This is a genomic window from Aliivibrio sp. SR45-2 (assembly GCF_963890165.1).
Lineage (GTDB): Bacteria > Pseudomonadota > Gammaproteobacteria > Enterobacterales > Vibrionaceae > Aliivibrio > Aliivibrio salmonicida.
This window is the reverse complement of the sequence record NZ_CAWPRC010000066.1, coordinates 1-57671: the sequence shown is the minus strand read 5'-3', so window position 1 is coordinate 57671 and position 57671 is coordinate 1. Positions and strand designations below refer to the sequence as shown.

Genomic DNA, 57671 nt, shown 5'->3' with positions numbered 1-57671 from the left:
GAGAAACCATCACTAAGTCTTGATATAAAGATCGGATATTCTCCTCACTCAATACTTCATTAGGCTTACCTTCTGCTATCACTTCACCGTTATTAATCAAAATTAAGCGATCACAAAATTCTGCGGCCGTATTAAGGTTGTGAATCGCAACCAAGGCTGACTTTCCGTTTTTGCATTCTTGATGAAGTACATTCATTAACTGCGATTCATGACCAATATCCAAACTGGCTGTCGGTTCATCAAGCAGCATTAATGGCGTACCTTGCACCAATAAACGAGCAAAGTGAACAAGCTGCTTCTCACCGCCCGATAAATCAGTCACGGTACGATGATGTAAATGCCCAATACCGACTCTTTCTAATGCGGCTTGGCTTTGCTCTTCAATCACCGCTTTAGAGATCAGTGTTTTCTGTTGCTTTGCATGAAAACCTAATCCTATGGTTTCCATCACACTGAATGGGAATGCTGCTTCGCTGTATTGAGGTAAATAGCTCATACTTAATGCTCGGTCAATATGAGAAAGGCTAGGTAGCAATTCGCCGTCAATAACGATCTCTCCCTGTGAATACGCTTGAAACCCACTAATGCATTTCATTAACGTACTTTTACCTGCGCCATTAGGCCCTATCACGCCAACCAGTTCACCTGCACTCATCGAAAAGGAAATGTCTTTTAGTAGCGTTTTGGCACCCACTTGGTAACTCAAATTAGAGATGGTTAGTAATGGCTTCATGCTAAACGCCCCTTTCTTTGGAATCGAATAATCAAGCCAATGAAGTAACAACCACCAATGAAGGAGGTAATGATCCCCGCTTTTAATTCGTTTGGCGCGATAATCCAGCGACCTAACAAATCACACACAAGTAAGAAAATCACACCGAAGATAGCTGAGAATGGCAATAATTTTTCATGAGCAGGGCCAACAAGCAAACGCACCAAATGCGGCACCATTAACCCAATGAATCCAATCGGCCCTGCAATCGCTATCGACATCGCGGTAAGCAGCGTTGCAAACATCAATAATTTAAAGCGTGTTTTCTTGATGTTTAACCCCATTCCGTGAGCACTTTCTTCACCCAAAGCTAACAAATTCAATGAACGACTTTCTTTGAGCAGCAATATAGACACAATAATAATCACGGGAGCAGGCCATAACAAATGTTGCCACATACGCCCATCTAAGCCCCCCATTGCCCAAAACACAAATTGGCTAACTTCGTATTGTTGAGCCATTAATAGCAGACCCATTCTAGCTCCGCCAAGCAAGCTAGATAATGCCAACCCCGTTAAGATTAAAAACAAAATTTGAGAAGACGAATGACGTGAAGCCAACACATAAATAAACGCTGATGCTGCCAACGCCCCCACCGTAGTAAAAATTGGCAACCACATTGGGTTCATAAATGAAAAGCCCGTCACTATCGCAACCACTGCACCAAAGCTGCTGCCCGAACTGACCCCCAATACATCAGGACTCGCGAGTGGGTTTTTAAATAAGCCTTGCGTACATGCTCCCGCTAATGCCAATGCCCCACCCGCTAATATTGCGGCACAGGCTCTTGGTAATCGAATATGCAACACAATGGCAGAGGCCAAAGGATACTCTTTCGCCGCCAATTCACTGCCACCAAGCACATAGTTTTTAAACATAGCAAGTATATCTATAATTGGAATATGAACAGCTCCGACACTTAGATAAGTGAAAAACAACCCAATAAATAGGCTGACTGAAACCAATATTTGAAATGACGTTAATCGATAAAATGGCATCATTGTTTCTTATAAGCAGAATGGTTAACGAATAGAATTGCATCAATAATGTACTGGCTATACACGCTTCTTAATACATGTGGCATTTGATAAACCCGCCCTTCTTTGATCGCCGTTACCGATTGTAATGATGGATCAGATAAGATCGCTTGTCTAAATTGCTCAGCGCCATTATCATCTCCATAAACCCAAGCTGGAATAAACAACACATCAGGGTTAAGCACTATCACCATTTCTTTTGATACTGGCACTTGCCCATATTTGTCACTGACTAACCCTTCAATCGCATTTTCTAATCCCGCTTGTTCTAATACTTCATCCCACGTGGAATCTTGGCCACTTGAGGTTCCCCAAGGATTATAATCAAGAGCTTTTAAGGCTTTCTTAGGATGAATTAAATGATTACGTAATCGAGAATGCATCATCTCAATCACTTTTTCTGCAGCGTCTCGGCGATTAACAATATCACCAACACGTAAAATCTCGGCTTCAATTTCAGCGATGGTTTTTGGGGTTTGAATTCTATAAACAGGAATACCTGCACTTTCAATAATGGCTAATTTTGAAGCATCGCTCCAATTAGCAACAAAAACGATATCAGGGCGATTCGCAATGATCATTTCTACATTAAGCGCCAATAGCGGAACCGATTTAGGAAGAATATCTTTTACTGCTGAGTAATTTGGGTTATCCGCTAAATCAGTTAGACTGGATAAGCGATTATTATCAACCAATTCTAATAATACCGCGTCAGTAAACAACGTTTTCGATGAGATCTTAATTGGCTCTTTTTCAATGATGACTTGATTGCCTAAACCATCGGTTAAAGAGAGCGGATATATGGTGTCAGCCATTGATGAGAATGACAAGAATAACGAAAACGTGATGAGAAAAGGTTTAAACGCCGGCCAATGCATGGTAACTCCTGTAAATCGCGTACCTAGTAAAATAGTTTACTTTTTGTAAACCGAACTCTTCGTATCTGACTTAAATACTTAATGTATTCTTACAGTGGCGCGCCCGTTACGGAGTTTCACCGTATTCCGAAGATGGGGCGTATTGTACTTTGCTGCGGCACTATATTCTATCTTTAAACCTTGAAACCATTTGTTTAATTCGGACTAACCCATAGTAATAGAAGCGATTTCTTTCTATAGTGACTCTATATAGGATGTATTACTCAAGGGATAAAAAATGAAATACACGTTGTTGCTTCTATTAACCATGTTCGCTTCTGTTAGTTTTGCCAATACTGAAGAACAAATCACTCAGCCACTCGTCAGCATTAATGCCACTGTTGATATAAAAGGCCTTGAGCAATCGGCTGAACAAGGCGCACAAGCGATGCAAAAAATGGCCAACTCCCTTGAGCTAATCGCAAAAAATAGAAACCTCACACCAGAGCAGCAAGAACACATTTACCAAACGATTGAAAATATTAATAATCTGGTTGATATCTCATCCAATTCCCTTAGAACACTGCCGACCTTTCTAAAGCAATCTAAAGAAACACTCTCAGAAAGCAGCTCACAATTTTTTGATGATCTAACTTTTAAGGTTATTTTGTTACTCTCTCTTGTTGTTCTTGCCTTGGTCGCCATTATTGCCTGCTTCTATTGGTTTATTCTTCGCCCACTGCAAAACACCTTATTGCAAGCCACCACCAATATTTCAACCATGGCAAAAGCCATCGAAAATTCGGCCTTATCTCTTGAAATGACCAACAAAAATCACGACAACATTTTGCATCTACTTAGCCAAGAAAAGGATAATCAATCCTAGAGTAGACGTGATAAAGTACGTTCACTCTTTATTGATAACTAAGTGATTTAATTATGGCACTAAAAGCATCTGGTGTGGTTGGTGAGCTTTCATACCCTTTTATTTTTGAAGACAGTCCACTGTGTGATTTTGAAATTTTAACCGATGAGTTATGTACTTATACGGGGTTGGCTTTATCTCAATTAGCCTCAGGCGAGGTTCGAGAATCACTTGAACGTTTACAACCAAAGATCTTTAATTTAAATGGTTCTATTCGTGGGAAATGTGGCATTTTTGAAGACGATATTCAAGAACTGCTCACGGATTTATATCACTTCAAATCTCAAGTAACCGATGATGCAAAACGCTTTGTATTACCAAGAGGTACAGGTGCAGTAATTCAATTACACCAATGCCGTAGTTTAAGTAAAAAAGTGGTTCGAGCACTCGTCCAAGTAGATAAATTAACCACGAAAAAAATCCCAGAAACCCTGCCTCGTTTTGCTAATGTACTTGCGAATTATTACTTTGCGCTGACTCGAGTATTAAATCAAGATTCTGGAATAGAAGAACCAGAATACATCAGTATTAATTATCCAATGCCGAAAAATTAAACCCTTATTTGGCTAATAATTTATTGGTTTTCTTAACTGAATATATATAAGAAAACCAATAGATATATTAAATACTTATTAACATTCTAATTAATGACGAATTTTGTTGCAGTTGTGTCAACGATGTAATCACGGTGAATGAATAACACTTTATTTTGAATAATCCTTATTGTTTATACAAAATAGATCAATTAATATTCATTAACTATTCCATAGGTATTGATAGACCTGCTCATATATTATAAAGTCTCTCCTCACGTTACCCTTTCCAATTTAGTGATTTTCCTCGCATAATTTATGCGGTATATCGCTGAATTACCTTATTATTTGTTAATTTTTTGTAAGCGATTTACATCATGGAATTAAATAAGCCTAATACCTTCTTTTTTTGGCCACGTTTTATCGTGTTATTCTTATTATTCTTTTCTTTATTATTTTCTGTTTTCTATTTTTACAAGTACTCAGAGAATGAAATAAACGTTAACAAAATAAAATCTGAACAGAAAGCAATTATTGCGGCACAGAAGAAATACATCTCAATGACTCTTGATAGTATCGGCCAAGACCTCTTATTATTGTCAGACTTTATTGAGATACATCATGCCTATAATATCCATAATAAAAAGCTAATTGAACTCACAGAAGCCAATGCACTTGCATTAAGTTTACGTAAAGGTTTGTATGACCAACTTCGTTATATTGATCTAGAAGGCAATGAAATTATCCGAGTTAATTATAATGACGGAGATCCTTCTATTGTCCCTAAGGCACAATTACAAAATAAAGCGAATCGTTATTACGTGAAAGACAGTTTAAAGCTGCATGATGGTGATGTTTACATCTCAGCACTTGATCTCAACATTGAGCACGGCGAGATAGAAATCCCACATAAGCCGATGCTCCGCCTTGCCACGCCTGTTTATGATGACAATGGTAAAAAACGTGGGATTGTTATACTCAACTACTTAGCAGAACACTTACTGGATGGATTAAAGATATTTAATTTGAACCAGAATGATCATCATATGCTAATCAATCATAACGATTATTTCTTGTTCTATGACAGAAGACCAGAGTTAGAATTTGCCTTCATGTTTCCTAATAATGAAGAGAAAAAATACTCCGCTATTTACCCAGAAACATACCGTTGTTTAAATCACAAAGCGTCAGGCCAAGTTGATATCAGCTCTGGCGTGCTTACTTTTGATTCGGTATTCTCGTACCCAAAAAATATCGATTCATCTAATTCAATTCACATTGTTAAACAAGATACGTGTTGGCGTTTAATCACTTTTGTGCCGAATTCAACAAAATGGACCATTGCGAATACCTCATCGAATGATTTGCATATTTTAGGCAGTATGATTCTATTCTCATTGTGCATGTCTTACATTATCGCGCAGCTGCAACTTAAAAAACGCATCGATCATAATGAAATACGAAAATTGGCACATCACGACAGTTTAACCGGCTTAATTAATCGCGGATATTTTAAAAAATTATTCCATTGGAAAATGCAACACGCCCGACGATTCGAATCAAAGCTAGCTCTGATCTATATTGATCTTGATGGTTTTAAAGATCTCAATGACAGCTTTGGTCATAGCGTTGGGGATCTCGCATTAAAAGCTATCTCTAAAAATTTAGAATATGCTTTTTCTATTAATGCGTATGTTTCTCGTATTGGTGGAGATGAGTTTGCAGTCCTGATTTATGATGTTAATGACACACAAGAAGTCATTTCACAGGTTGAAGCGTATTTGTATTTATCCCATCAACCACTCACGCTTGATAATAAGCAATACATGCTAAACACAAGCATTGGGGTTGCCTTCTTCCCTGAACACGGCACTAACATCAATGACCTAATGCATAATGCCGATGAAGCAATGTATTACATCAAACGTTCAGGAAAAAATGGATTCCAAATTTTTAGTCTTTAATCTTATCTTCTACTATGCCCATGCCGCCTTGGTATGGGTGTGGTGATACAAACGCCAACATAACCAAAATATCACGCCATACAATGCACCTGCGCCTAAAATAACCCTATCCCAGCCACCGTGCTGCCAACAATACATCAAATAAAATCCACCAAGACTCCCGCTCACATAGTAATGAACCAGATATAACGCCGTCGCTGTCGATTTAGCCGTTACTGCTTGCTGACTCACCCAACCATACGCCAATGAATGTGTAAAAAAAGCACCAAAACTTAATACATTCAAACCAATTAGAATCACAACTAATGAACTATTACTTGCAATTAACATCCCACATAAGCTGATCAACGAACCAAGAAACATCCCAGATACCGCACTAAAACGGTGACACCACATTCCAACCAGTCTTGAGCTGATCGTGCCAGACAAATAGCATAAGAAAATCATAGAAGCGATACTGATTGGCAAAGAGTAAGGTTCGGCCACCAATCGAAACCCTGTTACGGTGTATAAATTCACAAACAAAGCGAAATTAACGCCACCAATGAGTATCGCAAACAAGATTTTGTTATTTCTTAAATGTTGAAAGATAATTCGATGATATTGAGATAACGAAGGCGCATTATCTCGTGGTTGCTCTTTCTTCGGAAGTACAAGCGCCACGATGATAGCCCCTACCAAACTGAGTACCGCCATGCAAAACACAGCAGTTTGCCAATCAAAATGGTCGGTAACCATGCCTCCAAAAATACGACCAGAGATCCCACCTAAAGAATTTGCACTAATGTAAGCACCAATGGCGTGACTGAATGCTTTGGCCGAAAACTCTTCTGCCATATAAGCCACCGCTACCGCAGCAAAACCTGCCAATGCCATACCCATTAACCCCCGACTAATAATCAACAACATTAGGTTGTTCGTTAGTAATGGCGTTAATCCGATCACTGGCAATAAAAATAGACTGATTAATAGGATTTTTCGACGCCCTATCATCTCAGAAGCAATAGCCCAAGGCAGTAGCATTAACGCAAGAGTGAATGTTCCAGCGGCAAGTAGCCAGTTAATTTTAGTTGCAGATACCGCAAAATGATCCGCCAGTGCAGGAAGCATTGGTTGAAACAAATACAAATTACAAAATACCAAAAACGAGCCAAAGGCCAATGCGGCACTTACTTGATAATATGCTCGACTGCGAAATTCAATCATCTTAGTGATCATCATTAGGAAACAATATCAAAACAGTAGCAAGTTCATTGGAATAGTGAAAATATATAATAATTATCGTTTTAATAGTTTTTAGTTATGGCGAGGCAATGCGGATGGATACAAGATTACTAAGGTACTTTGTTGCAGTTACAGATCATCAAAATATTACTCATGCAGCCAAAGCACTGCATATTGCACAACCTGCGCTCAGTGTTGCAATAAAGAAATTAGAAAACGAGCTAGAGCTTGAACTCTTTCGTCGCAACGAACGAAAAATAGCACTCACCCATGAAGGTGAAATTTTACTGACTCATGCAAAACTCATTCTTCAGCAATTGGATGATGCAACTCTTGCAATGAAAGAACTAAGAGGACTAGAGAAAGGGGAAGTACGATTAGGTGTCCCTAGTATCATGGGGACTTATTATTTCCCTGATGTTTTAATGGCCTTCAAAAGTCGATACCCAAAATTAAAACTCACCATGATTGAAGCAGGCGCACAATCTATACAAAAAATGCTGCTCGATGGGGAGATAGATTTAGGCATTACTCAAGTTCGTGACTTACCCGAAGCGCTCGATTCGGACCATTTAGTTCGGTCTCAAATGGTTGCGGTGGTAAGCACAGACCACGAATTTTCAAAAAAGAAAACCTTATCTTTTAAAGAGTTCTTCTCTCAAGAGTTAGTGATGTTTAAACAAGGCTACTTTCACAGAGAAAGACTAGATGCCATATGTGAGCAAGAAAACTTAACTGCCGATTTTTCTTTTGAAACCAACCTATTACCTGTTATTTTGAAAATTGTAAAACGGGATTTCGCCATCAGTGCATTACTTGAGTTAGCCACAGAAAACGAACCTGATATTGTCTCTATTCCTTTTAGTGACCCTATATTTTTAGATATCTCTATTGCGTGGAGAAAGAATGGTTATCTCTCAAAAGCAGACCGAACCTTCTTAGACTTTGTGAAACAGAACCACTAGAACTACCTTAAATTTCGCGAAAAGTTCCCCAAATTAAGCCCTCATAAATGGAAAATATGACTACCAAATTCGGTACTGACATTAACGAAAATAAGTGGAATATTGAATACCAGCTTAGCTTTCAACATCAAAATAATAAAAATGATGAAAGCAATATTAAGTTAAAAGTCACGCAACGAATGTGAAATGTTAGCCAAAAAATGAGGTGCCACAATGAAGAAATATATTCCTGTCCTACTTGCTCTTAGTGCAGTTTCTGGTGCTAGCTATGCGGCAACAGCGCCAAAGGCAGATACTGCTGATTATTTACAAATGCGTAACGGTGTTGCTTATCAAGTAAATCAAGACAGCCCTTATACTGGTCAGTTTGTTCAAAAATACGATAACGGACAAATATCAACAAAAGTGGCATTTAATAAAGGGTTAGAAATAGGCACCGAAAGTAATTGGTACCCGAACGGTCAAATGGCCTCTAAGCTGAACTATAACGACGGTAAGCTTGAAGGCGTAATGCAAACTTGGTATGCAAATGGCCAGAAAAAAACAGAGTTCACTTACAAGAATAATAAGCTAGATGGAAAAGCAACACGTTGGTATGACAACGGCGAGAAAAACCTAACCATTAGCTACGATGATGGCCAAAAAGACGGCCAATACACCAGCTACTATGCAAATGGTAAGAAAGCGACTCAAGCAAGCTATGATGAAGGAAAAATCAAAGACGGTTCACTCACCCATTGGAATAATCATGGTGATAAAGTAGAACAATTAACCTTCAAAAATCAAAAAGTCGTTTCTGAACAAACATGGTTACCAGAAAGCTAATCAACAGATTTTATAACAATTAATAGTTAACGTTAATGCAATAACAAAAAGTTCGCCCTACAAAAATAAAGCCCTTATGCACGCAAAGTACATAAGGGCTTTTTATTTGTAGGCTCATTATTTATCGATTCAGATCAAGGGGCACAATATTACTCAAAGTTTATCCGTTTACGTTAAATGAAAATAACATTAACCCACCAATGATTGATTGAAATGAAGATACCAAATCAAATGCATAAAAAAGCCAAGCGCATGAGCACTTAGCTTCTGATTAAAAATCGTCAACGTATTTTAATGAGACAGTATCCACTTCTATCTAACTTCTTCTGCTTCTACGTCTTCATGTTTGTATGCAATAAAACCATACATAGTCCAACCAAGGAAAGTAACAATAGACCCCCACATCATTGCGTCATAACCTGCCCCATAAAGAGCATAGAAACTGTATACTGCTGCCACAACCGCAATAAAATTCGTTTTACTCATCTCTTTTTTACTAACATGAGCGAACTTTTGCATAATGAAGATAGCTGCCATACATAGGATATAAGGCACGACGTTGGTAACCACCGCTAAGTTGACTAGCGATTCAAATTGCTCGTTCAACGTTGGACTGATTGTCATTAGCGATAATACCGTTTGAATCACCGTAATAATGATCATTCCTTTTACAGGTGTTCCTCGTTTATCAATTTCAGAGAATACCTTTGGAAAGAAACCTTCATCAGCCGAGCTTTTAAACACAGAGGCGATAGTAAACTGCCACCCTAGTAAAGACCCAGTACAAGCAATTACAGCTAAACCAGCAACCGCCTTACCAGCCCAAGACCCTAACATAACTTGCCATACCAAACTGAATGGCGCGGTTGATGCCGCTAGAGCCCCATTTTCAACAATACCCGCACAAATGTTAGTAGAGACAATATAAACCACCGCCGCTATTAACGTACCGCAAAGCACTGCGATAGGAACGTTCTTCTCTGGATTTTCAACAGAGTCACTGTTTGCACAGGCAGATTCCAAACCCAAAAACGCCCAAAGCGTCATAGCTATCGATGCGCTCACCGCGTCACCAAAGGGTAAACTGTGTGGATTCCAAGAGTTAACGTACATTTCAGGACTAAACCAGAACCATCCAATTATTCCTAAGCTACATACAGGTAAAATAACGCCCCATACCGTAAAAGTACCGATTTGCCCTGTAACTTTTGCGCCACCAAAATTTGCAACAGTACATAACCACAAGACACTAATCGTTGCTATACACGTTTGAATCGGAGTCAATGAGATCTCAAAGAACGCTTGGGCATAACCCACCGACGTAATCGCAATCGCAATGTTCGCAATCAATAAAGAAAGACCATAAGTCCATCCAGCCATGAACGCGCCTGAATCACCAAAAGCATAAGAGGCATAACCATTCATACCACCCGGACGTTTACTAAATCGTCCACATTTAGCAAAAACATACGCTAAACTCATCGAACCAATCGCAGTGACAAGCCAAGAAATAATTGAGATGGAACCCACTTGTGCCAATTTACTTGGCAACATAATAATGCCGGATCCAGCCATGTTAATAAAAGTAAGGACCGTAAGTTGAACTACGCCCATTTTAGATTTTTGTGTCATAAGATCACCCTGAGTGACGTGGCAGGAGCTCCCACCACGTTCATTAGTTGTTAGTTTGATTCGTTAAGGACATAACAAAATGCGGTAGTTCGGCCATTTACTTCTTCTAAATAAACACCTTGAATTTCAGGAGCGAATCCTGGGAATTGGTTAATCCCCTCCTCTAATGCTAAGAAGTATTGGGTAACTTCGCAGGTCCACGCTTCACCAGGGATCACACATAGCACACCAGGAGGATAAGGAAGTGCACCTTCAGCGGCGATTCGTCCCGTTGCTTCTTTCAGTTCGACGTATTCACACTCTCCACGGAAATACTGAGTGTTTGCTTGTTGAGGAAGCACTTTCATTTCAGGGAAATAAGCCTCACGGAACATACAACGTTGCAGCTCTTTTACATTCAACTCACGGTACATATTGTGCATTTCAAGACATAACTGTTGAATTGTATAACCTTTATAACGCTCTTTATTTGCTTCATACACGGTTGGTAACACCACTTGCAATGGAGCATCTTCTTTCACAAATTGTTCGAATCGATTAATTTGTGCCACCAATTGGTGCATTTTCGCCATGTCTTCAGCAGGTGTAAGCAAGAACAAAATAGAATTCAAATCACACTTCTCAGGAACAATGCCATTTTCACGTAAGAAGTTAGCGAGTAGCGTTGCTGGAATACCAAACTCAGCATAATCCCCGTGTTCATTAATCCCTGCTGTCGTTAATAACAATTTACATGGATCAACAAAGTATTGTTCCTTACCGTAACCTTCAAATTTGTGCCATGTGTCTTCAGGATTAAATAAGAAGAATTTTTTCTCATTCGCAATTAATTCCGTGTCATAGTCCTGCCATAATTGGCCATCAACTATTTCAGGAATAAATGGCGTAATATATTCACAGCTATTCAATAATTCTTTACGCGTTTCAATACCAATTTTTACACACTCATGCCATAACTTACGGCCAGATGCACCATCATGAATTTTGGCATTCACATCTAATGCTGAGAATAAAGCATAAAATGGGCTGGTTGACGCATGCATCATGAAGGCATTATTGAAGCGTTTATGATTACAGTAACGAGCTTGTCCTTTGATGTGACGGTCTTTTTTATGGATTTGGGAGGTTTGAGAAAAACCAGCTTGTTGCTTATGAACCGATTGAGTAACCAAAACACCTGCATCTTCAGGTTTTAAATCCAACAATAATGGAGAGCAATCTTTCATCATTGGAATAAATTGCTCGTAGCCTACCCATGCAGAATCAAATAAAATGTAATCACATAAGTGGCCAATTTTATCCATCACAAAACGCGCGTTATAAATCGTACCGTCATAGGTTCCTAATTGAATAATCGCCATTCTGAATGGACGTTCTTCTTTTGCTCTTTTTGGATCTGTTTTTGCAATTTGATCGCGAATATAACTTTCATCAAAACAATGTTCATCAATACCACCAATAAATCCGTATGGATTTCGAGCTGTTTCTAAATAGACAGGAATCCCACCCGCTTGAAATAACGCACCGTGATGATTTGATTTATGGTTATTTCGGTCAAATAGCACCAAATCTCCCGGAGTTAAAATTGCATTACAAGCAACCTTGTTTGATGCAGATGTCCCATTAAGAACAAAGTACGTTTTATCTGCATTAAACACTTTTGCAGCGTGTTTTTGTGCTGCACACGCATGACCTTCATGGATTAGCAAATCCCCTAATGCCACATCCGCATTACATAAATCACTTCGGAATAAATTCTCGCCAAAGAAATCGTAGAACTGTTTACCTGCAGGGTGTTTTTTGAAAAACTGTCCACCTTGATGTCCAGGACAATCAAACGCCGCATTCCCTTGATCAACATATCGGGTTATTTTTTCAAAAAATGGTGGCAACACTTTTGATTCGTATTTATGAGCAGCTTCGTTAATTTGACGGCAATAATATGAAATAGATTGTTGAGTTAAATCAATAACACTGGTTACTTTTGCATAATCACAAGAGCAAAGTTGGCGAGTACCGTCACCACAAATAACAAAAACAGGAATGCCATAACACGTTTCTTCAATTTGTTGATGTACCTTACCTGACACATCATCAAGGGAAAGAATAACAGCACTCACATCCGTTAATGCGACAGTATCAATCGGTCTTAATTCTCGGTTAAACGTTTCAACCAACATATCAGCGAGAGGCATGAAGTAATCACCAAGATTATTACTTATCGCAATGCTTAAATTTTTCATAATTAATTTCTTCTGTTTGAATGACAGAACCGAAATTAAAAGATTTAGAATATGAAGAACAACATCAAGAGTAATTTGTTGATCTCATTCACAAGATTAATATTATTAATAATTTATTTTATAAATATACGATTTCATTACTTTCATTTAAAAATAAAAGGTGATACTTACGCACGCATATAATTAAGATCGCTATAGAATCTGTTACTAAATTTAACCTTTTTAACATAGTTGACATTTATATCATGCTGTAAATATACAGTTGCATTATTTCAATCCGTAATTTATATTCTAAAAATAAATATCTCGATTGAGATAATAAAAACAAACAATTGTATTTTTAAACGCCAATATATTATTGGTTAGTAATTAATATAGGGACATAGCTATGTATGATATTAATACGTATTATAAATTCATTGCTGCTCGTTTTTTACTTGAACTTAATACTGCTTACCTTGCAAAACTGTTCGGAGTACCTTTATCTAAAATAAATAGCATAGAATCAAATTCATGCAAAATACCAGCAATTTACTCATTTGCCATTAACAGCTTGATTTCAAAAGAGGAAAAATCAGAAGGAATATACAATTCTCTAGAAAATGATGATCTAGAATCTTTCTGTCGAAAAATAGATAAAGCGTCAAAAATAAATAGATTAAGCTGTTCTAAATGTCATTCAAGAAATTTACATGTAATGAAAATAAAAGAAGGGATATATTTTATTGAGTGTATGAAATGTAAAAAAACAATGTATTCGAGTAAAGATTCAGCAGTAAGATATTATTCTTGGCAGAACAAAGGTATTTATTTGTCACATTATTTGTATACTAAAAAATAAAAACACACTCAATTAATTGGATTCTAAAAACAAGATAATATAAATATGTCAACAATATACCCTCCTTGATAACAAGAAATATACACCATATATAGAACACTACGCTAGATCGTTAAAAACTAAATGTTATATTCCATTTTTAGTAGGCATTCAGTCATGAACATTTGTTTAATAACTAAGCGGATATGTTCACCTTTGGGATAAAAGTATCGAATATATTTTTATTTATCTGTTCATTATATTATTTATCTTCACATGTGATTCAACCTCTACTCAAAAAATACCATTTCAACACTCTGGTTAAGATCTTAAATGTTAAATTTGATTGAGTAAATCACCATAAAAATCATTATTATTGATAGCACCTATCAGATTCGAACTTTTCAGCTAAAACACCGTAAATATCTCTTCCGCTCCAATAAAGTGACTCTACAAGCCTACTGACTTCTTTTAGACTGGTTGATGAAAAAGTAGATCAGATTGACCATTGCAATTCAACGTTATGAATTTATGTAATTTTTAATCTATATTTAAGATCTCAGAAAGTAAAAATAAAGTCAGGTACTCATAAATCAACGTAATGATTTAGGGTAATTAATCAAAATAATAACTTAAGGGAAGTGTTAACTTATGATGAGTTTAATCTTCTTGCTACTACTCGTTGCGATGCTCTGCGCGTTTAGTGGCAAAAAAAATATCAGTTACATTCTATTTACGGTATCGGTCATTATTGGCTTGTTCTGGTTTCATCATCACGCGACAGATCCTCTGTCCATTTTATTATAGGTGCATGTATGAACAGTAAAAATGTAACGTTATTAAATATCCTTGGCCTGCTCGGTATTACGTTTGTATTATTGATGGGTTCAGTACTTCAGGTCGCTTGGAATGAGCTTCCTTGTCCGCTTTGTCTGCTTCAGAGAGTTGGTTTTGTTATGGTTATGTTTGGCTTTATGCTAAACATTATTTATGGCACGCAACAACGTCATTACGGGGTTATTCTTGTCGGTGCGCTGTTTGGTGCAGCAACCGCATTACGCCAAGTATCACTTCACGTAATCCCTGGAACTCCAGGATTTGGTAGCCCAATTTTAGGTATGCATTACTACACATGGGCATTTGTTATCTTTATGATGGCGATTGTGGGTGTTGCTGTATTACTTATGCTTTGGAATAACGATTGGTCTACTGATACTTACCAAATGAATGCATTCGGTAAATTCGCCTGCGTCTTAGCTATTGTTGCTGTACTGGTTAATGTCCTTTCTACTTTTGTAGAATGTGGCCCATACCAATGCCCAGATAACCCTGTGAGCTATTGGTTATTGGATATGTTTTCATAACTAATACCGTATTAACATAACTATAAACGGCACCTCTAAAGTGTGCCGTTTTTTATAGCTAAACGATAATGTTCATTCAATATAATCAAAATAAATGTGTTGAGCCTGCCATTCTACTTTCTCGATATTATCAGCGAGCCTTGCAACACTATCAGTGTTTAGCTCAAAACGATGCCATGCTGTTGATTTCTTTTATCTTTATAGAGCTGAACATCCGCCAATTTCAAAGCTTCGTCAATGGTCATGTTCTTATCTTTATTAACAATCCCCGTTGATATAGTTATTGATAAATCATTAATAATAAAAGGTTTATTTTTTGTGTTTTCTTTTAATTTATACCCCAGTTCTTGAGCCTTATCTAAAGGACAATTCATTAAAATAACCAGAAACTCATCCCCTCCGATTCTAAACAAGTAATCATTTTCTCTAAAGACAAATTGCATTGACGACGCAATATGTTTAATCGCTTCATCACCAATATGATGGCCAAACGAGTCATTGATCTTCTTTATGTTGTTACCATCAATCGAGATCACAGACAGACAATCATCCATATCATTTTTCTCTTTTATTTTGGATAAAAGCGTTCGATTTGAAATTTTAGTCAACTCATCCATATTGGATTTTTCGCTCATTTCACTTAACTCTTTCTTATTATTTGAAATTTTGATGTTTTTCACTAAAAATAGATAAGAAATACAAACGAATAAAAAGAAAACAAACCACGTATCTTTGAAAAAGATATACATAGGAATATTATATTTTATAACTAAATTATTACTAATTGTTCGCTCTATAGAGTATGAAAAGTTCCTAAAAAATATGTTTTTTTGCTCTAGCGTAATTATTTTCTTTAAATTTTTATCCACCATATATTTGATGTTTTTATTTAATAAGAAATCACTGGCTATATTTACATCCATATTATAATCACCAATGACATTACCAAGAAAATAAACAGGTGATGATATTGATATAACTGATTTGCTCTCATCAAAATAACTGTCATAAATGTTAGAAACAAGAATTCTATCTTTTAATAAAAATTCACTCGAAAATAATGAGCATGTTTTTTGAACCTCACATGCATCTTTAGAAAAAAATTTTTTGTAATCATCAACAGGGCGAGTTGTAAAGAGGAACTCATCATTGTATGAACGGTAGTAACTATCACCACCGCGCCTAATCAAAGAGGGTAAATCGTAGTTAATGTCGTAAAGAAAGCCTATAATATGGTTTGTTCTATCTGTTCTATTCGTATTCCCATAAGTGCTATACCTTAATTTACTCAGATTCTCTACGATTCCATTCACTTCTTTTTCATTTTTAAAGGCACCTTTAATTAATAGTCTGCCTTCAATATATTGAGATATTAGGTAAGTAATATTCTTCGCGTTATCAATTTTATTCACCAGAATAGTAAATGATTTTTTTTCATTAGAAAGGAAGTAGTTAGACGTTAATATCACAACTAAAATATAAAGTATGATAGAAAAAAGCATCGAGATCATAACGATACTTTTGTTAAAATAAATTGATGTCATCATATTCCCTATCTATTATTATGCGAGTATTATCAATAATAAAACCGCTTAATTAAGGCATTTCTATTTTAATTAGAAAGAACTATGCCTATAGCAATATAATTACAATAAATAAGGGTTGAAATATCAAAAATGAGACACTTCGATTAACTAAAATAGCTAATGTTTACAGGAAGTAATGTTTCCCCCTCAAAAAAATAAGAATAGATGAAATAAGAGACAACAGACCTTATTCATCTATTCTTATTTTTTATGCTATAAACCTTTACTTTCCATCCTTGGCATTTGCTTCCAGAAAAGCCATCACTTCTTCACGCTCTAATGGGTTTAACCCTGCACGAGGGAACATACTTTTCGTTATCCCTTTCCATTGCACTTTCGTATATTGCTTAGGATCTTTAGCTGAATGGCACATAGTACAGCGTTGATAAAATAACGCCTCGCCTATACTTTGCTTGGTATCCCTCGTTGCAGCATTTTTAGCACCCAACGTGGCATCTATTTTTCCAATACTGAAATCTTTATCTACCATTATGGTTCTTGGTGGTTCAAACGCCAAATTTGAAGACTCAGGATCTCGGCAACGTTGGATATACGCCAAACACGTATTCGCACTGGTTGCTTGGCTTAAATCGCTCGATGCCTGACTTGATGTCAGCACATTAATTGCACCACTGTTACAACGTCCTTGACTATCAAATTGCAACCACGCGCCTTCTTCTAAACTGATCACTCCTGGCATTATTTGATCTGATACCTTTGCTCCTGCAATCACTCGCCCACGTTCATTGAATATCTCAACGAGTTGCCCTGAACGAATACCATGCTTCTCTGCATCTTGATCATTAATTAAAACATACTGGCGCCCTTGTACGTTCTCATATTTACGTACTTCGGTATTGGCTAGTTGAGAATGCAGTCGCATGTATGGGTGCGGACTAACGACGTGAACTTCATTCGGTTTCGCATTGCCTAAATATTCAAACGGTTCTAAAAACGTTGGCATTGGCGGGCAGTTTTTCACATCAAAATTAGCGATATCTTGGCAATACAGCTCTATTTTACCTGATGTGGTATGAAGCGGATTCTTATCTGGGTCTTGATAAAAATCACCATGCCTTACCCAATGATTAGCGACTTCTGGTACAGGTAGTAAGGCTACGCCATTTTTCCAAAATTCATCAAACGATAACGTTGCAGAAGAGGCTTTATAAGCACGTTTTAAAATATCATCAAAAGACAAACCATCCGTAAATTTATCTTCAACCTTAAAGATCTCAGCCAGTTTTCTAAATATTTCAAAATCATCTAAGCTTTCACCATAAGGCTTGATAACTTGGCGCATCGCATAAATTTTATCATTACTGTAAGTTCCGCCAGAAGAGAGATCATTTCGTTCTAACGTACTGGTTGCTGGCAATACAATATCAGCGTAACGCGATGATGCACACCACCATGGGTCTTGGCACACAAACGTTTCAACTTTTTGATTAAGCGCTTCAATAAGCTCATTCGTATCTTGTTGGTGTGAAAGTAAATTATTACCTGCGTTGTAAACCATTTTGACATCAGGATAAACATAATCGATACCATCTCTGGTAAAGGTCTTACCCGGATTCATTAGCATTTCAGAGATGCGTGAAGCAGGACAAATTGCATTAACTGGGTTTTTACCTTGAGATAAACCTACCGGTAATGCTTTACCTGATTGAGGCATTCCACCATTCCCATAATGCCAACTAAAACCAACGCCTTCCCCAGGCTTGCCAATTTTTCCTAACATGGCAGCAAAATTAATGATTGCCCAATGAACCATCTCACCATGGTCCGCTCTTTGCAGTGACCATCCTGCTGCAAATTGCGTTTTACTTGTGGCAAATTTCGTGGCCATTTTTTGAATATCTTCGGCTGATATTCCTGTGATTTTTGCCGCCCATTCAGGAGATTTAACAACACCATCCGTCTTACCCATCAGATGATCAATATACTTATCAGCACCGACAGTGTAGCGATCCAGATAAGCCGTATCATGGAGTTCATTCACATATACATGCTGTGCCATGGCAAGAAATAAAGCCGTGTCTGTATTAGGCACAATTTTTACCCATTCAGCATCCAACTCATCATCAGTTCGAGTGCGTTGTGGGTTAATTGAAATAAACTTAATACCTAACTCAGCAAACTGTTTCCAATGCGGGTACATTTGATGGTCAGCCACACGAAATTCAATGCGATTATTTTTCCAAGGATCACAACCGATTAATACAAAAATTTCAGTATGTTTTTCGATTACAGGCCATGCAGTTTGTGGTGAATATACTTCCATATCACCTATCACATGCGGCAAGATCACTTGAGACGCACCACCTGAGTAATCGCCAGTAGTGGTACTTTGACCGCCAATCAAGTTAAAGAATCGACCTTGCAATACTTGAGGCCGCATTAGGCCTGCGTGTGACCAGCCACCATAAGAGCTGCTGAAGATCGCTTCATTGCCATGATCTGTAGCGGTGGTTTGAATCGCATCAGCGACTAATGATAACGCAGTTTCCCAACTCACTCTTACAAACGGTTCTTTACCGCGTAAGTGCGGCTTAGTATCGCCTTTTGGATCGGCAAGATAAGAGGCTCTTACCATTGGGTATTTAACACGAGTTTTATCATATACTCGCCCAATTAAGCCCTCAGTTAGCATTTCAGTTGGCATAGCGTCTAAGTCTTTACGCGGTTGAATACCAACAAGTACCCCCGCTTTGACTATGGCATTAAATGGTCCCCAATGACTGGCATGTGGGATCACATCAACCTCTTCATTATCAAAGACTTTAGATGCCGGATAAATCAGTAAACCACCGCCACCGACAACCGCGGTAGCAATGGATGTTTTTAAAAAAGTACGTCGAGAAATAGCCATAATACATTCCGTTTATTTAAATATTTATTAATGCGTATAAGCTGATGAATAGAACAACAGATGTATTTTAAACCTATAAAGATCCATTTTATATGCATATTTAAGGCACTAAAACCCAACGTGTTCAAATAACAATCATAAATTACATGTTGTCAGCAAAGTTACGTAATTTTAATCACGTTAGCTGCATAGTGATGAACATTTAAAAACTAAAAGAATGATTCCATTTTTGATAGGTATTCTAGATCCTTTTTAATCGTTCATTTTGTCAATATAAGAACCCACAAATACAAATAGCATTGATAATAATTTGCATTACCATGATTCAACTCAACGAATCAGGATGTTTTTTATGTTTGCAAGTATGACAATTGTATTTAGGGAAGGGCTAGAGATGGCCATTATTGTATCTTTACTTTTGGCTGCAACCAAAGGTATGCCAAACAGAACAAGATGGATTTTAGGAGGTACAAGCATCGGAATTTTGGTCTCTTTATTACTTGCTATTACCGCTTTAAATAGTGAGGTAATCACAACATTAATAGAAGGGAAAATGACAGGAGGGATCATTCTAGCTCTATCAAGTATTCTTATCGGTTATACCGTTATTTGGATGAAATCAAATGGCATGAAAGCCTCACAAGGAATTAAAGCTTCTGTTAGCGAAATTAAAAGTAGTAACAAACCTCTGTTTTCTTTAAGTTTAGTCGCTTTCTTTTGTGTTTTCCGTGAAGGCATCGAAGTTGTTCTGTTTCTATTAGGCCTCACAAGTGACAGTGAAATCACTGGGTTATCTATACTTACTGGCAGTTTAGTTGGGTCGGTGGGTGCTATTGTTTGTGGTGTTGCGATGTACTTTGGTTTTATCAAAATAAACTTAGGTAAAGTCTTCAATTTCTTTGCTGTATTAATGTCATTTTTAGCTGCTGGTATGGCAATGAATGCGGTAAGTAAATTTACCTCGGCAGGATTAATCAACCCAATAATAAATCCATTGTGGAACAGTACAGCGTTACTTGATCATCACACTAATTGGTTCGGTCTTTTCGTTCATGTCATTTTTGGTTATACCGAAAAACCAAGTTTAGCACAGTTAATTACTTACCTTGCCACATTGAGTATCTTGTTTATCTTAACTAAGAAGCAAACTAAAAAATTGACTCAAAAAAGTACAACAAGTTAATCGATACTGACATTATGATCCTAAAAAACGGCACCTCTTATTAAAGAGGTACCGTTTTATTATTTAATGACTGTTTCTAACTCTATTATTTAACGCTAGTTACTCGGCTAACACGCTCACCAGTAAATGATGTTGAACGAATTTGAACCTCACCCGTTACTTTTGGTTTGTTCGCATTATCGTATGCAGCCCATGTTTTACCGCCATTTACAGAATATTGCAGCGTTACACCTGGGAATGAAATGTTCATGCTTAATTCACCGTTTGCAATTTCTGCACCTGGGATTGGTAGACGGTAATCAATACCCGCTCTTTCAAGCTTCGCTAATTCACGTTGACCCATAGTGTTTGCAAAGTTCGTCCAATCAGCAAGCTGTGCTTTCTTGTTCACTAGATTTGTATCTAGAGAGTATTTAACACCTGCTTTGTATTCATTTTCCCAAGACGCTTCATGCCATGCACGCTCTGCTGCTGCAATAACACGTGGGAATACCATGTACTCATATTGCTCATCAGTACGTACTGTCTCAGACCAAAGTTGCGCAGACAAACCGTAGAAAGGTTTCTTCGGTGTTACTGTGCCCGCACTTTCAAAGCCGTTACCGTCACGGTCAACGGATGTTTCCGCATTTTGAGGTAGGTTTTCTGGTGCGAAACCAAACATCTTACGAGTATCTGTTGCACGAGTTGCCCAGTAGTAGCCACGCTCTTTCGCATCCACTTCGTATGGAAAATCCATGTAAACATAATCAGGACTAGAAACAACTACGTCATAGCCTTTATCTGCCCATTCGTATGCTGAAGCACCGCCGCCCCAGTACAGAGTATCCCAGAAGTTTGCACGTACAGATTCAGTTGCAAATGCATCAGCGCCTTCAGAGTGTTTCAAGCCATCTTGCCATGCTTGGAAGTGTGGAATGCCTTGTTTAGCTGCGATTTTCGATACTTGCTCAGCAAAATGGCTTGGCAGGTGTTCGAAATCTGCAACTTCACCGCTTGCAATCAAAGACTGACATTGTGGTGATTTAGCAAATGGGAAATCTTGTTTAGATAGGTCTAAGTCACCTTTCCATCCGATTTTTTCTTCATCATTGATGTCTTGGAAACCAGCGTGAAGTTTGATGTTTTTCGCTTCATCACCACCGAAGTGCCATGTTGATAAAGGAACACCAGCCGCTTTGTGCATTGCAGCAACTTCAGTGATGACTTTATCTACGAACGTTGCCGATGAATCTAAACATGGGTTGATGAAACTTTGTTTGTTGTAGAACTGAACTGTTGTTACGTTTGATTCGTCTTTTGGATCCATCAGACGGTATTCGTTTGCTTCTTCCATCTTGCCTTCAGCAGCAAGACGAGTGTAACGTGCTTCCATTGACATTACTGCTGCACGTGAGTGAGCTGGCATATCGATTTCTGGAATCACTTCAATGTTACGGTTTTTAGCGTACGTTAGGATCTCTAGGTAATCTTCTGTTGTGAAGAAACCTGAACCGAAGTTGTCTGAATCAGCACCTGAACCCAATTGAGGCAATAGGCATGATGTTTCTGATTCATCGAAACAACGTTGGCTACCGAGGTCAGTTAGTTCTGGAAGACCAGGAATTTCTAAACGCCAGCCTTCATCATCTGTTAGATGAAGGTGCAGTTTGTTAAGCTTGTAGGCTGCCATTTGGTCAACCGTCGCAAGAATCGCTTCTTTTGAGTGGAAGTTACGAGCAACATCAACCATTACACCACGGTATTCAAAACGAGGAGCATCTTCTACGTTTAGAGTCGGGATTTCTGAACTGTCTAGGCTTACTAGTGCTAATAAAGATTGAACACCGTAGAACGCGCCAGCTTCATCAAAAGCAACAACCGTTGTTTTACCTTCAGTTACATCTAGTGTGTATGCACCAGATACACCATCTTTAAATTGGTTCTTATCAACCGTTACCGATACTGGATATTCACCCGCCGTTTCTAGGCCTAGTAATTCAGCACGTTGGTTAAGTGCTGCAAGTTGGTCTGCATCAATACCGTTAGCTGTAATTGAGATGCCTTTCGCTAAATCAACGGTTTTATTCGTTAATGTTGTCTTCAAAGGTGTTGGGATAATGTGAGAAGACGCATTTACTTCAGCAACATCTGCATTTTTCTCAAAACGCGTATTTGCTGTTGCTACTACGTTATTATCTGCAAGCGTACGCTTTAGTTGAACACCGATGATTTCATCAACATAATCGCCCGTATTTTCAGTATCTAAAGAAATGATATTACGCGCTTCTGCACCTGGAGCCGTTACGAATGCACCTGGCATAAAGTCAGTTTCGAATAACTGCCAATATTCAGCAACCAGTGGAATAACGACTTCTTCGCCAGCAGCAAAACCATCAAATTTATCTGTTGGTTCAAGTTTATGTAAGTCACCCGTTACACGAGTAATTTTAAATTGGTCATTTTCAACATCTAGAATTAAACGAATGCTGTGGAAATAGATTGTCCAATCACTTGAATCAACCGCAGCACCTGTATTGGTTAGCGTCATGTTTACTTTGTTACATGATGCAAATTCAGCTTGAAGATCTTTACAAGCAAGACCGTCATCTGCACCTTGGTTAGTAATCACGGTGTAATTAACATCTAGGTTTTCAGCCAATAGGTTAACTGTTGATTGCTCTGGCGTTGTTGATGAACATGCCGCTAAGCCTGCAAGGATAAGGGTCGATAAAAGCGTTTTTTTAAACATAAGATCAATTCCGTTATGAGTAATTAAATTTCAAATCTGGAATTACAATACAAAAGTTTTTTATCTTTAAAAATTAAGTAAATTCAAATTCATGGTCTAAATCACACTAAATTGAATAATTCACGGTATAAATTAAAATAGTGGGATTTGCATCAACAAATAACAGAATGGGGTTTTATTTAAATTTAGCGATCAAAAAAAAATAAACGTGAGGTAGCTCTCAATAATAATTTCAAATAACGTAAGAGACTGATTTTTATTAGAAACACTTTGCATTTAATTGAACCTAAAACGCTTATTTCCAGTGTAAATAAAGTTTAACAAGTTATGTCGTTTTATTTCTAAAACAGTCAATTTTTCTTTTACACTCACTAATTGTTACAAATATTAATAGCAATCGATTGGCATCTCAATTTAAAAAGAAAGCAATGTAACCTCTAACAATTAAAGCGATCTAAATCACTTCATATCGACAAGAAAATCATTACTATACAACTACAATGACAATCAGAACTGGATTTACATAATGAGTGCACTTATCGCAATAGCTATTACAACAGGCATACTTTCAGGTGTGTGGGGTTGGGTAGCCGTCAGTTTAGGTTTATTAAGCTGGGCTGGATTTCTTGGTTGCACCACCTATTTCGCATCACCTATAAACGGTATAAAAGGCATTGGGTTAAGTATTGCAACAAACCTAAGCGGTGTATTTTGGGCAATGGTAATCATTAAACTGTCATCAATGATGAGTTTAGAAATTATTGGCTATGTAATAACCGCGATTGTCGCTTTCTTTATGTGCGCGCAAGCAAAAAAATCTTGGTTAAATTTCATTCCGGGAACTTTCATTGGTTCATGCGCAACTTTCGCGTCCAATGGTAATTGGCAAGTAGTGATCCCTTCTCTTATTCTGGGTGTTTTCTTTGCTTACGCTATGAAGACATCTGGATTGTGGTTAAAAGAAAAATTAGACACAGAAAAGAATGAGGCATTAGTTAATACGAAAGAATCATACCAGTCAAAATAAAGCATTATTTGAATAACATTAGTCTGCGGATAAAAATAACCAAAGGCTTATGATAGTTAAATGTTAGATAATTGACGATTTTTTGAACTCATGTGAGTAATAAATTCAATCATAACGAACACGCTGTCGTTTGATATAAAAACTAAAAACACAGTATGACAGATACAAAAACGCCGCTTGATATTGCTATCAAGCGGCGTTTTTAAAGGTGGCTCCCTTTGCTGGACTTGAACCAGCGACATACGGATTAACAGTCCGGCGTTCTACCAACTGAACTAAAAGGGAACAGGTATTACTTCTCTTAAAGAGAAAAAGATGGTGCCGACTACCGGAGTCGAACTGGTGACCTACTGATTACAAGTCAGTTGCTCTACCTACTGAGCTAAGTCGGCACACTTTATCTTTTGTCATCATCAAGCTAATAGCTTGGTAATGGAATATGGTGGAGGGATAGGGATTTGAACCCTAGAACCGCTATTAACGGTTGCCGGTTTTCAAGACCGGTGCTTTCGACCACTCAGCCATCCCTCCACGGGACTCTATCTGAAGCGTCAGCTTCATCAAGTGATGTCGCGCATTATAGAGAAAATGAGATCAGGCGCAAGTCTTTTTTGAAAAAAAATGTCCGTTTGATTAAAAGTAAACCTAACTGATTGTTTTTTATTTAAAATGAATAAATAATCTCCAATTATCATACAGTTATTGATGCGATACAGTTACGTCCTCTATCTTTAGCTTTGTATAACTGTTCATCCGCAGCCAATAATAATGAATGCTCTGACTGATCATTATCATTTTCGATTAAGGCCACCCCAACACTAATACTTACTTTGCCATAAGAAGAGTGCTCATGAGTAATGTTCAAGTTATAAATACATTCTCTTAATAATTCTGCGGTTTGATTTAATTGTGCAACATCGGTATCGAACTGAATTAAAGTAAACTCTTCACCGCCATATCGATACACTCTGTCGGTTTTTCTTTGTAGAGCTCCCATTAGAGCTCTAGATACACGCACGAGTACATCATCACCTGCTGAATGACCATAATTATCATTATAAAGTTTGAAGTGATCAATATCGAACATGATAAGCCCAACGTTGGTCTTCAACCTGCGTCCTTCAGCCCACTTACTTTCTAAATCAAAATCAAACATGCGGCGGTTTAAAAGATTCGTTAATCCATCTAATGACGCGTGCTTTTCAAGTAAATCGGATTTCAATTTTAAAGCTAACTGATTACGTACACGTTTCTGCAAGATAACCGCATTAAACGGTTTGGTAATAAAATCAACGGCACCCAAATCTAATGCTCGAATTTCATCTTCTGTTGAATGATTCACCGTAATAACGATGATAGGGATATCTTTTGTTTTATCGTCACTTTTTAGCCTTTCAATGACTTCAAAGCCTCCCATTACTGGCATATGAATATCAAGTAAGACCAAATCAATACTGTCATTCAAAATAACATCAAGAGCTTCAGCCCCATTTTGAGTTAAAATGGACGGTAACGGCTTTAATAGATGATGCAATACCTGACGACTGACTGGATCATCTTCAACAATTAATATTTTTTGTTCGCTTAACATACATCGTCACCTTTATCGTCTATCCAACTGATACTAATTCATCGTTTTTTATAGATTAACTGAAGTTTCGCTATTTTTTCTTGAAGAATCTCTCTTCTAAATGGCTTAGGTAAATAATCATCCATACCACTATCAAAACATTTTTGAATGTCATCGTCCAATATAGAAGCTGTAAGCGCAATAATCGTTGTAAGCGTCATATCTTCATTTTTTTCTAACTGTCGAATCGCTTTTGTTGCTTCAAAGCCGTCCATAACCGGCATCATGCAATCCATTAATACCACAAGAATCTCTTCATGATGTCTTTTATACAGTTCAACCGCTTCTGCACCATTGTTAGCAATTTTATATTCTATACCCAACATTTTAAGGTTAATCGAGACAACTTGCTGATTAATTTTGTTATCTTCTACGATAAGAACCATACCATTGCCACGCTCGGTTTCTCCTTCTTTTGCTTCAACCTCTGTGGTTTCACTCTCATGTGAATGCTCAAAAACAGAATGCAGTAAGTTATCTAAACGTGAACCTAATAATGGATACGTCACATAGCCACTCACACTGTCTATTTCTGCATTGTTATCGGTGTTATTTCGAACGAGTACGATAGGCAGTCGTGGGTATTTTTCTTTAACGACATCAATTTTATCTTGGAAATCTTCTTTTTCTAGCACAACCAAAGAATCAGAGGTTTCTTGAACTTTAATTTCTTCAATCGAATACACTTTCTCAACATGGTAACCATAACCACTCACTTCACTAATAAACAGCTCTTTGGGTGACTTTGAACAATAAATAATGGTTTTATTTCTTCTTGTTTTTGACACTTTCTCAGGCGCATGGTCTTTTTCTAATTCAAGCGAAAAATAAAATTCACTACCAACACCTTTGCTGGATTTTAATTTAATTTCATCGCCCATCATTTTGATCATTTTAGACGAAATAGCCAAACCTAACCCCGTTCCTCCGTAGTTCTTTGATGTGTCATCGTCTTCTTGCTTAAATTCTTCAAACACCTGCTCATGTTTACTCTCTTCAATCCCCAAACCGGTATCTTTTACAGAGAAGAAGTAACGATAAGACGTGTCTGTTTCTTCAATTAATGACAATTCAAAAGAGATAGAGCCTGCCTCTGTAAATTTAATCGCATTAGAAGCTAAATTCATGAGGACTTGTCTGATTTTTTGCTCATCGGCTTTTACATAAGTAGGGAAATTTTCACTCATAATAATTTTAATGTTAACCCCTTTTTGCTGTGCTTTAGGGGCAATCAACGCTGCGGTATCAAAAATAACTTCTTTTATCTTACAACTATGTGCATTTACTTCTATGTTTCCTGATTCTATTTTAGACAAATCAAGCACATCATTAATGAGCATTAATAAGGTTTGAGACGAGGCATTGATAGTGGCTAGATAATCTTTTTGAATGGCCGTTAATGTCGATACTGACAATATTTCAGTCATCCCAATAATCCCATTAAGTGGGGTACGGATCTCATGAGACATATTGGCCAGAAATGAACTTTTTGCTTTGTTGGCTTTAATTTCTTGGTTTTGTGATCGCAATATTCGTTTTTCTAAACGAGAAGTCATCACAACTGCTGTAATCAGTACACTAATAATAAGAAGGAAAATAACAACGGAAAGCACTTGGCTATAAAAATAAAACCGCTCGATTTTGTTTGTCGCTTTTACAGACACAGTATCAAATAATACATTAAGACGTTCTTCTACATCATGAATTGTCGCTCGTATTTCACCATGCAGGCCTAAGCGATAATTATAACCAACAACACTGTGCAGTTTTTGAATATTAATAAAGCTATTTTTAAATGTCAGGTAAGTCTTGTCTATCTCTTCATTATCAAAACGGGCAATCTCCATTTCCATGAAATTAAGCAATTGAAAGATCTGTTCCAACTTAAACAAAACCGTTACTTCTTCTTGCCCTGACATTTCTGAATAAAAATCGTAAACTTTCTCTTGTAACATCAACATCATTTGATTCAATTCAATATCATGTAAGACAAGCAGATCTCTTTCTAGTTGGATCGATTCATCTTTCAGCTTTCCGAATAACCCTTGTTCTGTGCCCTTTCCATTTAGTGTCCCTAATAATTCACTCAATTCATGAAAGGAGTATCCATACTCATCAATCGATTGAATTAACCCCAAACTGTCAGAGTTAATATCTATTCCCTCAACCACTAATACTCGATGAATATTAATGAGTTTGCCTTTAAAGCTTTTAATTCCGACTTCTAGACGATCGTGATATTTGATTTCATTTCTACTCATAAAATCTTTTTCATTACGACGCAACATTAACATGTCATTTTTAGCTAATTTAATTTCGAGTTGCAGCTCAGTGAGTCGCTCTTCGTGCTCATGGAACTGGAAATTCATATAGAAATACAATAATAAAAGCGCCGTGATTACTGCCCCAGCTGTCTGTAATAGCAATTGAATTGAAAAAGAAGCTAAACGTTTCATGCATATCCTTATGACATTTTATGTTGTTAAAAACAGTTTAGGATACTTTCTTATAATAAAAAAAACCTTGGCACCTCTTTAATCATAAAATGATAGAGAGATCCCAAGGTTTTTTATGACACGATGACTTAATTAATTATCATTAAGCATCGATAAATCATCGTCTGCCGTTGTTTCTTGAGTTGCTGAATCAAAGCTTGAGCTGTCATCCATTACATCGACACCAACGTCTGTATTGTCTGCAGTTGTCCAATCTTGGCCTGATGAATCATCACCACCTTGAACCAACGCGTCCGCATTATCGGCACTACTCCCTTGCATTTCATAACTTGAATCTACATCAATCAAGCTGAAACCAACCGCACCATCAATAGGATCATCCATTGCTGTCATTCCGATCATCTCAACTCTGACATCGCCAGAAACACTCTCATCTATACTAAGTGTAATCGGTTGAGAAGTATCACTGATAACATAATTACCCTCTCCATCGGATAAACCTTGAGTTGGCTCCACACCATCAGGTAGGCCAATAATATGAATATGATCAACGTCTGCATTTTCAGATATTTCCGTCGGAATATCTATATTAAGAGTATCGCCCGGCGCAGCGGTATAATCCGCCTCTGTTTCTGGTTCAGTTTGTGCTCCTTGAGGCTCTGCAACATTCGTTTGAGTTATTGGTGAAGAGTCACTCTCTACGCTGTCTTGTGTCAGAATAACTTGGTGACTTACACCGTCAGATGTTGAGAAATTGACATTTACTTCTCCATCATAATCTGGATTTGTCCAGAAGCTCCACGTCCCGTTATCATTATCAATAAGAGTTCCGTTGCCTCCTGAATATGTCACATCAGAAATGACATTCTCAGCGTTATTATTATCAAGAGAATTCAGTAAATCAGCACTCAATAATAGAGCATAACCATCATCATCAAGCTCAAAAGGAGACTCATCCGAATGATTACTGCCCAATTCTTGGGTAATCGGGTTATCTGCTGGATCTTCGACTTCATCCAATGACACAACCGACACGGTAACAAAGAAATTACCGTTGAAATCCGCTGGCGGTACCATTGTCATGCTATCTAGGTTCCAATCACCAATATCAACACCTTGGCCTTCTTCAGTTATCGTTACGGTATGCTCGCCATCACTAACAACAAACCCAACTGGGTACCCTGTCATCACAACACTCGTCATAATTTCAGAGGTATCTAATTGCTCAATGTTCAGCCCGAAATGACCCATTGAATCTTCAGGGAAGACCAGTGGCCCATCAAAACTGGTCGTTATAGCAACGCCGTCAGCAACAGGACGAATATACACATTCATGTCCATGCTAACTTCTGTCGAACCATCGGTAACAACGACTTGTAGACCCGTTGTACCAGCAAAGTCATCTGTTGGAGTAAATGTCCACGTACCATCCTCATTGTCAATGACGGTACCTTCTGCTTCCTCCCCCTCTGCCGTGATCACCCTTGATACCGTTAATGCACTATCTACATCACCAAATAGGTCAATAATATCCGCGCTATTGAAGGTGATTGCACCATCTTCATCCGTCGCTACATGTGCATTCCCCGATTGGAATGGCGCATCATCAACAGGGATGATATTCACATTTACCGTTCCTTCGGTACTTAGCTCACCGTCGCTGACGACATAAGCAATATCAATTGGCCCGTTGAAATGTTCAGGCACAACAACTTGATATAAACCCTCTTGATTCTGAGTCAGTGACGCCTGTGCTGGTGAACGAATGCTAATACTTTCAAGGATCAGATCCACATTATCGATATCGCTTGCTTGAGATAAAATAAAATTAGGGTCAATCAGTAATACGTCATCTTCACTTTCACTTACCACTATCGTTGGAGCAATAGGCGCATCATTAATTGGAGTCACCGCCAATTGAAGTTCTGTCGCAACGGTATGCAATCCGTCATTCACATCAAAACTCACTTCAAGAGCACCATTCACGTTTTCATCTGGAGTAATGGTATATGAACCATCCTCATTTAAGACAACAGTTGCCCCCCCATTCGTAACAACAAGATTCGTCGCGATTAAATCATCACCATTAATGTCGGTCGCATTTGCTAACAACTCATCTTGAGTTAGTGTAATTGAACTGTCTTCATCAATTACTGCGCTTATTGGCGTGACTTCAGGTGCATACTCAATGGCATCAATATGGATTGTTTGTGTTGTTGTTGCACTGTCTTGGTTCGATTCTTCCGTTGATGTTGCTTCAATGATTAAATCAAATTCATCATTAAACCCTTCGGGTAATTCAAGTGTTAATACTTGGTCCAAAATCACGGTAGGGATAACAATAGGATCATCACCAATCACTGGGATTTCACCGCTATAAATGGATTGATTCACTTCACCTAAATCTATGGTAAAGGTAAAATCATCGTAATCTCGATCGCCACCACCATAAAGATCCTCAATGCCATAAACCAGTTCACCTTGTTCATTCATCGTGGTTCGAGTATGTTCAACGCCATCTTGATTTAAGTTAGTGCTGTTACCACCATGGTAAACCGTATCGCCATTTTGGCTCCGAACCAGAGTTTCAATGCCATCCTCATTAATAAATATTAATTGTGGGTCAACAGAACTCATTGTTGATGGAGAACCGTCTTCATCTCTAAATACAAACTGACCATTTTGCATCGAGTTAAAGTCATTATGGTTAAACCCATTTGGCACAACAAATAAGTTAAAGCTTTGTCCTTCTTCAATACCAAACGAGAAAGAAGAGCTACCTGGGATCAAATTCCCACCGGAACCTTGCTGTGAAGCATTATCATAAATCAGCTCAACACCCGAAATTGACCCATCTTCTTCTACAATGTAATAACCTGCAGAGTTTTGGAATCCTGCATCTTCACCTTCGAAAGTCACGGTAATATTGGTATCTGCATAACTGGTTAAGCCGTTGGTTTGATCATTAATAATGGTACTTCCATCATAATGAATCACACTGCCTTCTGGTGCACCACCAACCGTCACACTTAACGTTTCAGAAAGATCTTGGTCTACCAACTCGGCACCCAAATTCAACTCGATGATATTAGCATCATCTCGAATTTCATCTCCTTCTTCAATCACTTGCCCATCGCCATCGGTAATCACTAGCTCTGGTGCATCAGCCACAGCTTCAACAGTAAATGTTAATGGTGACGTTGTTGTCTCTGTATCTCCATTTGAATTCTCTACTGATGTAGCAGACACTTGAAGATTCACTTCACCACTGAAATTTTCTGCTGGTAAAAACTGCACATCATTTTGCGCCCATTCGTTTACATCTACCGAGTTTTCATCTGCTGTTGCGGTAAAGGTATTAACACCATCACTCAACATTGCGCCTTCAGGTATATTCTCGACAAGCACCGATTGCATGCTTTCAGATCCATCGATATCAGTTAGAGCCGCACTAATATCAATTCCGATATTTTGGTCTTCAACGGGTACTTCTACGATTTGTATCTTATCAAGTACACCGCCTAAACTGTCACTTCCTGGAGCATCAAACTCCAGACGCGGATTGTCTGTTGTTGCGGTTAATTCATAGTTATAAGTACTCCAACCAACCGTGGGTTGAGTAATACTGTCGATCAGTTGACCATCAAAATAAACATCAATTTGTGACCCTTCTCCGACATAACCCTCTCGTGCTGAGTAATCAAATGTTAAAGAGATCGTTTCTCCCGCTTGAAGATCCAAGTCTTGATAGATATTCGACTCATCACCAGGGTGAGCTTCAAGTTCAATAACTCGGCCTCGTCCATCATCAACGCCGGTATAAACAGACTCTTGATTTGTTTCAATGAGACCTGACGCATTATCAGTGCTCCACTGTGCAAGGATGTCATTAACGTTGCCATCATCTTCTGCGGGGAAATCAGTAATCGAAGCATTACCCAGTGAAAGCGTTAAGGTAGGAGCATCGGCATCTGGGGTTATGCTGATCGTTGAAGCGAAATCAACAGCGACGGTTCCATCAGAAACACTCACCGTTAATGCCACCTCTCCACTCGCATCAGGGTTTGGGGTATATAGCCAATCTCCATTTTCATCCTGAACAACCATGCCCTGATCTTCAGGGACTGAAATTCCAGAAATAGAAAGTGTATCACCATCAATATCTGATGCATTTTGCAGTAGCTCAGAAGCCGTGATTAAAATGGAGCCGTCTTCATTAACAACAAAATTGGCTTCTGTAAATGTAGGGGCATCGTTTACTGCATTAACAGTAATATCGATCGCTGCCGCGACACTTTCTGTTCCATCCGTGACAAAAAACTCAAGGTTTACAGAACCATTAAAGTCTTCATTTGGTGTAAAGGTATGAGTACCATCATCATTCGAAACTAACGTTCCATCGTCACCAGTGTAAGACACGGAATCAACGCTCAGTTCATCGTTATCAACATCAGATGAACCCGCAAGAAGCTCCTCATCAGTAATGATAAGTACACCGTCTTCATTTAGTGTAAATTCATGATCTTGTACTATCGCTAGATCATTTACAGCAGTAACAGAGACATCGACTTGAGCAGGAACAACGGCGCCATTCCCATCATCAACACTGTAATTTATTGAGAATTCACCATTGAAATTTTCATCAGGGGTAATGGTGTAAGTACCATCACCATTATCAGTAATGACGCCATTGGGCATTGAAATGTCGGCGATAGACGCCTCGCCATTACCTGAACTTCCTTCTCCTTGCTCTGAGTTACCAGCCCCTTCTGTGTTGGTATTTTCAGATTCATGCTCAGAACCGTCGACCACATCACTAATTTCAATCGCATCTAGATTTCCGATCACTTCAGTAGATGTTGGTACCGTAAATTGATCTTCCGAACCTGTAAATTGAGCAGGAACGATAATACCATCAACGACATCAAATACATGCCAATGGTCGCCTGTCGCATCAGTAGGTAAATCTGGCACAAATGAGGTCACTAAGGTATCGCCAACAAAGACATCAACTTTAACGTCATCAACACCCTCTACATCCCATGAACGTGCCGTATAATTATGTACTGAGTAATGCATATTCGCATCAGAGTAATTCGGTACAGAGATCGTCTCTGGGCCATAGCTGTTAGTATCATCAACATCTTGCTGAACCGTTCCGTCCCCCAATTGGTGCGACATATCTTGGTAGTAAATATGATCGAGCTCTGCACCAGTCTCGGTATTGTATAACCACAGATGATTATCTAAATCACGGGTTTCGCTTGAATCTCCCCATGTCACAACAATGCGCATATCGGTCACATCCATGACTTCAGATATAGCAACAGTGCCACTGCTTAATGTGTCTCCTTCATTAATCGTAAAGCATGAAGTAATACAATCCTCTTCTTCGATGGTTACCGTTCCTTCGCCAACAATCAATCCGGTAACAAAATACGACCCATCAACATCAGTAAGTGTACTCGCACTGTTACCGTACTCATCACTTAGTTCAACTTCTACTCCTGCAATGGGTTCGCCATTTTCTGCATTAACAACAACCCCAGTCGCTGTTGTTTCAGAACCTTGATTCCCAATATTCGCCGTTAAGTCATCATTATCAACATCGGTAGCAAATTGCAGTAACTCTTCTTGAGTAACCGTATAAGACCCATCTTCTTCAATGATAATTTGGACATCAGCAGAAATAACAGGCGCATCATTTACAGGATCAACCGTTAACTGTAGATTCGATGCTACGGTATCGGTTCCATCATGAATACCATAGTTAACATTAATCATCCCATTAAAATCTTGGTGCGGCGTAATAGTGAATGAACCATCATCATGCGACACTATTTCTGCATTTTCAGCAATCAAATCAAGTGCAGATAAAGCATCGCCATCAATATCTGCAGCGTTTGCTAATAATTGTGCTTGAGTAATCGTGATCGAATGATCTTCATCCGTTGACGCAGACACATCACCAGAAACCACCGTTAAATCATTCACTGCATCGACGGTTAAATCAATTCCCGCTGCAACAACATCAATGCCGTCACTCACATCAAAACGAATGTCTAACTGACCATTAAAATCCTCATCAGGAGTAATCGTAAATGAACCATCCTCATTCTCAACAATTACAGCATTCTCACCCACAGAAAGATTCGATGCCGTTAAGTCATCACCATCAACATCGACAGCATTCGCTAATAACTCTTCTTGAGTTAAGGTAATTGACCCATCTTCATCAATAGTAAGCTCAAGGTTACCTGTTGTAATTGGCGCATCTTGCTGAGGGATAACATCGACAGTAACGGTTGCTGAATCAAACGAACCATTACCATCGGTTACGACATAATGGAAATCGGCCTCTCCTGAATAGTTTGGATCTGGCGTATAAAGTATTTGTCCATCTTCAGTTAGTGTCACTTCACCGTGAGAATTATCCGTGGTATGCACATCAACGATAGTCAGAGGATCCCCATCGGCATCGGTATCATTGGCTAATAAATCACTGACATTCAATATTAATTGACCGTCTTCTAGCACTTGAATCGGTGTTGAAGTAATGCTGCCATCTACATTGATCAACTCTTCGGTTACATCAATGGGCTGACCTGCAGTATTGTAATTTAAATCAAGTGTGAGCTCACTGTTGGTTTCACTGCCATCTGGTTGAATAGTAACAAGTTGAAGTTCTTCTGACAGTGTACGAGATACAGTCATATTTTGAACAACGTAAGTACCACCGCCGCCAGATGTTCCTAGTTCAAAATGATGTACAGGTTGATTTGTCGTAAATGAATATTCGTCTTGGAAATCACCCGATTCTCGGTAATCACCTTGAGAATCGATAACATTACCTTCTGCGTCATAAGCCGTAATCATAACTTCAGTGGCATTAGAATCAGATTCATCGAACCAGCTGCCAAGACCATCAAGTTGGAATGTGATTTGGTTTACATCTTCGCCCTCAATGGTGACAATTAACTTATCATCATTAGATAACCCATTGTCACTTGTATCACCAATACCGGCTCCCATTGCTGTACCAGCACCATTCCAAGCAAACAAGTCACCATTGGTGGTTTCGGTTGTAATCGTGACACCTTCCTTGGTAAATACCGCAGTGTTACCACTCACTTCACCCCAATCAGATGTTCTTGCTGTACCATCAAAAATAGTGGTCTCGGTATTATTATCAAAACTTCCAACTTCAATATCACAAGTGGCAGATTGTACCTCTAGCGCATCAGAAACAAATTGAACTTCAGTGTCAGCTGAGTATTCTTCCCCAACCACCATTTCAACCCATTCAAACTCATCATTTAGATATTCTAACGTTCCATGTTCAGGCGCAGAATCAAGTCTAATCAGTGGTTCACTTGCCCCTAATTCAGAGTCATCTACAGCAATAACAGGATCGTTAATAGAGACAATTTGAATATTGGCCGTTGTGCTTGCGGTAGCGCCTTCCTCATCAATAATAACGACATCAAAGTCTAATTCACCGAAGTAGTTTTCATTCGGCGTAAACGAATATGTCCCATCCTCATGATCAACCAATTCACCTTCAAAACCAGAATAAACAACCGATTGAACCGCCACATCGCCTTCAACATCACTTGAATTCGCAAGTAACTGTTGATTATTAAAGGTAAGCACATGATCTTCATCTACTTGGTAAGAGGTCGATCCCGCAACAGGGATATCGTTAACCCCTTCAATCGTTAGTCCAATATTGGCCTCAACCGTTGCTTCACTGTCTGAAACCGTAAAGCTCAGATCAACATGACCATTAAAATTTTCATTTGGCGCAAAAGAAAAACTGCCATCCATATTTTCAGACAGAACCCCATTGATACCGGTATAAGTCACGGTATCAATGTGTAGCGTTTCACTATCAATATCCGCAGATCCTGCTAACAATTCTTCTGCCGTAAACGTGATAACACCATCTTCTTGCATCGTAAATAATTTATCCACCGCGGTTGGCGTATCATTCACTGGAGACACATTAACCGCAAACATCATCGTATCTGTTGTGACGTCTGAGTTTTCTAATTCATTTGAATAAACGGATCGTTCAGGCTCTACATTGACACCAAAGGTATGAGTATCGATGCTTTCATCTCTAAATACCCCTCCTTCAGAACTGGTACCTTCGGCACCACTACTGACAGAAGACGAGCGGCCGTTAGGGGCTGGCGAATCAGGGTTTTGAGCATTTTGAGACGCAGGTTCCGAATCTGAAGACTCGCCCCCTACATTTTGAGTGTCGCTGCTAGATGGTGCCGCCGGCGCATTAGAGTCAGTAGATTCATCCTCACCCAACCCACCATCAACCACATTTGAACCAGTATCATCATTTGCTTCATTACTTTCATCGTCATTACCGGCTTCAGTGTTACTTTCTTCTGAATTTTCCGCTATTGGTGAACCACTCGAATCATCTTCGTCATTCTGTTGTGATTCATCATCGGCAATTAATGGAGCAACAGCATCAGTCCCTGTTGCAACTGTATTCGCCATTGTGGATTGTTGATTATTTTGATTACCCGTAGGGCTATTTGAAGAAGATGAGCTATCTTCGGTTACTACTTGCTCAACTGCACCATTTAGATCTTCGTTGTCGTTATTATTACCAATAGCCATATGTTGCTCCTTGTCACCTAGTACTGACTTAAACACACTAATAAAGAGTATGAGATTCACAAAGGAGCATAGGAAAGGAAATCCAAAAAGACCAAGAGACATATTTATTGTGGACAATAAAAACTTCTGTCCTATATTAACAATATGTATTGAATTAATAGGTTAGTGGCTGTGATTAATATAGATATGTTAGAAGAAATGTTTGGCGGAGATAAAGAGATCACTCAACAATTGTTTGAACTCTATCTTTCTGAAAATTCAACAATGGGCAATACCATATTAGAACAATATGAAGCCAATGACTTACCAACACTTTTCCATACAACTCATACCCTTTCTGGCGCATTAGGGAACTTATGTGAGATGGATATTCTTCCGGCTATTAAAGAAATTGAAGCCGCAACGAAAACGAGTAATCAGCCGAACAAAGAAACAATCAATACCGTGGTTGAAGGGCTAAATGAAATCAAAGAACAAATGGAAAGTTATCTTTCTCGATAAGTACGCATACTTGATAGGACATCATAGGTAAAAAATTAAGGATGAATTTATCCCATGAGTAATTTAGATAAAATTATAGAACGATCCATCAACAACACTCATATCGAGCGATTTAACCATACGAAAGATGGTGAAAAAAAAGTCTCTACTCATAAAGTTTTTATCGTTATTGTCGTATTCGCTCTGTTTCTGTTGGTTTGGTCTTCTCAAGCCAGTATTGATATTACTGTCTCAACACGGGGTGAAGCGCTTCTCGATTCTGATGTCGAAAAAGTACAACATCTTGAAGGCGGGATTTTAAACGAAGTTTATGTCTCTCCTGGCGACTTGGTTTTTAAAGGACAAAAAATCGCATTATTGACTTCCAAAGACCGTGTATCCGAATTAAGTTCAACGCAATACGAGATCACTGGATTGCAAATCGAGCAACAAAAATACAATGCCCTAATCAGTAATAGCACACCTAATTTTACCGCTTATATTAATTTTCCAGAGCTGATCGAAACTCATTCTTTGTCGTGGGAAGAAGAAAGTAATCGTAATCGATCTAGCGATGAATTGATCTTGCATGACATCAAACACAAACAAAGTTTAATTGCATCAATGCAACGCCGTGTAAAATCATCAAACTCTCAATTAGGACTGATCAAGCAGCAGCTTAAAATTAAGCAACAACTGTTTGATGAAGAAATGGCCTCTTATGTCGATGTACTTAACATGAAAGTTCAGTACATGAACATGGTGAGAGAAATTGAGAATTTACGCGAAGGTATTTTAAACGAAGAGTTCCAATTAGTTCGCCTTGAAAAATTGCTTGATGACACACAAAAAACACGTAGCACAGATTATTATGCCAAGCTGACTGAAGTGAACAAACAACTCAAAATCAAACTGACTCAATTACCAACCATCAGTGATAAAGTTGATCGTTTATTGGTTTTCTCTCCTGTTGATGGCACCGTTGATAAAGTTAACTATAACTATTTATCCGCCATCATTTCTCCCGGTGACAGTATTGCCGACATTACCCCATTAAAAAACACACTTCATGCTGAAGTCAAAATCCCTCGTAAAGACGTTGGGTTTATCGAAAAAGGGCAAGAAGTAAAACTGAAATTTGATGCTTATAATTTCGCTAAATATGGCGTAATCACCGGCAGTATTTCTTCTATTTCACGCAGTTCTTATGAAGAAAAAGAAGAAGAATATTACCTCGCCAAAATAGACATCACTCAGAACTATTTAGAGCGTAATGGCATTAAATATCATATCTCCCCTTATATGGAATTCACGGCTGACATCAAAACGGGTAACCGAAAAGTTATCGATTACGCATTGAAACCCGTAATGGCCGCACTAGATGAATCTTTTGATGAAAGGTAATGAGTAATGAAACGACTTCTTCAACCGAACACACCTCTTATTCATGTCCTTTTTTTTATCACTCTAGGGATAATATTGGCACAAGGCGCTTACTCTCTTCGTGAAGTATTATCTGTTAGCGATAACAATGAGAGTAAAGTACAAGTACTGTTAGTAAACAAATCAAGAGAGATACTCAATGGCATCAGCCGACTAAATGCCACACTAGAGGTCTGTACCCGAAGTGATTCAAGTTGCAGTACCGCACAAGTGCAATTATTTACTAGCGAGCTCTCTTCTGAGATTGATAATTTCCACGCACTTATTGCCAATGAAAAATCCCTCGCCTCATCCAGTGGCATATTGGGGTTTGACCTAATTCAACTTTATATAAAAAAATACAATCGTACTTTTGATTTAAATGAACTCAAACAATCGCTGGGAGTGGCCTTTACAAACAGCACTTCCATCATAGACAGCTTATTACTAAACCACGCCAGATTAAGCAAAGAGAAACAAGATAATCACCTTTATACCTTACTCATGCTAAACGGCAGTTTGATCTTAGTGTTTGCTCTTTATTACTTACTGAACACCAAATTAATACGTGCGGCCCATACCGAAAAGAACCGCATATCAAGCACATTTAAAAGCATTTCTAATGATTTAAAAACCATTGACCACGATAAAGTAAAAGAGCGTATTTCAAATATATCTACCAGTAGTATTGAAAAAAACATCTATGCCAAACTGCTCTCTAGCTACGACCAACTTGAAGACCAAAAATCAAAAACCGATTTATATCAACGACTGTATAATTTATTAGGTTATGAGGTTCGTGGTATCACAAATACAATTCAAGGTGGTGTGAAACTGTTAATTAAAGACGCCGATGAAAGCGGTGCGTTATTAGCAAAAGAAATCATGTCAGCAACAAATACACTTGAAAACCTAGCAGATAACTTTAATCGTCTCTCAAACATTGATGCCATGAGTCATAATAAGACCATTCATTTCTACCATTTAATCAGTGAATTAATCGTATTAACATCAACCAAAGCCAAGCAACAATCAAAAAGTATCGAGTGCTTTGTTGATAATGCAATCCCTCTAAAAATGTACGGTAATCAAACTGGCTTATTTTGGTTATTACTACTGCAAGTTTCAAATATGATCTCTGCGTCTAACCAACCAAAGATCTTATTTAATGCAACCTGTAGCAGTTCTGACCGTGTCGATAAACTCACCATACATTTAAATCTGTACTTGTACTTAGACGATTACGACACCATGAAAACCATTGATGCGTTAGCGTGGGAGCAAGCACCAGAGAAAAACGTGACTAACGATGAATTGTCTACTCATCTATTGAATGGCATTAATAACTACACCGCCATTACACAAGATTTAGGCTATGCTCAAAAACTGCACGTTTCTTTCGATATCAATACCTCAGAATATCAAACGCACAATAATCGCTTAGCAGATAAAACGATCCTTCTTTGCGGTGCTTCCGGTATTCAGGTAGATGTCATTGCCAATACCTTGTCCAATCAAGGGGCGAATGTGATTATTGCTCACACCGCGAATGATATTTTCAAATCAATGAAATTATTAAGCGCCAACGATGGCATTTTCTTAACCGATCGAATTAAAGGCATTACCCTTGATTCGTTCTGTAAGACCTTAAAAGCACGATTAACCAAGCGAAACATTAAACTCTTCTTATCGGTTTCAAATTCATCTGACATTGATGATGTATACAATCATGTTGATTACGTGTTCTATCACCCATTCACCCCGGTTGATTTCATCGATAATATTCTAACGACACTCGACAGTGACTCAGGAAAAGCAGAAGAGATCACCAGCCGATTCTTAATTGTCGAAGATGACAAAGTACAACAATTCATCTTAAACAAAATTCTAATCGGCTTCGAGTTCCAAAGTGAAGGCGTTGATGACGGAGAGAAAGCCTTAGCTTTAGTAAAAGAAAATAACTTCGATATTATCTTTATGGATTGCATTATGCCGGGCATGGGTGGCATGGAAGCAACATCGTTAATTCGTCAATACGAAAAAGAGCACCATTTACCACCAACCACAATCATCGGTGCTACCGCATTAACCAGTAATAAAGAACATAAACAATGTATTGATGCAGGAATGGATTACGTCATCAGTAAACCGTACAAAAACGAAGAGATCTATGCTGTCATTAAGAAGTACATGGCCATAAGGAAAGTAGGCTAATGACAAAAACAAACCTCTCTCGTGCTTTTTTTTTGGTCGGCATATTTGCGACATGGCAACCAATGAGTCACGCCAGTGAATTATCTGCCTTGATAAATGAAGCACTCAAAAATAACTATCAAATCATAAACTCTAAATACGAAGTCGAGTCTTCAGAGTTTGACCAAAGTATCAGTGGTGCCTTTTTTTACCCGACGATTAATGCCAGTGCGAATACGACATGGAATGATTCAGAAGTCGATTCAAGTACCCCATCAAACAATGAATACAACAGCTACGGCTATCGCGTTTCGGTATCCCAAACCATCTTAGATATGTCAAAAATTCGCTCTTATCAAGAAAGTGGCATTGATTTACAAATCAACAAACTAAAACACGATAAGATCGTTAACGACATTATTATTCAAGTGGTAGAGAATTACTTTTCATACTTGAAATATCACTCTCAGAAAAAAGCGACCGATGCTCAATTTCGCTCATCAGAAGCTCGATTAAAACAGATCAGCCGTAACAATGAATTAGGCAATTTACCTAAAACTGACGTGTATGAAACCCAAGCTCAAAAAGAGTCCACCTATAAGAAATTGGCCGACATTCGTAAACGCATTAACCTTGCTTTAGTGCAGCTACAATCTACCACTCAGGCTCCTATCAGACCGTCTTATGATGTGAAACTTAATAATCAATACGCTGAAATTGATTATTATGAAAAAAGCACTCTTGAGAAAAATCTCATTGGCAGTAATTATGATATTGCGATTGCAAAATCCAACTTAGATAAATCGAAACGATCTCTCACTCAATCTCGTTCTGATTTCTATCCGACCCTATCTGCATCCGCTAATTATGAATACACCGACAGTAATTTTGATAGCTCAAGAACCGATGACGCGACTTACGCCCTCACCGTCGACATCCCTATTGTTAACGGAGGCTCTGATTATTACGATTATCAAAAAAGTAAAACGAAAATCAATCAATACTCATCTCAATATGATCAAGCAGTAAATGACAATCGAGTTAATTTCGAAGAACTTATCTACAATATCAATACCAATGTAGAATCGTTAGCTATTTTAAAATCCATTATAAAATCCAATTACCTTGTCTATAAAGGTAATCAAAGCGCGTTTAAATTAGGCACAAAAACACTCACGGATTTACTCAATTCAGAATCGGATTTATACGACAACATCCGTGAATATCATACCAATCAATACGATTACATCATTAATATGACCAAGCTCTACGCTCTATTTGGAGCGGTAGATTTAGTCTCGATTGAAGAGATATCGAATCGAATGGAACCCATTAGTGACACCTTTGACATCTCGATTTTAGAACGCTTTACATCAGAAGGAGTTAAATGATGAATAAACTCCATTATTTACCGAGATTAGGGTTCTTTGATGCTTTCTTTTTGTTTGCATCAAGCCTAACAACAACCTTGCTCGGCTTAGTCTTACCCTTTTCCATTTTAATTATTTTTGACCGCATATTGCCGAATAATTCAAGCTCTTCACTCTATTTCATTTTTGCCATCATCTTGATCGCGATCTTCTTAGATTACAAAGTGAAAAACCTAGAAGAAGCCATGGTTTCTCGCATTGGGAATCGCTTTGAAAAGAAAATCACCAATCAATTATTTCACGCAATTTGTCACTCTAATCTCTCTTTGTTTAAACGATTAGAAACTGGAGAGTACCTAGAGCGACTGACCACAATTCCCGGGCTAAAATCCTTTTTCAGTGGCGATCTTATTCGATCTGCCATCAATGCCTTTACCTGCTTAATCACTCTTCTGGTGATCAGTCTGATTAACCCTGGTGCAGGGGTTATTTTAACTCTGTCTTCCTTGTTTTTGTTACTGATCTCTTTGCATTTATCCAAAACAAAAATCGCATTAATGGAGAAAAAATCAGACATTGAAGGAATTACCAATTCAAAAGTGATTGAGATTATTTCTTATCCTTTAGATATAAAAAGCCGCTCAATGGAATACCGCTTAGAAAACTTAATGGAAATGATGGTTAATGAGCGTGAACATCACACCACTGAATTTGAGAAACAAGAATCTCGCTTCAATCTAACTCTAAATTTAATTCAACAATTAGCCGTCACTTTTACTGTGGTAAGCAGTGCGATGGCGGTGATTAATTTTGATATCAGCCAAGGGGTCATGGCGGCAATCATTCTATTAACTAACCGTTATTTTGCCCCATACCAGCAAACAATGAGAACCATTAGTCAGTGGCGTGTAAATAAAAGTTATATCCAACGTCTGAATGACATTTTATCAATGGAAGAATCTCAACAAAGAACGACGGCACCTCAACCAACTCCAAGAGTATTGAGTTATCACGGCAGTAAAGACTATCATTTTACGGCAGAAAAAATATCCATCGTCTCTGGCCCTTCTGGTTCAGGGAAGTCGTCCATTGTAAAAGCCTTTACCAATAAGCCATTAGCACAAGAGTACCGCTTATCCATCAATGGATTAAATGCAGATAACTATTATCAATCAGAGACCATTAGCAACGTGGTATTGGTCAATAAACACAGCACTTTTGTGGATGGAACCATTATTGATAACATCACCTGCTTTCGACCTCAATTACACAAAGCGGCGTATTCTCTGTGTGAAGCATTATCGATAAAGAGCGACATTGATGATCTCAAACTCGGTTTTTATACCGACATTACCACCACCGGTATCAAGCCTTTTTCTCGTAAAGTGCATTTTGCATTATTAATTGTACGTGCATTATTAAGTAATAAAAAAGTCATTCTCATTGACGATTTTGATTTGGTTTTTGATGACGATTTCAGCCTTAACTTACTCTCTTGCCTTCGTCCGCGCATTCAGTCTTATTTGTTTGTCATTGTCAGCAATAAGATTAAAGACACCGACATTAAGATCCAACACACACCAATTAATGAGGTGGCTTAGATGGATACATTAATTGCTTTTGATGAGATACAAGAACGTCTTCATCATTTCAAAAATGGGCATTTACAGACCCGATATTCTGAAAACCCATTACTGCTTGGGCTCGCTTACACTTTAGTCACGCTTGAATGGGAAGGTACGCCTGACATTCTGTCTGATGCGTTCTTATCTGACAGTGAGCATGCGCTTTCATTTAATAAAACGCTGACTCGCCTTGGCTATCAATGCATTGAAAGTGACATTACTCATGCCGATCAATTTCTAGAATTGGATTGCCCTAGTTTTATTTCTTTGCAAGATCAGAACTATATTTTATTAAACTTTGATGACGATATTCTCTACCTTTATGACTATGAAAATGACATCACCATAGAAAGTGAAGCGAAAGGCAAAATCTCAGCTAAAGTGTGTTCGATTTCTAAGTATTCACGTTTATTCAGAGAGCCGCCACCTGAATCACAAGATAAACGTAATTGGATAAAACACGTTTTTTATCACTACAACAATGAATTCAAGAGCCTTGCATTATTAAGCCTTTTAATTAGTTTATTAGGTACGCTTCAGCCTTTCTTTATTATGGGAGTGTATACCTTTGCCTTAACCGCTGGATCTACCTCTACTCTCTATTGGCTTGCTTCTGGAGCAGTCGTAATAGCGGGAATGGAATATCTATTTAAAAAACAACGTATGACCATTTTAAATACATCAGGCCAAGAGCTAGCCCGTTATATTTCTTATCAAGTCATCTCAAAGTTACTATGGCTACCGTATGCATTAACGTCTAATGCGGCAACGTCTTCTCAACTTGCTCGTTTGAAAGATATCGACCAATTCCGTCAGCTTGTCACCGCAGAATCTAGCCTGAGCTATTTTGATTTGCCTTTTATCTTTATTTTCTTAATTGCTATTTTCATTATGTCTGGCAGCGCCGCGATAACCGTTATTATTGGTATCGTTATCATGATCTTGTTTTGCATTTACGCACGCTATATTTATATGCAAGCCACATCAAAAAGCTCTAGAGCAAATGCAATGGTGTCTTATCAATGGAATGAAGTATTGAGTAATGTCAGTTCAATTCAAAAGTTGCCGCTATTGTCGGTCATTAAATCTCGTTTTAATTCAGCATTAACTCAGCGTTTACAAGACTCTCATCATGTTTCAGTAACCAATGCAAAAATACAGCAATTGGGCAGCAGTTTTATTCAAGTCATCGGCACAACAACCATTGTGATCGCCGTCACCGCCGTCATGGCGGGAGACACGAACCCCGGCGCCATGCTTGCCATCATTATCTTGGTCTGGAAAACCTTAACCCCAATCATGGGGATTTATAACTCCTTAGCAAAAATTGATACCATCAAAGCCTCAACCGCACAAATCAACGCATTAATGTCTTTAGATGATGATAAGAGTCGTATAGAAAAAAGCCCCCCGATTCATCAGTTCAGTGGTGAACTCTCCATTAACGGCTTATCTCATCGCTATCAAGGGATAAATAAAGGGTTAACTAACCTCTCTTTTGCTATTAAATCAGGCAATAAAGTCTCTGTCTGTGCCCCATCAGGCAGTGGCAAAACAACATTGATGAATATTTTGAGTGGCATTGAACCTCGCTTTCAAGGTCGCTTATTGTTTGATGGGTATAACGTAAACCAATTTAATAATTTCCGGTTCCGAAACAGCATTTGTTATGTTCCTTTTGATATGCATTTATACCACGGTACGGTTCACGCCAATTACACAATGTACAATGGTTATGTTCCACCCGCTTTCATTGATGAAATGCTTAACTTTTTAGACTTATTGCCTTATCTTCCTCAAGGAAAAAAGACCCTATTAAGTGCTGATTTTCTTTCGACATTACCAGATGGTATACAACGCAAACTCACTCTGGCGATTGGCATTGGATATTGCAGAAAAAGAGTCGTTATCATGGATGAACCTTTTGTCGGCTCTGAGCATGAAAACAGTAAATATCTCACCTCATTGTTCAGTGAATATTTAGCCAACAGTACCGTTATTTTTAGCACCACAAGTAAATCAATGGTAGCTACCTCTGATCAGTGTTTATTACTTGATAAAGATGGGTCTCAAAAGTTCTACGGCGCACCCGATAAAGTACTACAGGCTGCACCCGTGATGCTGACTTAATTTGATAATTTAAATAGAAAAAGAAAAAGAAAAATAATGCGGAACAAAAGGGAGAATTACTTTGTTCCGCACGCATTTATAGGCTGGAAAGACAGATTACGATAAGTGCTATTTAACGGTTGATTCAACACATTAACTTTACCTGCCCACGACGATAACTCATCATCTACAGGCCACACATTAGCCATGATTTTTAAGCGAGAATCAGCCATGTCTGGAATTGGATTGTCTTTAGATTGCTGTACTTCATAACGCATTTCACCATCTACAAACCACTGAATGCTATCTCGTTGCCATAACATTGCATATTGATGAAAGTCTTTAGAGGCATCGAACTCTAATGGAATTAACACCGAGTTTTTACTAAGGTATTCATCGTCATTCGTCCAAAAATTAAACTGAACTTCATGCGTATTTTTACCTAAAAATTCAATATCAATTTCGTTGTGCTTGGCGTTGCTCCCTTCGTATTTATCGTGTTTACCCGAGAAAAGGAAAAAAGACGTCACAATACCGGGAGAAGATATAGGCTTCATCTCAATAGAAAAACAACCATAGCCATAAAAATGCCGACTGCGTAACTCCCCTGAACGATATTTATATTGCTCATTACTCTGAGGCTCGTCACTCAACTCAATATTCATTCCTTTTTCAGAAAAACCAATTGCACCGGCCTCCCATCGATTCAAAAATGGAAAACCGTTACTCCAATGATGTGCTCTTTCAAACAAATCACTGTTTAACTCTTTCAATGATTCAGAAAAATAACTCACTTCGCACTCATCCACTTCACACGCCTCCACAGTAAAAGAAGATAATCCGACAATTAATAACGCATCGTATTTATTCATCACTTTCCTTAATGTCAGCAAGTACCGTTACCGCCTTATTATTAAGCTTAGCGTCAGTATGTAGCATCGCGGTATTATTCTTCCTCTTGTACAACAAAGAAGACAAAATCATTGAATTGGTATTAATGTTGTGCGCCGTATTCGTCAAGCCATCGCTGTATATTCCCGTAGGAACAGAGCGAGAGTACAGGCTATTGGCTATCACATTTTCAACTAAGCGTTCAGCGTATTCGTCATCGTAAATAACACTGAGCCCAAAGGCGACTTTATTGCTGAACACCTGAAAGACTTCTATCGGCTTTCCTCCCGCTGAAGTACTTAGCCAACTTTTACCATAAAAAAAGATATTATTGTAAGCAAACCATGGTGTTTGGTTCATGGCGTCTTCCCCAAACACCCACAGTCTTTTAGTTTGTTTTTCCTTTGTTTTATGCAAAGTATAAATAGTATCAAGCTGATCCCACCACGCTGTCGGCTCCCCTAACTCTAAACGAGTGAGTACATAGGGATCTGGTGTTGAAAATGGCATATTTCTCGAATCAATATAAAAAGGGATGTCATCAATAATCACTTTATCGATGTCTGTTTTCTGATAACTTTCACTGACATCAAAACCAAACAAAGCAAAACCAGACGCTGCATATTGTAAATACCCTAAACGCCCTTCTTGGCGATAATGTTCACTTTGCTTTCCTAATTTAGTGCCATACAAGGTTTTATTGTGCACTGAAGAAGCAAGTGACCACTTACTTACGATATTATCTACCAACGGGGCTAACTCTTCTTTTTCTTGTTTGATGATATGCAACCAAATGAGCAGGCGGCCAATATCTAATGCCGACCATCCATTGCCATTGCTTTTTGTATTACTGTACCGTCCTGATGGCTTCCCAGTTTTAGTACTGTATTCTCGATTAGGCAATTTACTTTGATACAAAGGCGCTTCTAGCAACGTCGTCAATAACCTTTTTAATTTACGATGAGTGAACTCTTTTGATTGTAAACCTAAGCCCTCAAGTGAGAACTGAGCACTGATATCACTGGCAACATCCCACATCGTAACGTGGTGATAACCTTGAACGGAGTCAGTCAGTCCCGTATTTTCATTCCAATTACGATCAAAATAATATTGCGCTTTTTTTGCTAGTAACTTTTCATTACGAGTCAATTCAATTAACGGAAGAGGAAGATCATGTGAGTCTTTAGCGTCTTGAACGAAAGCAGGTGTCAAATCTGTTGATTCGTCGGTCACGGCACGTTCATCAAGGGGTTCAGCTATCTGCGGAGCCATAACAATAGAACGCCGCTGAAAAGTAGGCGCGGCTTGATCTGGGAGAGTTTCATTAGGCGCAACAGAGCGCTTCCCATAAAAACTAGGGGAATCTGTCTCTGCCGTTACTGATATTGTGAATGAGGATAAAACAATCCCTATTAGCGTTATCCAGACCCTAGATAGCCCCATCACACCTCCTTTGTGCGTATCTCCTAAGCATAGGATAACTCAAGGCATTTTCGTAAGAATAATTGTCAAATAACGGCCTCTATATTTTGATATAAAGAAATCCTCTTTTCTCATTACGAATACCGCATTCTTTTTCCTATACTGCTTACACTGGATTAATAACAATATTTGAGGTGTGCTTTTGTTTAAGGATAAGCTGAAAAAATCACTGTCAGAAACAAAGAGAGACATATCGTTTGCCTTACTCTTTAGCTGTGCAATCAACTTTCTCGTACTTACATTACCCATTTACAGTTTGCAGCTTTTTGACCGAGTGCTTGGTAGCTCTAGCTTAGACACCCTGTACGCTTTATTGTTTATTGCTGTTTTTCTTTTAACAGCACAAGCCGTTATCGAATATTTCCGTATTGCTTTGTTACAGCGTTCAGGCTTGAAACTCGATGTTTCTATTAGCTCCATCATGTTATCTGAAAGTATTCGACAATCAGCCATATCAAAGAATATTAATAAACAAGGTTTACAAGATCTGTCTGAGATAAGGCGTTTCTTATTATCCCCTTCTAGCTCTGCTATTTTTGATATGCCGTGGATCCCTCTTTTCCTTGGTATTCTATTTATGCTCCATCCTGCAATTGGTTTAATCACCTTATCTGGCTGCGTTATTTTCATTATTTTAGCCATTGTCATGATGCATTCAGCCAAAGAATCGACCATTGAAAGTAACAAGGTCGCAGCAAAAACCACCTTAGAATTAAATGACTATCTCCGTAATGCATCAACACTTAAAGCCATGGGAATGGCAGAAAGCATTGGTAAATATTGGAATAAACAAAATCATAAGATGCTTGGTTTACAGTGGGTAGTAAATTCTCGTATCGGGCAGTTACTCGCCATCAGCCGCTATTTTAGAACGATTTTACAAGTGCTTATATTAACGGTTGGGGTAATACTGGCATTACAACAAGAGATTGGAACCGGGGCGATAATCGCAAGTTCCATCATTATGGGGCGAGTACTTTCTCCTTTCGAACAAGCCGTTAATGGCTGGAAGTCATGGTTCAGTGCATTTAAAGCGTACCAGCGCCTTAAAAGCTTCTCTTTTATTGAAGAGTACGCAGCAAAAACCACACTACCCAACCCTAAAGGTGACATTCTCTTCCAAAACGTGGGATTAAAACTGCCACATAAAAAAGAACCCGTTTTGCAAAACATCAATTTCAAATTGGGTCATGGTAATGCACTCGCTATTTTAGGTAATTCCGGTTCAGGTAAATCAACATTGGCGTCGTTATTAATGGGAATTCATGCGCCGAGTGTCGGTTCAATAAAAATAGACGGTGCCGCGATTCATCTTTGGCCAGAAAAACAATTTGGTCAACACATCGGATATTTACCGCAACAAGTCGGTTTATTATCCGGCACCATTGCTGAAAATATTTGTCGATTTACCGAAGCTTCAGATGAAGACATCATCGCAGCCGCTCGTTTAACCTGTATTCATGAACTGATTATTTCTCTTCCTCAGGGCTACGATACCTACTTAGAAGAAGGGGGCAGTTCTCAACTCTCTGGTGGACAAAAACAACGTATCGCCTTAGCTCGAGCTATTTTTTCCAATCCCTCAATTCTTGTGTTGGACGAACCAAACTCAAACCTTGATCCCGAAGGTGAAATTGCGTTGGCTATTGTTCTGCAATACTGTAAAGAAAACAAAATCACCGTAATTATGATAAGCCACCGCCCTGGTTTTTTACGTCAAATGGATTGGGTGATCTCGTTAAAAGAAGGACAAGTTCAGAAGGCGGGGCCATCAAAACTATTTTTAGAAGAGATGTCTGCCATTGATAACCCTAACTCTGTTGCTGTTCCTAAAATAGCGTAAGCAAGGATGAACTTATGACTCAATTTAGTACCACTCGTATTATTACTCTCTGCTCTGCCTTTATTTTATTAACCATAGGTGGGTTTGTTTGGTGGGCAACCACCGCACAATTAAGCTCTGCCTCTATTGCTAATGGTTCGTTGATCGTCGAGTCTCAGCGTAAAAAAATTCAACATCTACAAGGTGGCTGGGTAAAAGCAATTCATGTCACTGAAGGCCAACATGTAGAGAAAGGCGACTTATTAATTGAGCTAGCGAACACCAAAGCTGATTCTGATTACTATCGCCTAATGCTACGATCTATTTCTTTAAAAGCAACCATTGAGCGACTTCAAGCCGAGTTAACCGATAACAACATCGTGTCATGGACAGAGGAATATCATGACGAAGCAAACAGTGCTGATGTCATGAACATTTTAAACAATCAGACACTTCAATTTCAGCAATTTTTATTACGTAATGAGCTTCGAACTAGCCAATACACTCAAAATAAAGAACAACTAACTGAACAAATTCGTGGTTCTAAATCCCAATTAAAATCCATAAAACGTCAGCTTCAATTGGTAAGTAAAGAAATTAACATGATGAAAGGGCTAGTAAAAAAAGGATACGTTTCCCAAACTAAAATGTTTGAAATACAACGTCATCAAGCCAGTATTGAATCTCAACGAGAAGAGCTACAAACTAAGATTAATGTCTCAACTCGTCAACTAACCTCACTCAAACAAGATTTTGAAGCCAAAGACATTGAATTAAAACAATCCCTTTCCTCTCAATCAAATCAGTTAGAAAAAGAATGGTTAGACACTAATCAGGCCTTAAAAACAGCTCTAGATGTTCGATCACGCATCAAAGTAAGAAGTGAGCATACTGGCACCATTGTTGGTTTGAACATTCATAGTATTGGGGGGGTTGTTAATCCTGGCGATATTATTATGGAAATAGTACCAAACAATGAACAACTTATCGTTCAAGCTATTATTAAGCCCGAAGACATTGATGTAGTAAGAACAGGACAAACCGCAAAAGTAAGGCTAAATGCGTATAACGTCCGTAAAACCCCCCCAATTACGGGAACCGTCATTTATGTCGCGGCGGATAGACTAAATAAAAAAGGGGAGAAAGAAAGCGGGTATTTGGTGAAAGTTCAATTGCTTCAAGAAGAGATAACCAAACTCACTAACGTAGAACTTTATCCTGGTATGCCAACTGATGTTTTAATCTTATTAGAAAATCGGACGCTCTGGGATTACTTTACCGCACCGTTATTTAACTCTTACTACAAAGCATTTCGTGAACAATAAGGATATATCATGATTTTTTGGCTCAGTTTTTATTTCTTTTTCTTCGCCTTAACCGCATTTATTGGGTACCGAAAAGGCAACCTCATTGCTGGTATTTTACTTGGTTATGTCCTTGGCCCTGTCGGTTTATGCCTTATTTTATTAAGTAAGAATCGCCTTAAATTGGCCTGTCCACATTGCCAAGCACTTATCCATAAACATTCTTATTTTTGCCCAAATTGTGATAACAAAGTACTGCACGCCCTAACTTAATAGACACTAAATAAAACATTGTAGAGAACATTTATATGATCAAACACACCAAGAAACTGCAAATTTTCCTTATGTTCCTTATTGCCTGTCTTTTTATTAGTGGTATGACCCTACTTTCTTTAAGCTCATCGATTAATAATAAGAACGAAACAATTCAACGCTTAACGGATGACCTCATTGCAGAACAATTACTCTCAAGTTCATTAACAGATTACGACAAAGTCATTATTGAACTGCAATCAAAGAATGACACCCTTCGCCGTGATTTAAGTATCATAAGTGAAACCTTAGTTGAGAAAAACTTAACCATTAGTCAGCTTAAAGAACAACTGGCGGCCGAGCGACGTAAATTAGTTCGCTATAAATCAAGCTACAATAAAAACCTGAAATCACGTTTAGCTAACGAACAGAAGAAACTCAATGCTCAGTTAGACAAAGAGCGAGTTGCCTTACAATCTCAAGAAAATGAGCTTGAACAACAGCGTGTAGAGCTAGAGAAATTAAAAAATACCCCACCACCAGAAAAAACAGTCACCGCCGCAGATCAAAAGGCGATTGACGAAGAGCGAGTAGAAAAATTAATGAAAAAATTCGATGCTTACCAAGTTGATCTAAGTGTTGAAAACCAATGTGATAAAGACTACCTATATCGTTATAACGAAGCAAAAAGCACCTTAAACCACATCAGAACGTATTTACAGAAAAACCAAATGGACTCGAACTATTATCATTTTGTCATTGCCAATGACACCTCAATTACGGCGCAAAACCGTAAACTTTGTTTAGGTGATTAATGCTTATTTTATAGCATGACTAAATAGATATTAATGATTAACCAAGCAACATATCAATAAAAATGCCGAATATTTCTATTCGGCATTTTTTGTGTTAACAATTTATCGTCTAATCATTAAAGATAGCCGTTAAGCGATTTCGTTAGGATCTGCAATGGTGATTTGGTCTTCATCACAATCACTCCATATCGTAACTTCATCTCCGGCACTGTTCGCAAACGTATAACCATTTAAGTTACTGGTATCAATATTACTTGCTTCGTAAGTGTCTTTTAAGCCACTGTCCATCATCGCGGTATTACCCGTAAGCTGCCAGTGAGAACCATCTATATTTAAGGTTTCAACACCTGAGCATACAAACTGACCATTAGCTTCTCCTGCGCTGTCATTCACCAATATTTTATCTAGCGCTATTTTTAGCTCGGTATTCGAGGTATTAACAACCACCCCTTCAATCTCTTGATACGCGGTTTGTGTCATATCAATGATACTGTCTTGACCATCATTGCCTACAACCATGACATCAAAGCCTTCACCGCCACTAAAGTGAACGGTTGCCCCATCTGTTGCATCAATATCATCTTGATCAAAAACAAGCGTATCATTACCCGAACCGGCGAACAGTTGATCACTACCAGAACCGCCATCAAGAGTATCGTTACCTTCTTGACCAAAGATTAAGTCGCTGCCAGAACCACCATCAAGTGTGTCGTTGCCAACACCACCATCTAAGTAGTCGTTATTGTTCCCACCAGAAAGTGAGTCATTTCCTTCGCCGCCAGACAAATTATCATCGCCAGAATCACCAGATAACGTATCGTCCCCCAAGTCGCCATAAAGGGCATCGGCATTGTTACCGCCGGATAAATTATCGTTACCTTCTTGGCCGTAAAGAATATCCTCACCAGAGCCGCCTTGAAGTGAGTCATTACCATCCTCTCCCCACAGCACATCGTTTCCGCTGTCTCCTTTTATGGTGTCGTTGCCCTCGCCACCATAAGCGACATCATCACCAGAGCCGGCTGATACATAGTCATTACCCGAGTTTCCATACAGTTGATCATTGTCATTTTGACCAAACAATCGGTCATCACCAACGCCACCATCAAGAGTATCAGCCCCTGAACCACCATACAGTTTATCGTTATCTTCACCACCAAAGAGCTGATCATTACCCGATCCTGAAATCAAGGTATCATTACCACTGTCCCCTTGCAGTACGTCGTTGCCCGCACCTGATTCAATTCTATCAGCGCCTTCACCACCAGACAGTTGGTTGTCACCTCCAGAGGTAAATAAAGAATCATTACCGATACCACCGAGTAAGGTGTCATTGCCAGAACCAGAAGTTAAAGTGTCGTTACCTTCTCCGCCATCTAATGTATTAATACCCTCTCCTGCGTCAAGCACGTCAGCTCCTAACCCACCAATTAGTGCATCATTACCTGAACCTGATTTAAGATTATCATCACCTTCGCCGCCATCTAGGGCATTGTTGCCGCTAAGGGCTTCTAAGCGGTCATCACCGGCATCACCATATAAGGAATCATCGCCTGAACCACCATACAAGGTATCATTGTCATTATTCCCATGGAGAATATTGTTACCTGATTCTGCATGTAATTCATCTTGACCATCGCCACCAGACAAACTGTCATTACCTGCGCCTGCAAAGAGTTTATCTTCACCCAAACCACCTTCTAAAGTATCACTGCCTTCTCCGCCCGCAAGGACATCATCACCTTCTTGTCCTTGAAGTAAATCAGCCCCTTTACCCCCATCAAGATAATCAACACCACTGCCCGCCGCTAACGTATCATTCCCTTCGCCACCATATAATGTGTCGTAGCCACTGCCTGATGTTGTGTTGTCTGACCCACTGCCACCAAATAAGGTATTTGTACCCTCACCTAAATCAATGGTGTTTGTTCCGGCTTCACCATAAACGATATCATCACCAGAACCGGCGGTAACGGTATCAGCGCCATCACCCGCAAATAAAACATTGTCGCCTTCGCCACCTTGAATGACATCGGCACCTTCACCGCCATATAAGGTATCGCTTGCAGCACTACCAACTAAGGTATCGTCGCCAGAGCCACCGTATAATTGATGACTGCCCGTTGTTGCTGCTGTCAGTGTATCGTTGCCACTACCACCAACAAGTGTGTCTTGACCATCATCGACGAGCGTATCATTACCTGCACCACCATCAAGATAATCGTATCCTTCACCACCAATAAGATTATCATCACCATCACCACCAAATAGGCTGTCATTACCTATACCGCCATCTAGTGCATCGTTTCCTGCTCCGCCATCCAGTATGTCATCACCACTGCCTGCGGTTATGGTATCTGTTCCTGCACCTGCATAAACAGTGTCATTGCCTTCACCCACGATAATAGTATCGGCACCAGAGCCACCATATACCGTGTCGTCCCCAATACCTGCATCAATTTGGTTTGTTCCTGCATCACCATAAATGGTGTCATTACCCTCTCCGGAAACCAAAGTATCGTTACCTGATCCCGCAGTAAGAATATCGTCACCTAAGCCACCCGTGATATGGTCGTCATTTCCGCCGCCATGCAATTCATCATTTTCAGCCGAACCAACCAATTGATCGTTACCTTGTCCACCAATCAATACACTGCCATTATCACCGGCGTATAAGGTGTCATTTCCGCCTTCACCGACTAAGCGGTTATTGCCTTCTTCGCCATAAACAATATCATCACCAGAGCCTGCATAAATCGCATCATTCCCTGAACCTGCATGGATAACATCCGCAGAATCTCCAGAGAATACAGCATCATCACCATCGCCAGCTTGAATCGTATCTTCACCTGATCCAGAGAAAATCTGATCATCACCAGTGCCACCAATTATGTTGTTATCCCCATCACCTGCATACACAGTATCGTGACCAGAACCAGTATCAATGGTATCACTACCCGCATCGGCATAGACCACATCACTTCCTTCACCCGTAGCGATCTGATTAGCGCCAGAACCAGCAAAAATGAGGTCATCACCCGTACCAGAGTCGATAACATCGTTGCCATAGTCAGTATAAATTGTGTCATTACCATCACCAGAGACGATGGAGTTATCGCCTGTTTCACCAAATACGGTGTCATTCCCTTCACCTGAATCAATCACATCATTACCGCTACCGGCATAAATGAAATCATCCCCTGAACCAGAATTAATAATGTCATCCCCTTCATTAGCATGAAGAACATCGTCTCCGGTACCACCCTCTAGAATATCGGTTCCTCGCCCTCCAAAGAGCTGATCATTGCCTTCGCCTCCGATGAGATGATCATCGCCATCGTCGCCATAAAGGCCATCATCGCCTAAACCACCAATGATCGTATCATCGCCTAACTCACCAAATAATTGGTCATTACCCGCATCACCTGACAGTTGATCATTGCCGTCACCACCAAGCAATAAATCATTATCATCTTGGCCTGAAATAACATCATCACCTGCGCCCCCAAGGGCAAAATCATCCCCTGCGCCACCTTGAATTACATCGTTTCCTGCATCCCCTTGCAGTTCATCGTTTCCTTCACCGCCATAGAGTTGATCAGCACCTGTCCCACCAAGCAATAAATCATTCCCAGCATCGCCATGTAGAATATCATCGCCATCATCACCGATAATGATGTCATCACCATCGCCACCTTCAATCCGATCATTTCCTAATTCACCAAGAAGAACATCGTTACCTGCGTTGCCAAAAAGCGTATCATCACCATCACTGCCTAATAAGGTGTCTGCTCCATCACCACCATGAAGTTCATCATCACCATTACCACCAATCAGGACATCATCACCTTCTCCGCCGTATAAACGGTCATCGTTGATATCTCCATCCAAAAAGTCATTACCAGCACCACCAACGAGTAAATCAGACCCTTGCTGTCCAAAAATAACATCATCGCCTTCTCCGCCATCAATACGGTCGTCATAAATGTTATGAGCAATAAATTCAACGGATTCAATATCAGTGATCGGGTCACCGTTAGGATCTTTCAAGACAAAATTAACGACTTGATCATCAGCAATTTCATTTGCAGTAAAGCTAATATCGATATCAACATTGCCATTCTCATCAACGGGGGCTTGAACGGTTTTAATGACATTGCCATTTTGATCGGTCAGTTCAACAGTAACGGTTGTTAACACGGTATTTAGAGTGAATTTCGTTGTGATATTGCCAACATCATCCACTAAATAATTACCCAAACGTGCACCGTGAGTGACGTCTTCTGCCGGTGTCCATTCTTCATTTGAGGTAAATTGATAAACAGATTGAGAGGTCCCCCAATTGTCGTTATTTGAGTTGGTTTCTACGTTGTCTGATCCTTCGGTTTCTGGTATTTGTTCTACATCACCGAAAATAACATCTTGTCCTTCGCCACCAGAAATAACATCACTGCCTTCTCCCCCAGCGACGTGATCATTACCAGCTAATCCTTCAACCTGATCGCTACCGGCTTGTGCATTCACATTATCATCTTCTGACGTACCTGTGATGGCATCGTTATATTTGGTTCCTTCCATTTTGACCTCTCTATTATTAATAACAATTGCATTAATTAG

At 38.8% G+C, this 57671-nt stretch carries 36 protein-coding genes and 3 tRNA genes (1 of these 39 running past the window's edge); 21 read left to right on the top strand and 18 right to left on the bottom strand.

Going from position 1 to position 57671, the window contains the following annotated elements:
* The 3 genes in view from AACV33_RS03220 to AACV33_RS03210 are tightly spaced (each overlapping or abutting the next) and all read right to left on the bottom strand, a layout consistent with a single transcriptional unit that may run on beyond the window.
* A protein-coding gene (locus AACV33_RS03220; RefSeq protein WP_023602579.1) for an ABC transporter ATP-binding protein crosses the window boundary here: on the bottom strand, positions 1–733 show its 5' portion. The gene continues 47 nt to the left of window position 1, outside the view; only the first 733 of its 780 coding nucleotides appear in the window; its start codon is at positions 731–733; its stop codon lies beyond the left edge, outside the window.
* The gene (locus AACV33_RS03215; RefSeq protein WP_182699862.1) at positions 730–1770 is read right to left on the bottom strand and encodes a FecCD family ABC transporter permease; all 1041 of its coding nucleotides are present in this window, start codon (positions 1768–1770) and stop codon (positions 730–732) included. Before AACV33_RS03215 ends, AACV33_RS03220 begins: the two co-directional genes overlap by 4 nt.
* Positions 1770–2687, bottom strand: a complete 918-nt coding sequence (locus tag AACV33_RS03210) for an ABC transporter substrate-binding protein (protein WP_023602581.1) — start codon at positions 2685–2687, stop codon at positions 1770–1772. Before AACV33_RS03210 ends, AACV33_RS03215 begins: the two co-directional genes overlap by 1 nt.
* 277 nt (positions 2688–2964) lie before the next feature.
* Here AACV33_RS03210 and AACV33_RS03205 point away from each other — a divergent pair, with 277 nt between their 5' ends.
* From AACV33_RS03205 to AACV33_RS03195, 3 genes are all read left to right on the top strand, one after another.
* Positions 2965–3552, top strand: coding sequence for a hypothetical protein (locus tag AACV33_RS03205; RefSeq protein ID WP_023602582.1), 588 nt, complete (start codon positions 2965–2967; stop codon positions 3550–3552).
* A 53-nt stretch (positions 3553–3605) separates the two neighbouring features.
* Positions 3606–4145, top strand: a complete 540-nt coding sequence (locus AACV33_RS03200; RefSeq protein WP_012552287.1) for an adenosyltransferase — start codon at positions 3606–3608, stop codon at positions 4143–4145.
* Positions 4146–4501: 356 nt separating this feature from the next.
* A complete protein-coding gene (locus AACV33_RS03195; RefSeq protein ID WP_017023390.1) occupies positions 4502–6088 on the top strand; it encodes a sensor domain-containing diguanylate cyclase in 1587 nt (528 codons plus the stop codon).
* Positions 6089–6100: 12 nt separating this feature from the next.
* On the opposite strand, the gene AACV33_RS03190 is transcribed toward AACV33_RS03195, so the two are convergent.
* A complete protein-coding gene (locus tag AACV33_RS03190; RefSeq protein ID WP_023602584.1) occupies positions 6101–7294 on the bottom strand; it encodes an MFS transporter in 1194 nt (397 codons plus the stop codon).
* A 113-nt stretch (positions 7295–7407) separates the two neighbouring features.
* Here AACV33_RS03190 and AACV33_RS03185 point away from each other — a divergent pair, with 113 nt between their 5' ends.
* Genes AACV33_RS03185 through AACV33_RS03175 form a run of 3 tightly spaced genes read left to right on the top strand, consistent with a single transcriptional unit; the run spans position 7408 to position 9102 of the window.
* Positions 7408–8277, top strand: a complete 870-nt coding sequence (locus AACV33_RS03185) for a LysR family transcriptional regulator (protein WP_182699849.1) — start codon at positions 7408–7410, stop codon at positions 8275–8277.
* A gap of 56 nt (positions 8278–8333) precedes the next feature.
* Positions 8334–8462, top strand: a complete 129-nt coding sequence (locus AACV33_RS03180; protein ID WP_017023393.1) for a hypothetical protein — start codon at positions 8334–8336, stop codon at positions 8460–8462.
* A 28-nt stretch (positions 8463–8490) separates the two neighbouring features.
* Complete coding sequence (locus tag AACV33_RS03175; protein WP_023602586.1) at positions 8491–9102, top strand: toxin-antitoxin system YwqK family antitoxin; 612 nt, start codon at positions 8491–8493, stop codon at positions 9100–9102.
* Between the two features lie 312 nt (positions 9103–9414).
* Here the strand turns inward: AACV33_RS03175 and potE are convergent, their stop codons facing one another.
* Positions 9415–10734: a putrescine-ornithine antiporter gene (potE, locus tag AACV33_RS03170; RefSeq protein WP_023602587.1), complete on the bottom strand. Its 1320-nt coding sequence runs from the start codon at positions 10732–10734 to the stop codon at positions 9415–9417.
* A gap of 50 nt (positions 10735–10784) precedes the next feature.
* Entirely contained in the window at positions 10785–12977 is a 2193-nt protein-coding gene (gene speF / locus AACV33_RS03165) for an ornithine decarboxylase SpeF (RefSeq protein WP_017023396.1), read from the bottom strand.
* A gap of 388 nt (positions 12978–13365) precedes the next feature.
* Here speF and AACV33_RS03160 point away from each other — a divergent pair, with 388 nt between their 5' ends.
* The 3 genes from AACV33_RS03160 to AACV33_RS03150 all read left to right on the top strand — a co-directional run bounded on the left by AACV33_RS03160 (position 13366) and on the right by AACV33_RS03150 (position 15161).
* Positions 13366–13818: a hypothetical protein gene (locus AACV33_RS03160; RefSeq protein ID WP_023602588.1), complete on the top strand. Its 453-nt coding sequence runs from the start codon at positions 13366–13368 to the stop codon at positions 13816–13818.
* 630 nt (positions 13819–14448) lie between these two features.
* Positions 14449–14604, top strand: a complete 156-nt coding sequence (locus AACV33_RS03155; protein WP_182699848.1) for a DUF5993 family protein — start codon at positions 14449–14451, stop codon at positions 14602–14604.
* A gap of 8 nt (positions 14605–14612) precedes the next feature.
* On the top strand, positions 14613–15161 hold the full coding sequence (locus tag AACV33_RS03150) for a disulfide bond formation protein B (RefSeq protein ID WP_012552281.1): 549 nt from the start codon (positions 14613–14615) through the stop codon (positions 15159–15161).
* A gap of 158 nt (positions 15162–15319) precedes the next feature.
* Here the strand turns inward: AACV33_RS03150 and AACV33_RS03145 are convergent, their stop codons facing one another.
* Entirely contained in the window at positions 15320–16708 is a 1389-nt protein-coding gene (locus AACV33_RS03145) for a GGDEF domain-containing protein (protein ID WP_255458523.1), read from the bottom strand.
* A gap of 262 nt (positions 16709–16970) precedes the next feature.
* Positions 16971–19619, bottom strand: coding sequence for a molybdopterin-dependent oxidoreductase (locus AACV33_RS03140; RefSeq protein WP_017023399.1), 2649 nt, complete (start codon positions 19617–19619; stop codon positions 16971–16973).
* Between the two features lie 352 nt (positions 19620–19971).
* On the opposite strand from AACV33_RS03140, the gene AACV33_RS03135 reads away from it, so the two are divergent.
* Positions 19972–20802 carry an FTR1 family iron permease gene (locus AACV33_RS03135; RefSeq protein WP_182699847.1) on the top strand — a complete coding sequence of 277 codons (831 nt, stop codon included), beginning with the start codon at positions 19972–19974 and terminating at the stop codon, positions 20800–20802.
* A gap of 85 nt (positions 20803–20887) precedes the next feature.
* On the opposite strand, the gene AACV33_RS03130 is transcribed toward AACV33_RS03135, so the two are convergent.
* Entirely contained in the window at positions 20888–23533 is a 2646-nt protein-coding gene (locus AACV33_RS03130) for a beta-N-acetylhexosaminidase (RefSeq protein WP_182699846.1), read from the bottom strand.
* A gap of 526 nt (positions 23534–24059) precedes the next feature.
* On the opposite strand from AACV33_RS03130, the gene AACV33_RS03125 reads away from it, so the two are divergent.
* Complete coding sequence (locus AACV33_RS03125) at positions 24060–24560, top strand: DUF1097 domain-containing protein (RefSeq protein WP_012551478.1); 501 nt, start codon at positions 24060–24062, stop codon at positions 24558–24560.
* Between the two features lie 209 nt (positions 24561–24769).
* Here the strand turns inward: AACV33_RS03125 and AACV33_RS03120 are convergent.
* The 6 genes from AACV33_RS03120 to AACV33_RS03095 all read right to left on the bottom strand — a co-directional run bounded on the left by AACV33_RS03120 (position 24770) and on the right by AACV33_RS03095 (position 37289).
* Positions 24770–24845: transfer RNA gene (locus tag AACV33_RS03120), tRNA-Asn, on the bottom strand.
* 31 nt (positions 24846–24876) lie between these two features.
* Positions 24877–24952 (bottom strand) — tRNA-Thr (locus AACV33_RS03115).
* A 48-nt stretch (positions 24953–25000) separates the two neighbouring features.
* Positions 25001–25091: transfer RNA gene (locus tag AACV33_RS03110), tRNA-Ser, on the bottom strand.
* 160 nt (positions 25092–25251) lie between these two features.
* A complete protein-coding gene (locus AACV33_RS03105; RefSeq protein ID WP_023602592.1) occupies positions 25252–26151 on the bottom strand; it encodes a GGDEF domain-containing response regulator in 900 nt (299 codons plus the stop codon).
* A 38-nt stretch (positions 26152–26189) separates the two neighbouring features.
* On the bottom strand, positions 26190–28646 hold the full coding sequence (locus AACV33_RS03100; protein WP_065611039.1) for an ATP-binding protein: 2457 nt from the start codon (positions 28644–28646) through the stop codon (positions 26190–26192).
* Positions 28647–28778: 132 nt separating this feature from the next.
* Positions 28779–37289, bottom strand: a complete 8511-nt coding sequence (locus AACV33_RS03095) for a tandem-95 repeat protein (protein WP_182699845.1) — start codon at positions 37287–37289, stop codon at positions 28779–28781.
* Positions 37290–37460: 171 nt separating this feature from the next.
* On the opposite strand from AACV33_RS03095, the gene AACV33_RS03090 reads away from it, so the two are divergent.
* Genes AACV33_RS03090 through AACV33_RS03065 form a run of 6 tightly spaced genes read left to right on the top strand, consistent with a single transcriptional unit; the run spans position 37461 to position 46509 of the window.
* Positions 37461–37790 (top strand): Hpt domain-containing protein, encoded by a 330-nt coding sequence (locus AACV33_RS03090; RefSeq protein WP_017023412.1) that lies wholly within the window; start codon positions 37461–37463, stop codon positions 37788–37790.
* 54 nt (positions 37791–37844) lie between these two features.
* Positions 37845–39173, top strand: a complete 1329-nt coding sequence (locus AACV33_RS03085; RefSeq protein WP_182699844.1) for an HlyD family type I secretion periplasmic adaptor subunit — start codon at positions 37845–37847, stop codon at positions 39171–39173.
* Between the two features lie 6 nt (positions 39174–39179).
* Positions 39180–41405, top strand: a complete 2226-nt coding sequence (locus tag AACV33_RS03080) for a response regulator (protein ID WP_017023414.1) — start codon at positions 39180–39182, stop codon at positions 41403–41405.
* Positions 41405–42775, top strand: coding sequence for a TolC family protein (locus AACV33_RS03075; RefSeq protein WP_182699843.1), 1371 nt, complete (start codon positions 41405–41407; stop codon positions 42773–42775). Before AACV33_RS03080 ends, AACV33_RS03075 begins: the two co-directional genes overlap by 1 nt.
* Positions 42772–44355 carry an ABC transporter transmembrane domain-containing protein gene (locus AACV33_RS03070; protein ID WP_182699842.1) on the top strand — a complete coding sequence of 528 codons (1584 nt, stop codon included), beginning with the start codon at positions 42772–42774 and terminating at the stop codon, positions 44353–44355. The genes AACV33_RS03075 and AACV33_RS03070 overlap by 4 nt, the downstream gene beginning before the upstream one ends.
* Positions 44356–46509: an ATP-binding cassette domain-containing protein gene (locus AACV33_RS03065; protein ID WP_023602598.1), complete on the top strand. Its 2154-nt coding sequence runs from the start codon at positions 44356–44358 to the stop codon at positions 46507–46509.
* Between the two features lie 56 nt (positions 46510–46565).
* Here AACV33_RS03065 and AACV33_RS03060 read toward each other — a convergent pair whose 3' ends face one another.
* Complete coding sequence (locus AACV33_RS03060) at positions 46566–47360, bottom strand: glycoside hydrolase family 16 protein (protein WP_023602599.1); 795 nt, start codon at positions 47358–47360, stop codon at positions 46566–46568.
* Positions 47353–48822 carry a DUF3131 domain-containing protein gene (locus AACV33_RS03055; protein ID WP_220488584.1) on the bottom strand — a complete coding sequence of 490 codons (1470 nt, stop codon included), beginning with the start codon at positions 48820–48822 and terminating at the stop codon, positions 47353–47355. Before AACV33_RS03055 ends, AACV33_RS03060 begins: the two co-directional genes overlap by 8 nt.
* 181 nt (positions 48823–49003) lie before the next feature.
* Between AACV33_RS03055 and AACV33_RS03050 the strand changes: the two genes are divergently transcribed.
* Genes AACV33_RS03050 through AACV33_RS03035 form a run of 4 tightly spaced genes read left to right on the top strand, consistent with a single transcriptional unit; the run spans position 49004 to position 53054 of the window.
* Positions 49004–50704 carry a type I secretion system permease/ATPase gene (locus AACV33_RS03050; protein ID WP_182699840.1) on the top strand — a complete coding sequence of 567 codons (1701 nt, stop codon included), beginning with the start codon at positions 49004–49006 and terminating at the stop codon, positions 50702–50704.
* 14 nt (positions 50705–50718) lie between these two features.
* Positions 50719–52008, top strand: coding sequence for an HlyD family type I secretion periplasmic adaptor subunit (locus tag AACV33_RS03045; RefSeq protein ID WP_065611060.1), 1290 nt, complete (start codon positions 50719–50721; stop codon positions 52006–52008).
* A gap of 9 nt (positions 52009–52017) precedes the next feature.
* Positions 52018–52260 carry a hypothetical protein gene (locus AACV33_RS03040; RefSeq protein WP_012551492.1) on the top strand — a complete coding sequence of 81 codons (243 nt, stop codon included), beginning with the start codon at positions 52018–52020 and terminating at the stop codon, positions 52258–52260.
* A 35-nt stretch (positions 52261–52295) separates the two neighbouring features.
* Positions 52296–53054: a hypothetical protein gene (locus AACV33_RS03035; RefSeq protein ID WP_182699839.1), complete on the top strand. Its 759-nt coding sequence runs from the start codon at positions 52296–52298 to the stop codon at positions 53052–53054.
* A gap of 129 nt (positions 53055–53183) precedes the next feature.
* Here AACV33_RS03035 and AACV33_RS03030 read toward each other — a convergent pair whose 3' ends face one another.
* Positions 53184–57632, bottom strand: a complete 4449-nt coding sequence (locus tag AACV33_RS03030; RefSeq protein WP_182699838.1) for a beta strand repeat-containing protein — start codon at positions 57630–57632, stop codon at positions 53184–53186.
* Positions 57633–57671 lie beyond the last annotated feature (39 nt).

Bases quoted from the DNA above. Each gene is read 5' to 3' on its own strand.
- AACV33_RS03215 (WP_182699862.1), bottom strand. From the start codon at position 1,770: ATGCCATTTTATCGATTAACGTCATTTCAAATATTGGTTTCAGTCAGC.
- AACV33_RS03210 (WP_023602581.1), bottom strand. From the start codon at position 2,687: ATGCATTGGCCGGCGTTTAAACCTTTTCTCATCACGTTTTCGTTATTC.
- AACV33_RS03205 (WP_023602582.1), top strand. From the start codon at position 2,965: ATGAAATACACGTTGTTGCTTCTATTAACCATGTTCGCTTCTGTTAGT.
- AACV33_RS03200 (WP_012552287.1), top strand. From the start codon at position 3,606: ATGGCACTAAAAGCATCTGGTGTGGTTGGTGAGCTTTCATACCCTTTT.
- AACV33_RS03195 (WP_017023390.1), top strand. From the start codon at position 4,502: ATGGAATTAAATAAGCCTAATACCTTCTTTTTTTGGCCACGTTTTATC.
- AACV33_RS03190 (WP_023602584.1), bottom strand. From the start codon at position 7,294: ATGATTGAATTTCGCAGTCGAGCATATTATCAAGTAAGTGCCGCATTG.
- AACV33_RS03185 (WP_182699849.1), top strand. From the start codon at position 7,408: ATGGATACAAGATTACTAAGGTACTTTGTTGCAGTTACAGATCATCAA.
- AACV33_RS03180 (WP_017023393.1), top strand. From the start codon at position 8,334: ATGACTACCAAATTCGGTACTGACATTAACGAAAATAAGTGGAATATT.
- AACV33_RS03175 (WP_023602586.1), top strand. From the start codon at position 8,491: ATGAAGAAATATATTCCTGTCCTACTTGCTCTTAGTGCAGTTTCTGGT.
- potE (WP_023602587.1), bottom strand. From the start codon at position 10,734: ATGACACAAAAATCTAAAATGGGCGTAGTTCAACTTACGGTCCTTACT.
- speF (WP_017023396.1), bottom strand. From the start codon at position 12,977: ATGAAAAATTTAAGCATTGCGATAAGTAATAATCTTGGTGATTACTTC.
- AACV33_RS03160 (WP_023602588.1), top strand. From the start codon at position 13,366: ATGTATGATATTAATACGTATTATAAATTCATTGCTGCTCGTTTTTTA.
- AACV33_RS03155 (WP_182699848.1), top strand. From the start codon at position 14,449: ATGATGAGTTTAATCTTCTTGCTACTACTCGTTGCGATGCTCTGCGCG.
- AACV33_RS03150 (WP_012552281.1), top strand. From the start codon at position 14,613: ATGAACAGTAAAAATGTAACGTTATTAAATATCCTTGGCCTGCTCGGT.
- AACV33_RS03145 (WP_255458523.1), bottom strand. From the start codon at position 16,708: ATGATGACATCAATTTATTTTAACAAAAGTATCGTTATGATCTCGATG.
- AACV33_RS03140 (WP_017023399.1), bottom strand. From the start codon at position 19,619: ATGGCTATTTCTCGACGTACTTTTTTAAAAACATCCATTGCTACCGCG.
- AACV33_RS03135 (WP_182699847.1), top strand. From the start codon at position 19,972: ATGTTTGCAAGTATGACAATTGTATTTAGGGAAGGGCTAGAGATGGCC.
- AACV33_RS03130 (WP_182699846.1), bottom strand. From the start codon at position 23,533: ATGTTTAAAAAAACGCTTTTATCGACCCTTATCCTTGCAGGCTTAGCG.
- AACV33_RS03125 (WP_012551478.1), top strand. From the start codon at position 24,060: ATGAGTGCACTTATCGCAATAGCTATTACAACAGGCATACTTTCAGGT.
- AACV33_RS03105 (WP_023602592.1), bottom strand. From the start codon at position 26,151: ATGTTAAGCGAACAAAAAATATTAATTGTTGAAGATGATCCAGTCAGT.
- AACV33_RS03100 (WP_065611039.1), bottom strand. From the start codon at position 28,646: ATGAAACGTTTAGCTTCTTTTTCAATTCAATTGCTATTACAGACAGCT.
- AACV33_RS03095 (WP_182699845.1), bottom strand. From the start codon at position 37,289: ATGGCTATTGGTAATAATAACGACAACGAAGATCTAAATGGTGCAGTT.
- AACV33_RS03085 (WP_182699844.1), top strand. From the start codon at position 37,845: ATGAGTAATTTAGATAAAATTATAGAACGATCCATCAACAACACTCAT.
- AACV33_RS03080 (WP_017023414.1), top strand. From the start codon at position 39,180: ATGAAACGACTTCTTCAACCGAACACACCTCTTATTCATGTCCTTTTT.
- AACV33_RS03075 (WP_182699843.1), top strand. From the start codon at position 41,405: ATGACAAAAACAAACCTCTCTCGTGCTTTTTTTTTGGTCGGCATATTT.
- AACV33_RS03070 (WP_182699842.1), top strand. From the start codon at position 42,772: ATGATGAATAAACTCCATTATTTACCGAGATTAGGGTTCTTTGATGCT.
- AACV33_RS03065 (WP_023602598.1), top strand. From the start codon at position 44,356: ATGGATACATTAATTGCTTTTGATGAGATACAAGAACGTCTTCATCAT.
- AACV33_RS03060 (WP_023602599.1), bottom strand. From the start codon at position 47,360: ATGAATAAATACGATGCGTTATTAATTGTCGGATTATCTTCTTTTACT.
- AACV33_RS03055 (WP_220488584.1), bottom strand. From the start codon at position 48,822: ATGGGGCTATCTAGGGTCTGGATAACGCTAATAGGGATTGTTTTATCC.
- AACV33_RS03045 (WP_065611060.1), top strand. From the start codon at position 50,719: ATGACTCAATTTAGTACCACTCGTATTATTACTCTCTGCTCTGCCTTT.
- AACV33_RS03040 (WP_012551492.1), top strand. From the start codon at position 52,018: ATGATTTTTTGGCTCAGTTTTTATTTCTTTTTCTTCGCCTTAACCGCA.
- AACV33_RS03035 (WP_182699839.1), top strand. From the start codon at position 52,296: ATGATCAAACACACCAAGAAACTGCAAATTTTCCTTATGTTCCTTATT.
- AACV33_RS03030 (WP_182699838.1), bottom strand. From the start codon at position 57,632: ATGGAAGGAACCAAATATAACGATGCCATCACAGGTACGTCAGAAGAT.